The following is a 52,808-nucleotide window of genomic DNA, read 5'->3' as shown; positions in this document are numbered from 1 at the left end:
TTTAAAGCATAACAGCAGTTATGTCTATTTCTTTTACCCATTTTTCTACTTTTATTTGTAATTCAGACAATATTTACTTGTCAAAGTGCTTTTGTCAGCTTTGCTGACATGATCTCTCAAGATTCCGAGAGATTATTTAAGTCTAGTCTCTATTAAGCCAGCTAATGCTTCTGCTTCATCAGCTAATAACTCTTTGTCTTTTCCTTCAATCATTACTCTAACTAATGGTTCAGTACCAGAAGGTCTTATTAATACTCTTCCTTCACCATCAAATTTAGCTTCTAGTCTCTCTATTTCATTTTTTATTACTTCATCTTCTAAGTAACTGTATTTGTTACCATTGCTGACTTTGGCATTTACTAATACTTGTGGTAATACTTCCATAACATTAGCTAATTCTGATAATTTTTTATCTGAGTGTTTGAGTGCTTCTAATAGATGAATAGCTGTTAAGAGTCCATCACCTGTTGTATTTTCTTCTAAAAAAATAATATGTCCTGATTGCTCCCCACCAAGATTGTAGCCTTGTTCTATCATCTTTTCTAATACGTATCTATCGCCAACTTTTGTTTGCTCCATATGTATGTTCTTTTCTTTTCCCATAATAAATAATCCTAGATTACTCATTACAGTTGCAACAACAGTATCTTTTTTTAATAATCCTTTGTCTTTCATGTATAGACCACAGATAGCCATAATCTTATCACCATCAACCATATTTCCATGTTCATCTACTGCAAGACATCTATCAGCATCACCATCAAATGCAAGACCTATATCAGCACCTACTTGTTTTACAAAATGTTGTAAGTCTTCCATATGAGTAGAACCACATTTCTTGTTTATGTTAGTTCCATCAGGCTCATTATGAATGATAAATACTTCTGCACCTAATTGTCTTAGTGTTTCTGGTGCGGATACATATGATGCCCCATTAGCACAATCAATAACTATCTTCATTCCTTCTAAGTCAATGTCTATTACACTCTTAACATACTCAATGTAATCTGTTATACTTTCTCTCTTACGCTTAACTCTTCCTATCTTAGTTCCTGTAGGGAATTCTAGTTTCTCACTGTTATTCAACATTATATCTTCTATTTCTTCTTCTAGTTCATCAGATAATTTATATCCTTTACTATTGAAGAATTTTATTCCATTGTATTCTACTGGATTATGAGAAGCGGATATTACTACTCCCGCATCTGCATTATATAATCTTGTTAAATAGGCTACCGCTGGTGTCGGTACTACTTCAATACTTACCACGTTGGCTCCAACTGAACATATACCTGAGATAAGCGCTGCTTCCAACATTTCTCCTGATATTCGTGTATCTCTTCCTATTAATATAGTTGGCTTATGTTTTTTCTCTTTAGTAAGTACGTAAGCACCTGCCTGCCCTAATTTGTATGCCATCTCTATAGTAAGTTCTTTGTTAGCAATTCCTCTTACACCGTCGGTTCCAAATAATTTACCCATAATTATATTCCTTTCATATTATATTTATATGTTATATCTATTCTTTAGTTTAATTGATTACAAAATTAAATTAGGAAAATATTAGTAGTATTTTACCTCTTTACACTTTCACAATTATATCACTCCCTATATTTACCTTCAATAAATTATGAAATAAATAGCTTTTTGTTTTAGGTCTGGTATATACCACTTTCTAAAGTGGTATATACTATAGTAATATGTAATAATCATTATTTTTGTTACTTGGCTTTATATAAAACTTTTTATCCATAAAAAGAGGCTGTCTAACAATACCTTTTAGCTTATAGCCAAAAAATATTATTAGACAGCCCCGTATAAAAATATTAATTGTTAACTGTTGTATCATCTACAGGTTCATCACTTATAGTATCTTCTCCCATGTCACCAGTATTATCCTGTATGTCGTCAGCTACACCTTGATCTTGATTAGTTAATTCTATTATAACTTTTGGAATTTCAGTAACAAGTTCAACACTTCTTGGGTATGTAATACCCAAAGTAACTTCATGTATCCCTTCCTCCAAGTTATTAAGATTTATCGTAGGATTAAGACTGTATACTGTAATTCTGTTCAAGTCTTCTTGAATTCCTCGAAACTTAACCTTAATATCTTCTGTATTAACTATAGATATATTTAGATTCTCTGGTAATCTATCAATACTAATATCATGAGTTAATATTACTACGTCTTTTTCTTGAACTTTGTCTACATTCAATTTAACCGTAACCATATTAGTGTTTTGATACCTTGATACTCCTACTGGTAGTACTGTGGCTAAATCAATTTCTTTATTAACATCAGCAGTAACATTATTAAGTGGTACTTGTAATACTAGATTATTTATTTTATCAATAGCCGTTTCTTCTCCAATAAGAGTTACCTTATTAGGATTAACTTCACTTCCAGTCAATTTGTATCCCGAAGGCAAACTACCTGTGGTCTTAATAAGCACATTAACTTTTTTCAATTTCCTGATAGGAACTTGGTAATTTACTTCTTCTATACTCTTATCTATGTCACTAATTTCATTACCATTTTTATCTAATAATCTTATTTTACCAACAGATGTAACGTCATTAGTGGCACCATCAATACCAAAGGTTACTTTAACTTCTTTTACTTGAGCCATCTTAGATTCTGCTCCTTCTATTTCAACAGTATTTGGAGTAATAATAGGATCTAGATGAATATATGATTCCTTAGGATTACCCTCAAATTCATAGGTTATTTGTCTAATTTCTGATTTAATATTTTCTCTTGTTATACGCATATCATTAGGACTTTTCTTAACTACAGTAATAGCTTCATTATTTGTTTTTATATCAATAACCAATGTATCCGTAAAAGATAAATACTGCATATCAACTGTAGCTATTATATCTTCTTTATTGAACCTTTCAATTATTTTACGTTTTCCACCTAGTGTTACATCCACATATTGACCTTCTATAAAATTGATATATTGGTTTTTGGACGTTATTACCCGTTCATTAAGAACTTTAACAGGAATATTCTTAAAATCCTTAGTTATATATGGATCTTCAACCTGTACAATAGCAAACCAAACAAAGAAGGCTATTACAATTGATGCAATTTTCCATCCTACGTTTCTTGAGAATATATTACCCATTTCTTTGTCTACCTTTCCAAATCTTAAATTTCTTTATGTCAGCTGTTTTCTTTTGATAGATTAATTTATTTTTCAAGTAATCACTATCTATATTTCTAATTATATTGCCACCTAATGCCATTGATACATTTCCTGTTTCTTCTGAAACTATGATAACTATACAGTCAGAAACTTCCGTTATACCAACTGCTGCTCTATGCCTTGTACCTAACTCTTTACTAAGACTCATATTATCTGAGAGTGGTAAATAGCAAGTTGCTGCAACTATCTTATTATTACGAATTATAATTGCTCCATCATGGAGTGGAGTATTGTGTTCAAATATATTTATAAGTAATTGACTTGTTATAGTTGCATTCAACGGTATTCCAGTTCGTTCATATTCACCCAGTTTTACTTCTCTTTCAACAACTATTAATGCTCCTGTTTTGAATTTTGCCATTTCTTCTGTTGCTGTTACAATTTCTTCTATTGCCTTTAATGAAATCTTCTCTTTTTTGTCTTTCTGCTCTTCAAATATTAAAAATGTAGAGAAAAAATTTCTTCGGCCAAGCTGTTCCAATGCACTTCTAAGTTCTGGCTGAAATACAATCAGTAAGGCTATGATTCCAGTATTTATGGTTTTGACAAATATAAAAGTTATAGTGTTTAGTTCGAGTATCATTGATATAAATGCAATAATAGATATTATTAATAAACCTTTAAAAAGTGTCCAGGCTCTAGTACCTCTAACCCATTTTAAAAGTTGATATATGACAAATGCAATCAAAGCTATTTCAATTACATCTTTTACGCCTATTATAGGCAAATCCAAACGTATCAATTTTAAATTTTCCCAAAAGTTATTCAAATCTTCCAATATTACACCCTCTTTAACCATGTTTCTATCAATCTTAGACTATTCATTCTACCAATATTAACCTATACCTTATTATAATACTTATATTAATAAACAAATTCATTGAATTATTTTAATATTATAAGGTTAATGGGCGTATATAATTGATACCCCTTCTAGTTACAAAAGATTAACTTATATGTAATTTATTATATCATTATTTATACTTTATAAAAATAGATTTTTATAAAATTTTTTTAAAAATATATTCCATAACTTGATTTACGAAAAATGTAATTTTTTAAAAAAACGAAGAGAGTCATAAGACTTCTTCGTTATGTTAATTGATTATTAATCAATAGATATTATTTTGTTATATTATTTATACGCTTTATTTTTTTAATCTGTTTTCCAATCTTAATCTTAGGTATTGCTTTCACGTAATAGATATAATCATCGTCTTCAAACTGTACTTTCTCAGCTCTTGTATAGTGTAAACATACTTTCAAGAATTGACAAGCAAAAACAAATATTATTGATAGTATAGAACCTAATATAACTCCAAGTATACTAATATCTGTTTTTAATATTATATTTCCAATAATAAATCCTAACAAGTTAGTAATACTACCAGCTACAATGGCAATGTACCATACATAGTCTATTTCTAAACGGCTTACAAAATATGTAATCAAGATAACTGCAATAAATATTATAATTGTTAACATCATAGCTTTGTCGTTAAATAGTAAATCTGTAATTGATTTGTACATACTCATAAGTGAATCTGGTAAATCTGTCAAATCTGCTGCTTTTATTGACAGAATAGTTGACATGTGACCTGAAAAAAAGTAGACCCCAACTCCAATGCAAACTGGCACTATTGCTATTGGACCAACAAATAATCCTGCAAAAATAGGCACTATATATGGTATTCCTAGCGAAAAGAGCAACGGAACCGCCACTATGAAATAACCCATTTTAGGAAATATCCTAATATACATCAAGTATATTATTATCATTATCACGAAAATTATTGCTAAAGCTTCAATTGAAACATAGAATAAATGAGTACTAATTACAAATATTAATAAGAGTACTAACCAATTACCAGGAATAAAACTAGCTACTGCTGCTAGTAATATATTTACCACTGGTTTATTAAGTACCTTTGCAAAATTCAAAAACCCATTTAATCTAACAAATACCATTAATGCCAACATAAATCTAGTTATAGGCACTATAAATCTTTCATATCGTTTATACAGTGTTATGAGCACTTCCCTTATCTCATAAAGCTTAGTCATAACTAAAATTTCCTCCTTGAATAAAATCTACACTACTTATAATCATCCAATTTATTAAGTAGTTTTTTATATTTTGCGATCCTTATTTCAGCGCTTCTATATCTTTTTCTATAAATGATTGTCGAAATGACTGTGTAAAATGCTAGTACAACAACTAATATTACAAGATACTTAATACCTAAACTAATATAATTTATATCTCCTAAACTATTAAGGTCTCTAGTAACTCTTCTCATTAAGTCCCCGCCCAATATAATACACATTGCTACCAAAATACCTAATCGTGTTTTAAAGTTATTGTAGGATATATAATTTGACTTAAAATGACCATTTACAGTGAAATCTTCTTTTCCTACATTTTTTTCGTATATAGCAAGATTAGTCATAATCTTTACTTTCTCTTTATTCACAAGTACTCACCCCGTTTCAATAAAGTAGCTATCATGAAGCACTATTGCTCTTTTAATAATGCATCTTTATTATATTTTGAACCAGCATGCCATAAAATCCATTCTTCAAGACCTGCGTCATATGTTGCTTGTATCTGAGCACGTACTTCTTCTGGACCATAAGACTTATAATTTGGTTTTCTTAGATAAGATGCAGTAAAGGCTTGAAGCCAAGGTCTTACTATAGCTGCTTTTTTGCCATTTAATTCTTTGTATTTTTCATTTGATGCTTTCATAGAACCTAGTATTGTCTCGTATGGATATAAGTCTGAATGTTTATCTCTTGGTATTCCAAAGAAACCTTTTCCATAATGTGAAGGATATACCATTGGGCAGATGACATCTAATTTCTCTGCCATAGCTAAGTAATCCTGTCCTATAGTTTTTGCATCTACTTTACTTGTAATAATAGTACCAAATACATCAGCAGATACTTTAACATTATATGGTTTTAATTCTTTCATGGCGTATGCTACAAATTCAGAAATTACTTCCATTCTTGTTTTATTTTCAGCGTCCTTGCCAAAATCTGCGTTATCCAAGCTTCTCGTAGCTTCAAATCTTATATAGTCGAATTGAATTTCTTTGAATCCAACTTCTGCGGCTTTTTTAGCAACATTAAGTACATAATCCCAAGTATCTTTATTATAAGGATTAAGCCATGATATTTTATCATACATCCAAAGACTGCCGTCTTTATTCTTAATGGCAAAGTCAGTTATTTTTTTTGATGACCAAGGGTCTTTAAATGCTACAATACGTGCTATTGGATAGATATCATTCTCATATAATCTATCCATGACGACATTAATGTCATTCATATATTTTACTTCTGCTTTAATTTCATCAGATTGTGGATTATCCATATCAAATGTAATTCTACCTGAATCATTTTTAACATCAATAACAAACGCATTTATCTCTGTAGTGTTAGCAATATCAATTAAGGTATTAAATCTTTCTTTGCTATGAACTGCGGATGCATTTACATAAAGCCCCTTTACTTTTGGCGCTTCACTATATAAAATGTAGCTAGCACCAGGGCTTTCTAGATAATCGTTAAACCCAACTTCCAATGTTTCTACTGTAGCTTCTTCTGGTTTAATTATACTACTGATAAAGTTATTTCCATCATCTGCTTTATTAGTTAAGTATTTATATACAAATGGAGCACAAATTATCAACACTATTAATAAAATCAAGAACCATAATTTTCTCTTATTACGTTGTCTCTTACGATAAGCCATTCATTCATTCCCTCTTTTCAATTGATTTATTTTATTTATCTCAGTTAAATATATCAGTCATGAATATAGTATTATTTAAATTATAGCACATAAAAAAGTTATTTTCGACACTTTTTTAGTAGATAAATTACTTTATTTATATTATAACACTCATTATATTTCTTAATCATATTTATTACTTATTCCCAAAATAATAATCTATATATAATTATTTACTCTAAGTAATCTAAATTCAATATATTTTTTTCAAAAGATTGAAGGTTAACATTATAATAACATGAAGCCTCTGTATTATCGACTTTTAGATCTTCTGAAATATGAGCTATCTGTTCTGAATTTATTGGGAATGGGACTTTTAGCTTTTCTATTATGCTAACACAAAATGATATCAATCTTATAGGTAAATGGATTATTCTAATTTTTTTATTAATCTGAGCAGCTATAATATTAATCATCTTATCGTATTCAATAGGATACTTACCTGCTATAGGCATAATTATATTTTCTTGAAAATCAAGAATGGCTTTTTTAAGATATTCTGCTACTTCCTCTACATAAATGGGTTGCTCTAACGCTTTACCATTTCCAATAACAGGTATAATGCAACTTCTTTTTATCATTTTACATAATTTTGATAAACCTATATCGCCATTACCATATATCAGAGTTGGTCTCATTATAATATAATTAATTGATGAATTTATTATCTCTTTTTCCGCCATTAATTTTGTTCTTGCATAATTGCCTTTATTAATTAGTTTAACATTAATACTACTGACGTATATAATAGATTTTATATGATTTTTTTTACAAAAAGCAATAAAATTTTTTGTTCCTTCCACATTAATTTTATAAAGTAATTTCATATTTTCTTTTTTCCAGTATCCTATTAAATGTATTGCTTTATGAATAGGCTCTTTAATAGAAATATTGGATAAGGTATCTACATCACCTATTATAGGTACTATTTTATCCGAAATAATATATTCTGGCAATTTTCTATACAAGCAGAATATCTTATTTATATTATCGCAATTATCAAGTTTTTTAATCAGATTTTTACCAACTAACCCACTGGCCCCTGTAATAAATACATTCATAAAATCACTTGTACACAATATATATTATAATAATTATATATATCTATACTTTCCTTTCTCTAAAAGTTTATATGATAATATAAATATACCTTAAAAGAAATTACCATATAAGATCATTTGTTTTATGAGTTTAGGTATATTTAATATAATTCTCCATTTTTTTCTAAGAAGTATACCGATTTCTCTAGCATCATTATAAAAACATGGTGTTGTATTATTACATTCACAGAGTATTTTTTTGTACTTTTTCTTATTTTTGTTAAAGTCATCAATGTCTACTTGCTTATTTGTAAATTCAATACACGGAGCAAATATCCCGTCTTCTTTCATAACTAAAGAATATTTCATTGCATCACATTCTGGCATAACTTCTTTTTTCATATATTTAATATGTTCTTCGTAAATTAGACTAGCAAAATAATTGTTTTTTCTTGCCCTATTTAGCATATATTCAAATATTTCTTTGACATCATCATAACTATATATTAGGTCATCTTCTTTCTTACCTGCATTACCATTAACATATATATATGGTCTTATTGCATACATAAAACCATAAGTATTTGCAAAATTTTCTAATTTTTTAATCTCATTTATTGTAGTTAGTTTAGATATTGTAGTTGTTATTGCCCAATTACCTTTTCTCTTAATATTTGATATATTTAATATATTTTCTTTTACTTTACTAAGTATATCAACACCCCTGTATTTTTTAAATTTTTCTTCATCTAATGAATCTATACTTATTGCTAAGTTACACTTTCTTATTGCTATCTGTTCTGCTAGCTCCCTATTAAGTAATATTCCATTAGTTATTACTGTAGGCTTAATTTTATTTTTAATAAATATATCAATAATATCTATAAGATCTTTTCTTAATGTAGGTTCACCACCCTGTATAAATACATACCCTATACCAAATTTCTTTAAACGTTTCGCTATAATTTTTATTTGATCAAGATTCATGTCATTGCTCTTTGTCTTCCATATATTACACATTGGACATCTTTCATTACACAATTTTGTAACATCATATATAATTAATATAGGTTTTTTAGTAATTATATTTTTTAATACTCTAATCATTATACTACCTCATTTCCAATTATTGGCTGTTATATATCACAATTTTTTATATGTATAGTAAAATTAGTATACATGAAATACCGAAGCTAAGAATATTAATTAATAAAGGCTTATCTTCTATAATTATTTCTGCAGGCATTTTACAACTATCCTCACTAAATATAAGATATACATATCTGAATATACCATAAAAAACAAACATATTAGTTATCATAAATATCTTATTATCATATTCCAAAATCGAATATAAAGTGTAAGTTATTAAGGTACAACCAACACATATATTCAACATATAGTCAATCAACTTAATTGAGTAAAGTTTAAGATTATGTCTATGACTGGCAGCGGAATCTTCTAAATATACTATTTCGCTTCTTCTCTTTCCAAGTCCCATTAGCATAGATAGGAAAAACGTACATATAATTATCCATGACGATATATAAACTTCAAGTACTAGAGCTCCAGCTATTACTCTAAGTAAAAAGCCTATAGAAATCATCATTACATCAATAATTATATAATTTTTAAATCCAGTGGTATAAATGATGTTATTAATTATGTACAAGATTATTACTATATTAACTCCAATATCAAAATGGATACTGATTATTAGTGATACTATTATTAATATACACATAAAAAATACTGCATTTCTCTTAGATATTGCTCCGCTTGCTATGGGTCTTTTTTTCTTCTTAGGGTGTATCTTATCATTATCAGCGTCATTAATATCATTAAAGATGTATATTATTGATGAAATAATAGTAAAGTATATAAACAATAATATAGAATATTCAATAGCATCTATTTCAATAAATTTTTTTGAAAATATTAGTGCTGCAAATACAAATGAATTTTTTATCCATTGTTTAGGTCTTATTAATTTAATATAATTCATGATAGTATTCATCCTTTGTAAATTCAATGTAATTTTTATTTTATAATTTTATATATATAACCGTCTGTTAACTTTTTAATTAATTTAAGCTGATATATCTTGCTTATATCATTAATTGTATATAAAAAAGTACTGTTTTTATCACCAAACCATACTATATATACCTCTTTAATTTGTTTTATAGAGTTATTAAAACTATCTATATCATACAGTTTAATTCCTTCTTTTTTTGGCATCCATCTACTGTCTATATCTGTATGATAAGTTAATATAGTGGGGTTATTGCTAAATAATATTGTATCTTTGGTATAAGTACCATGTTCTATATATTTTAATGTTTCATTATCAATTATATAGTTACTATATGCTATACCCTCCTCTACATTATGGAATTTCTTCATGTTATTGATGTGATATCTCACTGGATAGTTTACTATTAATAATAGTGCTAATATAATTCCAGGATTAATTATATATAATATCTTTTTATTTTTCTCAAATTGATTAATTAGAGCATCTATTATCAATAAGACTACAAACAGTATCGGTATAAACACAGGAGATAACAGTCTATTATTAATTGGATCTATTGCATATCTTGATTCTGAAATGATAATAACTGTATAATATAATATTGCAAATAAAAAATATTCCGTACACCCTTTTTGAAGATAAGCAATAAACTTCTTCTGTTTTTTTCTTATACATATCAGAATAATAGAAGTCATTATAATAACTACAAGTATGATTATTCCTATTAACATCTTTTTATAATTCTTATCTATGAACCAAGAGTAAAATATATGTAATGATTTATTAATATTATTAACTATTGGTGTTATCTTAGATGTTCTTCCCCCTGTAATTGTTCTAGATATTATAAAATTTCTTAGTACCCATAATAACATGGGAAGAGCTGCTATAATACCATATGTAAACAAATGTTTAATTTTCTTCTTTATGGGTTTTATTCTAACAAGTATAATTATGCAACAAGTTATTAAAACAACAATACCTGTATATCTAGTAAGCCAGCATGATGCTGATAGTAATCCAGATATTATTAACCATTTCATTGATAAGGTATTTTTATATTTCTGAAAACTTATAATTGATACCATAACAAGTAATATAAATAATGGTTCTGTCCATATATGTTTTGATATATGTATTATTGGTATAGAAAAAAATATAAATAATATCCCAATATAAGCCAACCACTTGTTTATTAAGTTACTTAACATCCATTTGCCAGATATAAAAATTAGTACCATAAATATTAGACTATTTAAAACTAATGCAAATTGAGATATTTTAATAGAAAATATAATAGGTATTATTAATATTAATATATATACTGGGGGCCATTGAATAACAGGAGTTTTATAACCAAAATATTTTATTCCATCCCCATTTATTAATGACTTCGCTGCATATGAGTATGCAACTGAATCATGACTGTATACTGCACCTTTTGCTGGTAAAATATTAAGCATAAAAACAAACCCAATCAAAGAAATTATCAAAAGAATAATATTATTAATAATGATTTTTTTATTCATATATGCCTCCATTATAACTATTCATTGGAATAAGCTTCAGTTTCTTTAGCTAATTATATTGATTATACCATAATATTCCATAATAGTAATCTATTTAACAAAAATATACATTAAAATATATTTTTCAATTTTATTATTAATATAGGTCTGTATTTTTCATTATCCTCAAAGCATATAAATAATAAAAACAAATTATTTTTTGGCGCAACAAAAATCCTCTATATTATAGAGGATTTTTTAATTTTTATGTTCTATTCCTTATTTTTCATTGTTGGGAATAACAGTACGTCTCTAATTGAATATGAATCAGTTAATAACATAACTAATCTATCAATACCTATTCCAAGTCCTCCTGTTGGAGGCATTCCATATTCTAATGCAGTAAGGAAATCTTCGTCAATCATGCTAGCTTCTTCATCTCCAGCTGCACGAAGTTCTTCTTGTCTTTCAAATCTTTGTCTTTGATCAATTGGATCATTTAACTCTGAGAAGGCATTAGCAAATTCTCGTTTTGTAATAAATAATTCGAATCTCTCAGTATAATCTGGTTTCTCAGGCTTTCTCTTAGCAAGAGGTGAGATTTCTACCGGGTGATCAATTATGAATGTTGGTTGAACAAGATGTTCTTCAACATATTCTTCAAAGAAAAGATTGAGAATATCACCTTTTTTATGGTGTTTTTCAAATTCTATATTATGCTTTTTAGCTAATTCTTTTGCTTGTTCATCTGTATCGATTTCATCAAAATCAACATTAGCATACTTCTTAACTGCTTCTAACATTGAAAGTCTTGCAAATGGTTTACCAAGATCGATTTCTACCTCATCATATGTAACAGTAGTAGTTCCTAATACTTTATCAGCTACTGTACGTATTAGTTCTTCAGTTAAATCCATCATACCATGATAATCTGTATATGCTTCATATAATTCAAGTAATGTGAATTCAGGGTTATGTCTTACTGATAATCCTTCATTTCTAAATACTCTACCTATTTCATATACTCTTTCAAAACCACCTACAATTAATCTCTTCAATGGTAATTCAAGAGCAATTCTCATGTATAATTCCATATCAAGAGCATTATGATGTGTAATAAAAGGTCTTGCAGATGCTCCACCAGATATTGTATTAAGTACTGGTGTTTCTACTTCTAAGTATCCTCTATTATCAAGTACATTTCTAATTTCTTTTATAATCTTGGATCTAGTTATAAAAGTATCCTTAACTTCTGGATTAACGATTAAATCCAGATATCTTTGGCGATATCTTGTATCAGTATCTTTTAATCCATGATATTTTTCAGGTAAAATCTGTAAACTCTTAGATAGTAAAGTTACCTCGTGAGCTTTTATTGATATTTCACCTTTTTGAGTTCTGAATACTTCACCTTTTATACCAACAATATCACCTAAGTCATAATGTTTGAATTCGGCATAATCTTCTTCACCAATTGCATCTTTTCTGACATATGATTGGATTTGTCCATTTCTATCAGCTATGTGACAGAAAGAAGCTTTTCCCATAACACGTTTAGTCATAATTCTACCTGCAACTATAACTTCTTTACCTTCTAACTCCTCAAAACCATCGATAATTTCATTACTATGACAATCCACACTAAATTTAGTGAGTTCAAAAGGATTTTTTCCTTTTTCTTGTAACCCAGCTAGCTTATCTCTTCTAATTTTCAGGAGTTCATTAAGGTCCTGTTCTTTACCTTGGTTGTTATTATTGTTATCTGACACCTACAAGTCCTCCTTGTATATTATTGTTTACTCTTTTGTTTATATAATTTTTTATTATATTCATGTTTATATTTTATCTATGAATGTCTAACACTTTTAGTTTTACAACTCCATTAGGAGTTTCAGCTTCTACTAAATCACCTATCTTTGAACCAATTAAGGCACTTCCTACTGGTGATTCATTAGATATTTTATAATTTAATGGATCTGCTTCTGTTGAACCTACAATTGCATAATCAATTTCTTCTTCAAATTCTAGATCATATATCTTCACTTTACAACCTACACTAATAGTATCTAATGATATTTCTTCTTCGTCAATTACTTCAGCATTTTTAAGTATTTTTTCAAGTTCTACTATTCTAGATTCAATTTCGCCTTGTTCTTCTTTTGCCGCATCGTATTCTGCGTTTTCAGATAAATCTCCTTGAGCTCTAGCTTCTTTTATCTTTTCTGCAACATCTTTTCTTCTAACTACTTTTAAATTCTGTAATTCATCTTCTAATTCCCTTAATCCACTATATGTTAGTATTACTTTTTTGTCAGGCATCTTGCTACACCCTTCCTCTTAATATATTTTATATAATAATAAAAACTAGTAATATATGAACTTTCTATATATGTCTAGTTCAATATGCCTAATGACTCCCCAATACCGTATTTAGAATTTATGTTATATTATTCATATTCAAGGTATTATAACTTAATAATAACAAGTTGTCAATATAAAAATAGTTCAGATAAGCTTAAGACTGCAATTCTTCCCCTCTCTGATATATATTGCCAATTCTAACATGATATTTGCTCTTGATCTTATCCAGTCTTTCAAACATATTTGTTTTATAGCCATATAAGAACATGCTTCTTAACAATCTGTTCTGGTTAAGTAAAATACCATGCAGCAATTCCTTGCTCATCAAATGATCATCAACATATATATCAACACCTGTTATTATATTGATATCATTTCTTTTTATTAATATATCTTTGACCTTGTCATCATCTGATACAAAATCAATGATATATGAGCCTTCATCAAAGGAGTAGAATATTTTATCCTTGTCGCCATTACAATTAATAATTATATCACTTGATATTTCTTGATTTACATTATAATTAGTTATCCCAATAGCTAGACCTGTTTCATCATATATTTCATCAACTCTTTCTTCAAACATCTCTGGCTTTGAAGTTACTATAGTCAATGAATTGATTCCTTGATATATATTATCAATTATAAATCTTGTTTTACTATTATCTCCATCTATTATAACAAAATTCATATTTTTTAATTCTTTATTAATCAAATTTATTATTTTTTTTATTACTTTATCAATGTACAAAAACTGAACAGCTTTTTCACTACCTATAATTGATTCAAAGTAATCTCTATAGTCCTTAAGCTCTTTTGATATGACTAAGGTATTGATATTATAGATTAAATACCTTCTATTGAATTCGTCAATGACTGCTTTTGTGTACTCTTCTTCAATCAATTCCTCTTCTGTAATAGGTAATTTTATGTCTAGTCCCAAATTACCCAAATAATCAATTTCTGTTATATTTAGGGGAAGCTTTTTTATTATATAATTCCTTACCATTTTCTTGGGAAAGAATCTAATGAATGGGTTATGAAAATTAATGTCTCCAGTTTCTTTGTTACAACTTATTATTGCATATTTTTTATACATATAACTCACTTCAAATTATGTTTTAGTATAACTTATTAACATAATCAAGTTTTTATACATGTTTTTTTCAATCAGATAAATTTAATCTCTGCTATTTTTTCTTTTAGTTCCTCCATAGATTGGGTACTATTGATTTCTCTTCTTATATGGGCAGAACCAGGTAGTCCTTTTGTATACCATGAAATATGCTTTCTCATTTCTCTAACAGCTGTATAGCTGCCTTTATATTCTGATAGCATTTCTAAGTGTCTGTTGATGGTATCTATAATTTCATCTATCATTGGATTAGGTAGTACCTCTCCAGTTTCTAGATAATGGATTATCCTACTGAATATCCACGGGTTACCTTGTGCTCCTCTTCCAATAAGTATACCGTCACAACCAGTTTCTTCTAATAATCTCTTAGCATCTTCTGGTGCAAAAACATCTCCATTGCCTAATACTGGTATTGACACTGCATCTTTAACTTGTCTTATTATATCCCAATCAGCTTTTCCACTATAATATTGTTCTCTGGTTCTTCCATGTACTCCAATAGCAGCAGCTCCGTTGTCTTCAGCTATCTTAGCTACTTCAACAGCATTGATATTACTTTCATCAAAACCTTTTCTAATCTTGATTGTCAATGGTTTATCAATGGCTGTAGAAACCTTCTTCACTATTTCTCCAATTAATCTAGGATTTTTCATAAGCGCTGAACCTTCATTATTATTAACTACTTTTGGCACTGGACATCCCATATTGATATCAATTATGTCTATAAGAGGATTTTCTTCAGTAATTCTTTTTGCCATTTCAGCCATAAGGTCTGGTTCTGATCCAAAAAGCTGTACTGCTACTGGTCGCTCTCTTTCATCTATCTGCATCAATAGTTTTGTATTCTTATTATTATAGTATATAGCTTTTGCGCTTACCATTTCTGTGTATACCAATCCGCATCCTTGTTCTTTACATAATAATCTATATGGTAAGTCAGTTACACCTGCCATAGGTGCTAATATTACATTGTTCTCAATCTCTATATTTCCAATTTTCATTTTCATAGCATCACTCAGTTTTTATTTTTATCGTGTATTATTTTAAGTCCCTTCAATGTTAACATTGGGTCATATACGTCTATAGCATCTGTTTCTTTGTAGATAATCTTAGCAAGTCCGCCTGTTGCAACTACTTTCATGTCAGGTAAGTTCATTTCTTGTTTTACCTTCTTAACAATATATTCAACTTGTCCTATATAACCATAAACCAATCCTGCCTGCATACTAGTAATGGTATTCTTTGCAAGAATAGTCTTAGGTTTCTTGATTTCTATTTCTGGAAGTTTAGCTGCCTTTTGCCATAGAGCATTAGCGCTTATCTTAAGCCCTGGTGATGTTATGGCTGCATTGAATATTCCATCTTCTGTAACTATATCGTAAGTAGTTGCAGTTCCAAAATCAATAACTATAGCAGGTCCTTGATAAGTATAATAAGCACTTACTATATTAACAATTCTATCTGCCCCAACTTCTTTTGGATTATCTGTTCGTATATTGATACCTGTTTTTACGCCAGGCCCAACTATAACAGGATTAGTTTTAAAATATTTTATTATACCATTAACCAATGAATACATGATATTAGGAACTACAGAAGCAATGATTACATCTTTTACTTCATTCACATCTATTCCCTTATGTAAAAATAAATTATACATGAATAGCCCATATTCATCTGATGTTCTAGGTGTTTTTGTTGTCATTCTCCAATTTGCCACTAGTTTATCTTCTTCGTAAGCTCCTAACACTATGTTAGTATTGCCAATATCAATAACTAATAACATTCAATCACTTCCTTTAATAATCTATTACTATTTTTTTTGATTAAATAATAGTGGTAATCACCTTAGATAGGCTATCACCACTATTTTTATATTTATTTTCTATAAAAAGCTTTTTTGAGGGAATAAACTACTCCTATGGATACTGCGACCGCGAGAACAGCTTCTCCTACACCGCTTGTAGTAGCAACAGAGTATACTAACGTTTTTGCCTCTACGCCCAATTTTTCTTTTATAAAGTCAGAGTATACTATGAATATCATACCAAGTACACCTATAGTGTTAGTAAAACTACCAATAACAGCACCAAAACCAATAGCTATTGATTCTGATTTTTTAGTTTTACCTAGCAGGTATTTAATCAATGCATATGAATAATAAGTTGTAATCCCTATCAATATTCTTGGCAATACTGAAATAAGTGGATTCATGAATAATGGGTCTAATGGTGATGCTGGCATAGTAAATGCTTTAATCAAAGTCGCTACACCGAATCCCAAACCGACTACAACACCCATGATAGGTCCTTCAACAATAGCTATTATTATTGTAGGTATATGTAATATCGTTGGGTTAATTGGTGGTAACGGAATCAATCCTAGTGGTGTATATGCTAGAATAATAGTTATAGCCACCATTACCGAAGCTAATACAAGCTTCCTAGTACTTACTCTTTTTTTCATTGTTCCAACCTCCTGTTCTCATTCCCTAAGGATACAAGACATTCTTTATTTTGTATTTAATAAAACTTTAGTTAGAAGGCTTAATCTAACCAAAGCACACTAAATCATATATAGCTATAAAATACTATCATATTATATCATAATATTATCAAATAACAACTAGTTCCTAGATTATTAAAATCAATTAATCATTTGTTATCTCAAATTATATCCTCCAATTATATTATTACATTTTATAGTCAACACAAGCTCTATCCATTATAACTTTTTTGATGAACTTACCTACTAAAGCATGGTCTGGATTGATCTGATATGCATTAAGATCTGATATTGATTCCACATCTACAGTAAGAACCAAATCATAATTACTGTTATCAGCTTCATTATCGTTCAATCCTACATGAAGATATTTTATTTCTTCTACTTTACCTTGTAATTCTTCTAATAACTCTTTTGTCTTGCTTAGATTATATTTCTTATCATTGCCTTCTGCTTCTTCTTGATATTTGAACATTACCACGTGACGGATCATAATTATTTTCTCCTCTTCTATATTATTTAATTTATTCTTCTCCTAGATAAAATACTCTGAAAAACATTTCTAAGGATTCCCATAATTCCTGTTTATCTGTCTGCATCTGTTTAATCTTAAGACCACTGCCGATTTCATCAAATAATAAATCATTCTCATTGGCTTCTACTTCTAAGAATAAGTCACCACTTTCTTCAAATCCTATAGTTAGGATTCCACCTACATCTTCTGTATATAAAACAGATAAGATTTTAAGTTCATCCTTTATCTGTTGTGGAAGCTGTTCAAAGTCTTCGTTCAAATAATACTTTTTATTATAAGCATTGGAAACACATAATATTACTCTTTCATCAAACATATTTATCAAATCCTTTCATTATCATATTCTATACGTATCCATATATTCCTCTTACAGAAACTTCTCCTGAAGTTACTACTATATCTTCTCCTTGCTGGTCAGTTACTATGAGTTCACCTTTATTGGTGACACATTTCACATTACCAGTTATATCCTGTTTTCTTCCTGTAACTCTTACTTTTCTGCCAATATTTATACAGTGTTCATTATATTCCTCAATGATTTTAGTTAAGTCTTCTGTTTCAAGATATTTTTTATAGTAGCCTTCAAAAATCTCTAGAGTTCTTTTTACAAGTTTTTTCCTTTGATAGGATTGATTTCCTTCTATCATCAATGAAGTTGCAATATTATCTAATTCTGGTGGAAATTTTTCTATATTGACATTTATTCCTATTCCTACTACCACAAAATTGATAAAGTCTATTTCCGAGTTCATTTCTGTTAGTAATCCGCATATTTTTTTACCGTTCACAACAATGTCATTAGGCCATTTGATTGACGCTTCTAAGTTGGTTATCTCTCTTACAGCCTTACATACTGCTAGTCCTGCTACCAAAGTCAACATTGAAGCATTTTCCGGCATTACACTAGGTCTTAATACAACAGACATCCATATGCCTGTACCAGGTGGAGAAACCCACATCTTACCTCTTCTACCCTTACCTGCTGTTTGTTCTTCAGCAATAATGACTGTTCCGTTGCTTGCGCCTTCTAAGGCTAATTTTTTTGCCTGTTGATTGGTAGAGTCCAGTTTATCAAAATTAATTATTTTATTACCGATAATTTCTGTATTAAGATTATAATGTAATTCTTCGCTGTTCAATATATCAGGAGATGATAGAAGTCTATAGCCTTTTCTCGTAACGGATTCGATTTCATAACCTTCTTCTTTTAGACGATTAATAACTTTCCATATAGCCGTTCTGGAGACTCCTAGTTGTTTGCTTATTTCTTCACCTGAAATGTAGTCATCAGCTTCATTCAGTAATTGTATTGTTTTCTCTTTCATAGTGTATTCCCTACTTACATTCTTTTTTATGTATTATATCAGAATGAAATAAATAGTGTCAATTGTAATGAATTTTTAAGTTTCGTTTAATGTTAGAATTAACTTGCAGGTAAGTCAGAAAAAATGTTTTGTTCGGACTTGGCTTTTGCAAAATAGTATATGTATATGTTACGCCAGCAACTTGCTCGTCCTGAGCAAAAAGCTGGGTTCGGCGTCCTGCCTCACTACTCCACATATACATATACTATTTTGCTTTGAAATTTCCGTATGTATAATCACAAAACATTTTTTCTTCTAATTGATATAACTATTGGCTATTTTAAATCTTGAATATAATGGAAAAGGATTAAGAAAAAGACAGTGAATATACCACTGTCCTATTAATACCTATATTGTTCCGACCATAACAGCTTTTATGGTGTGCATCCTATTTTCAGCTTCGTCGAATATTACTTGTGAATATTGTTCAAAAATTTCTTCTGTTATCTCGTTGCCTTTTACTGCTGGTAGGCAATGCATACATATTGTGTCGTTTTTATTGGTTTTAGTTAGAAGTTCTTTATTTACTTGATATGGTTTTAATAATTTGATTCTTTCGGCGGCTTTGGTCTCTTCGCCCATTGAGCACCATACATCTGTATAAATGATATCCGCTTGCGCTACTTCCTCGGTATCGTCTGATATGTTTATTATACTTCCTGATTTTTTTGCAAAGGCTTTGCATTCATCTATTAACTGGTCTACAGGCCATAACTGTTTAGGAGCAATTAATGTGAAATTCATTCCCATCTTGCTGCATCCAATCATTAGACTGTTAGCCATATTGTTACGTCCATCACCTACATAGACAAAATTAAGCCCTTCCAGCTTTCCAAATTTCTCTTTTATAGTTAATAAATCGGCTAATATCTGAGTTGGATGGTAATCATCAGTCAATCCATTCCATACTGGAACACCGCTGTACTTGGCTAATTTTTCTACATGTTCTTGTGAAAAACCTCTGAATTCAATTCCATCAAATAATCTTCCTAATACTCTTGCAGTATCTTCAACGGATTCTTTATAACCTAATTGTATATCGTTCTTACCTAGATACTCAGGATGCCCTCCTTCATCTGTACAAGCTACAGTAAAAGCACATCTTGTTCTTGTAGAAGGCTTCTCGAATATTAAAGCTATATTTTTCCCTTTTAAACCTTCTCCGATAATACCCATTCTCTTCTTTTGCTTCAAATCTCCTGCTAGATTTAATAAATATTCAATTTCAGCTTTGTTAAAATTCTTCAAAGTCAATAAGCTTTTTCCTTTTAAATTAACTGCCATAGTATCTCTCCTTTATGCATAATTATTCATCTTGGTTAATTATTATTCTATTTGTATTAATCCAATTTGTCAAGTATAAATACTTCCTTTCAACCAGATAAAGCAACCTGTAACGAGAGTTATTATCAATATATATGTTTTTTTACTACCGTTGTCCACGAATACCTAAACTTATATCTTTTTAATTTACTTATGATTCTTCTTTATAGGAATAAATATATCATGCTCCTTCTCCACCGTATACTCTTTCATAATATTCTGAGCAAGCTTTGAAAAATATTCCTGTGAATTAATTACCTTCTTCCCTTTCTTATTAATCTTAAGATATTCCCCCTCTCTATTCTTGGTCTTAGCCTTCACATTATCTTTTAACATAATCTTTAGAATATCAATAATCCTCTGCTTAATCCTCTGATCCTCTATAGGAAATATCAATTCTACTCTTCTATTAAGATTCCTAGGCATCCAATCCGCACTAGATAAATAAATCTCCTCATCCTTATCATTATAAAAATAAAATATCCTACTATGCTCCAAATATCTACCAACTATACTTCTAACAGTAATATTATTACTAACACCCTCTATACAAGGAATAATTCCACAAATCCCCCTAACTATCAGTTCAATCTCTACTCCAGCAGAAGAAGCTTTGTATAGAGCTTTCATGATACCCGGGTCACATATAGAATTCATCTTAACTATAATCTTAGCCTTTTTACCTAATATAGCATTATTCTCTTCCCTCTCAATAAGCATCATAAATTTTTTCCTAAGCCCAGTGGGTGCCATAGTCAATTTATTAAGCTTTGGAGGTTCAGAATATCCAGAAAGTGTGTTAAAAACAGCAGAAGTATCTGCACCTATCTTTTCATTACATGTGAGTATCCCCATATCTGTATATAACTTAGCAGTGATATCATTGTAATTACCTGTACCAAGATGTACATATCTTCTTATTCCATCCTCTTCCATCCTTACAATAAGAGTAATCTTACAATGAGTCTTTAGACCAACTAATCCATATATAACATGACATCCAGATTTTTCTAATCTTCTTGCCCATTGTATATTATTCTCTTCATCAAACCTAGCTTTCAACTCAACCAATACAGTTACCTGCTTACCAGATTCAGCCGCTTCAGCTAATGCTTTAATTATTGGAGATTCTCCACTTACTCTATATAGCGTTTGTTTTATAGCTAATACTTTATCATCTCTAGCCGCCCTTTTAACTAACGAAACTACTGGTGTAAAAGATTCATAAGGATGATGTAAAAATACATCTCTTTTCCTTATAACATGAAATATATCTTCTTCTCCCAATAAATCCAAAGGAGTACTTGGATTATACCTATCATATTTTAGATGATCGAATCCTTTTAAATCATATAATTTCATTAAGAATGTCAGGTCTAAAGGACCATTAATATAATATATATCCTTATTATTGATTGATAGAGATTCCTTCAAGATATTAATCAGTCTTTCATCCATGTCATAAGCTACTTCTAATCTTATGGCTTCTCCCCATTTTCTTTTTTTAACAGATTTTTCAATTTCTATCAATAAATCTTGTGTATCCTCTTCATCTATCGTCAAGTCAGCATTCCTTGTTATTCTATAAGGATAAGTGCATATTACCTTAAACCCTACAAACAATCTCTGCATAAATAATTTCATTACATCTTCTAAGAGTATAAAATCAGTATGCTTATTACTATTATTAGGTATCTCTATAAATCTTGACAACACAGCTGGAACCTGAACAGTAGCAAATACCTCTTCTCCATTTCTTTTTATTAAAATAGCCAAATTCAAACTCTTATTAAGAATCAAAGGAAACGGCCTACTAGAATCAACTGCCAGAGGCGTAAGTACAGGATATATAACCTCTGTAAAATACTCTTCAAGATAGTTCTTCTGATTTTCGTTTAAATCTTTTGTATGTATAAGATTAACACCTTTTGTTTTCAACAGAGGAACAATTGATCTTTTATAATGGCTGTATTGTTCATCAACCAATTTATGAGTTTTTACAGAAATCTTTTTAATCTGTTGTTTTTGTGTAAGCCCAGCTATATCAGGTTTATTGATTCCCATATTCAATTGCTCCTTCAAAGAAGCTAATCTAACCATTATGAACTCATCTAGATTAGAGCTGACTATAGACATGAATTTTAACCTCTCAAATAGTGGATTATCTGAGTTCTTAGCCTCATCAAGTACTCTCTGGTTAAATTCCAACCAACTTAGTTCTCTATTTTCAAAATATAAAGGATTATCAAATGTATTTTCTATCATACTACTTACATCCCCTTCAAATATATATTTATTAATTATACCTTCTTATACAAAAAATGTTTATACATCAATTCATTGATATTATCTCCAATTAATTAATTAAATATCTATACATATGGAACTTAATAATTGCTAGCTCTATAACATTTATTTAGCATTTATTTAGTTCTATATATCTATTATATTTTATTGTTATATGTTATTATATGTTATTAATTATACCATATTATTTTCCTTTGCAAGTTCTGTAATTTATATTTATTTTTCTCTATTATATGATATAATGAATTTATAATATTTTTTATGGGTTAAAAAATATTTTATCTATAATATATATCTTAAGGGGACTTTATTATGAATACTGCAAATATAAATGAATTTATATCTTTTATATTATCTCATACCCAAAAATTGAATAGTGAAAAAACCTATGACAAATCTGAGGATAGTTTTTTTGATAATCCTTTGTTAGTAGAAATGATTCAGCAAATAGATTACGGAATACTAATTGTAAATAATTCAAATTATCTGCTGTTTATGAATAAAGCAGCTATGGCGGCACTCAACTTACATAAAGAAGATTTACATACAAAAGATATGTCATTGCTGTTTCAACATAAGAACATAACTTCTATCAAGAAAATTGATGATTGTAATTATCACTTTACATATTCTAATAACAAAACCTCTACATATGATGTAACACTCAATACTCTTTCTAATAATAATTACTTAATGATAACTCTCAAAAATATAACACATGTCAATAATCTCCAACAAGAATTAGAAGTTTCAAAACTAAAATACAATATACTTGTCAATAATACTCCAGATATATTAATAAGAATTAATAAAAAAGGTGATATTACTTACTTTAATTGTGGTTTGACCAAAGAAATCGATATTGATCCTCATAAATTAATTAATCATAATATATTTGAAGTGTTCCCTATTGATACTGCTAAACAATTAAAAACCACCTTAGTTAAAGTTTTACATACTAAGAATCCTAGCTCTTTTAAAACAAACATCCTGATTAATAAGAAAAATTATTATTTTATAATTAGAATCTATCCAGATATTAATAACCATGTGATGTGCCTTGCTAGAGATATATCCGAAAAAATATCTATAAAAAATAAACTTGAGTATCTTAACGTCTACGACCCTTTGACAGGCCTATTCAATAGAGCTTATTTTGAGAATAAATTAGAGTATTATAATGATCCTGCGTTTTTACCAATGGGGTTGGTTATATGCGACCTCAACAGTCTGAAGCTAGTTAACGATACCCTGGGGCATTCATTTGGTGATACTATAATAAAAGAATCTGCCAATATTATTCAATCTCCTCTTAGTAGTTATGAAGAAGCCTGTAGAATTGGTGGAGATGAATTTGCTATATTCTTTCCTAATTGTAGTAAATCCTTGCTTGAAAAATACAAAACAACATTACTAGAAGGATTAGAGCGCTATAACTTGTCCAATCCAAAATTACCTCTTAGTTTTTCAATTGGTTATAGCTTAAGAGAAACCATAGATACAGATATGGAAACTATATTCATTGCAGCTGACAATAATATGTATCACGAAAAATTGTTACAAGGGATAAAAAACAGAAATAATATTGTTCAAGGACTAATAAAATCCTTATCCAGCAAAGAATATAAAAATGAAGATACCAAGCAGTTTCTACTAGATAACGTTGTTAAACTTGCAAAAGCCGTAAATTATCCTGAACATAACCTTGACCATCTCAAATTATTTGTAAACTTCCATGACCTAGGTCAAGTAAGTATACCTAATAAAATTTTATATAAAACAGAACCTTTAACAACAGAGGAATTGAATATTATCAAAAGACATAGCGAAGTAGGGTATAAAATATCATTATCAATACCTAACCTTTTTCATATTGCTGATTTAATATTAAAGCATCATGAGTGGTGGAATGGTGAGGGATATCCCCTTAATATCAAGGGTAATAACATACCTTTGGAATGCCGTATATTTTCCATTGTAGAAAGTTATACAGCAATGATCACCAATAACCCATATAAAGATACTATCTCCAGAGAAGCTGCCGTAGATGAACTAAAACGATGTGCTGGAAAACAATTTGATCCTTTTATAGTTGATAAATTCATTGAAATTATTAAAGAGGAGTTAGACTCATGATATTAGATCTAACTCCTCCATATTCCTTACTCATGTATATTCTTAGGTCCATAAAATTCACCCTCTAAGCATATTTCTTTTTCTTCTTGAAGTATCCAAATATTCTAACCAACAGTAATATCAACCCACTAAAAATCATATTTCCGTAATAGGTAATAATCCTCCAAAGTGCCATAGCGTATAATAATACGTCTCTTGAGAAAAATACTTTGAACAACAAATAAAAGCTTCCTTCTGATGCACCAGCACCACCTGGAGTAGGTATAAAACTGACTACAACATATACAATAGTCTGTATACCTAATATATCAATGTAATTAGCACCTGTTGATCCTAATGATAGATATATGAAATAAGTTATGGAAAAATAAATAGTCAATTGTATGAAAGTCATAACAACTAAACTTAGCATGGTTTTCTTATTATGCTTTATCTCTTCTATATTCTTCACATAATCATCAATATGTTCAATTATTGAATCTCTCTTAATACGTTTCCCTAGATGAAGTTTATTTGCAATCAATATAACAAAATCAAGTATCTTAACAACTACAGTCTTAGAATATGATAATAAAATAATTAGAACTCCACCAATAAGGTTGACACTAAGACCGATAACAATAAAGACTATTATGCCGCTGTACTTATTCATTACGAAATGTATCTTAGTAAAAAACATACTAATTGCATATAGAGACACTACAACTTGAAATATTAAAAATTTCTTAACTGTAATTGTTGTACCTACTGAAATAGGAATTTTATATCTAGTCTTCATAGCTATTATTTGGGCAGGTTGTCCACCAGCTGCAAATGGAGTAATCAGACTATAGTATTGTCCTACAAATGATAGATATACTGATTTCATAAATGTTATTTCTTTACTTATTTCTTTGCCTATTATATAGATTATTGTTGAATTAATTACTAAATATAGTAGCATCAATGATATTGCTATATATAAAAATTTTATTTCTAACCTTTTTACTAGTTCAGGAAATTCAGCAATTTCTTTACTATTTGCTAGTAAATATACTGTCATTACAGTAAAAACAACTACTATAATAATCCCTATTATCTTTTTCTTCATAATTATTTTTCTCCCAAATTCATAATAATAGCCTCTCTAGACATCCATACTTCTCTTGGTTCTCTGAATTTTACATTTTCCTTTTCCTTTGAAGAAAATAAAACTCTTATTAGATTATCCCATACTTTGATAAACTTTTTCATATAGCCTCTTTTCATTTCAAATACATCAAAACCTAATCTTTTAGTAAGAGGATATAAAACCGTTCTTCCAAATACTGCCTTTACGTTTTTATAATCTGCATTATCTTTTAGCACATTCGCCATAGCTATTACTTCTGAATGAAATACTCTTATAACTTTTGTAACTGGGACCTCTTTGATAGTATCATTATTAATATGTATCTCAGCTACTGTATCACCTTTCTTAATTACTGTACCATCAGATAAACTTACATCTTTTCCTTTATATTCTAGTATATCAATGTAGACATAATTATATTTTGAACCAGGTATAAAAATCATATTATGAGTTTTTATATATCTTTTATTCATGAAAGCAAAAAACTTTTTTAATAATTTTTTCATAGCGTTCTCCTATAGTTTATTATAACCAACTTAACCTTTAATCATTTCATCAATTGTTATGAAATCAAATCCTGAATCTAATAATTTTGGTATGGTAGATTCTAATGCACCAAGTGTGTTATTTGGAGCACCTTTGGCACCTCCACTATCATGTAGAACAATGATATCCTTATCTCTAATCCTTTTTAGCAGTATTCTTTCTATATTAGATGAAGAATTATTATTTCTCCAATCAAAAGCTTCCACAGTCCATAGTATTATTTTCAAATTATTCTTTAATGCATTCTTTAAAGTCAATGCATTAAATGTTCCCCACGGAGGTCTATAGTATGTAATATCTAGTCCTAGTCTATCAAATATTGCTAAGCCTTTTTTAAATTCATTAATTGTTTCATGTGGCAGACTCAACCATGCTGATTTGTGATATAACGTATGCATCCCTATTCCATGACCTTCTTCAACCATACGTTTAACTATATCTTTATTTTGGTTCGCTTTATCTGCCACTAAAAAAAATGTTACCTTTATATTATTCTCCTTAAGTATATCTAGTAATCTATTTGTGTATAGTGGGTCTGGTCCATCATCAAATGTCAATGCTATAGTTTTTCCATTACTTTTATTAATTGTTTTTATTACTTCTTTTGATTTATTTCTTGCAATGTAATTAGGTATAACCATGTAAAACATGAATACAAGCAATAATACCAATAAAATGTATAATGCTATCATAGTATATCACCTTACCTTACTAAATGATGGTTAATCTTTACTTGTTCAGATTATAAACAGATATAATATTATCTGCCAAAGACTTCATGTCAATGTTCTTTTGTTCTTGTTTTATACTTTTTTTCATTTTATTTCTAATACTATCATCATTCATCAATAAACTAATCTTATTTATTAATTCTTTTTCACTTTGAACAACATATCCTAATTTTTTTTTCTCTATATAACGGCAGTTTTCTAATTCTTGCCCCAAAACAGGTTTGTAAATAATAAATGGCAGATTACTTGCTATTGCTTCAAATAAAGTAATGCCTCCAGGTTTGGTTATCAACAAGTCAGTTACAGCCATCATATCAGCTACTTTATTAGTGTATTTCAATATACTAATATTGCTGTATTCATTATACTTACTTATTTTATTATATAGGTCTTTGTTATTTCCAGTCATAATATATAGTTTTATTCGCTTATGAGTAGCTATCCATTCATAGAATGATACCTCATTTGGTATACGCCCTAATCCTCCACCCATCATGAGCACTACATAATCCTTCTGGGATATACTGTATTCTTGTCTAAGTTCTGGTAGGTTTTTATCCTCCAAAAACTCTCTTCTAATAGGAATACCTGTTGTAATCACAGAATCATCACTTATACCTCTTTTAACTATACTCTTCTTCACAGTATCTGTAGCAACCAAATACAAATCATTTCCTTTATGAAGCCATTCTGAGCCTTTTACAATGTCAGTTATGCATGTTATCAATGGTATTCTAACGTTATTATCTCTCTTATGTTTTGTCACATAAGCAGAACATGTAGGAAAAGTTGCTATAATAATGGAAGGTTGCACATCTTCCAGATATCTAGCTAATCTTTTGGAACTAGATTTATAGCAAGAGTGCAACTTACCAAATTTATCGTTATTATTCTTTTTGTAATAATCAAAGTTATAGATAGGTGTACCGTACTTGATTAATATTCCAAAAAATTTGTAAATATATTTATACAGTTTTGGCCTAATAATCTTATACATATCAACGATTTCAATATTCAAATTACTATCTACATCATTTATATAACTTTTGATTGCATTAGAAACAGATTTGTGTCCGCTTCCAAAATTAGCAGTAAGGATTAGAATATCACACTTAGTTTGCATCTTTTATTATCTCCATAAAGGGTTTATATTCTTCCATTAGTTCAAAACATAGATTAATTGTTTTTTCTATAGAATGATCCTTTGACATCTCTTTCATATTTTGTTTCAGCCATTTAATTTTACTAGGGTCATTCATTAAAACTCCTACGACTTCATCTAATTCCTTTACACTATCTACCTTAATAGCTGCTCCAGCATTAACAAGAACCTCTGCGTTTTCTTCTTCCTGTCCTGGAATGAAATAAGGTATTATCATTGGTATATTCTTAGTAAGAGCCTCTGTTACTGTAAGACCTCCTGGTTTGGTTATAATTACATCTGATAACTCCATAAGCTCAGGTATTTTATCAGTAAATCCAAGTATCTCTATATATTTATTAGGTATATACTCATTATATTTTTCATCTAAAGAATTTTTTAGAGTATCGTTATTACCACAGACAACAATAATCTTAAGTTTATCCTCAATATTAAGCAGATTTTTTAGTGCCTTCTTAATAGAGTTTACTCCCATACTTCCACCCATTAATAAGATAGTAAATATGTCCTCTTTTTTCTCTGTTACAATATCTTCTCTAAAGATTCTCTTGATAGGTATACCGTAACAATAAACTTTATCTGGAGATATTCCTCTAGCTACTATACCGTTTTTAGTATAACTGCTACCTACTAAATAAGCATCTACATTATCACTTATATAGCTTTGATGTGGAAGAAAATCAGTTATTATGGATAAAAATGGTATATTAATAATACCATCACCTTTTAGTGAAGAAATTACATCTACCAATAAAGGATGTGTACTTATTATCATGCTCGCATTATCAAGATTAACTATTTCTTCAATTTTATCTCTTAATGCTTTTATAAATATCTTAGCAACAGGTTTGTTCATAGTCTCATTATTGCTAATCTTGTATATGGTTCCATACATTTTAGGCATTAGAGTAGCAAGTATTTTGTAACCATCTGATACTAACATATCTAATGATTTACTTACTTCCTTTAACGGCTCTACAATAACAGCCTTATATCCTTTTTCTTCAAATTCTAATTTTAATGCACCAGCTACCTGATTATGTCCATAACCTGTTGATGCTGATACTATTACTATTGTTTTTTTCATAGTTATCCCCCTAAATTAATTAAAGCTAAAAGTCAGTCTAATAATTAGAAAGCTTTTTTCTTATAATTTAGATGCTTATAATCTTGTACTATCAATACTATTTTACATATCTTGCAAATCATTATTATCTTGTTATTAGATTATTTTCAAGTATATACTTGGATGTATCTAATAATTGTAATGCTCTATTATAGTAATCTTCTAAATAAGTGTTATCCTCAATTTCCTCATTTGTCTCTAAATCTTTTGCTTTACTAGTACTGAATAGTGATTCTCTTGACATTTCAAATATAACATCATCTTTTATAAAAGATCCTCTTAACATATATGTCACAGATGCAACATATCCTTTTTTAGCATTAACCAAATCTTGTCCTAATATATATTTATTATTTATAGGTACTCCCAATAGGTTAGTTATGGTAGGTAAGAAATCAACCTGCCCTCCTACAGTAGATATGGTCTCATTAATACCAGAACCTGGTATATTAATTATTAAAGGTATGTTGAGCATCTCATTATAGTCATATTCTTTACCTAAATATCTAGTCATACATTCGTAATTACTTGCATCCTTGCAGTTAAGTCCATGATGGTCACCATATATAGCTATGATTGTATCGTCATATAGTCCTTTTTCTTTTAATGTATTTATAAATTCTCCAATAGCTATATCTGAATAATGTACTCCTTGTAGATAGTTACCAAATACTGTACCTTCATCTTCTAAGTTCAACTGTATAGTATTGTATTTATCAGGTAGTATATAAGGATGGTGACATGATAATGTTATTAAGAAAGAATAGAATGGTTTTTCCATCTTCTCTATATGTTCTACTGCCTGTTTGAACATACTAACATCTGATAATCCAAATCCTATCTTTTCATCAAGTTCCATGTCTTCAAGACTTACATAATCCTCAAATCCTTGGTTAGGATATGCATATTCTCTATTCCAGAAACTTCCTTCATAACCATGAAACACTTTAGTACTATAGCCATTTTCTCTCATGATCCAGGGTAAACCATAAAATGTATTATCCTGGTATAATCTATAGCATTCTCCATCAATTACTGGATAGATAGAATTCTGTGTTGCAAACTCTGCATCTGATGTATTCCCTCTTCCAATATTCTGGTAGTAATTTTCAAAGTATAATGAATCCCTTTTAATTAATTTGTTTAGGTTAGGTGTAAGCTCCTGTCCTTCATAATAAGCATTAATAGGGAAATTCTGTAATGATTCTACTTGAATAACAATTAAATTCTTATCTTTTGCTACCCCAAGATATTTTTTATCTATAGGTCTGTTTTTCTGTAGTTCATCAATCACTTTATCAACATTCTCATTTGACTTGATTTGATTATCTTTGTAGCCAAATACTTTTGTGTAGATATCATTTATATGATATGTCAAAAATTCAGTATTACTAACTGCTTTTATGGCATCTGCATTCATTGGATTCCATGACATCAATAATAGCAAACCTAATAATAGTGATGTAAGTACTTTTTTATAAGGTTTGAATTTCATAGCATCATTACTTGCTATCTGTGCTCTCTTCTTCTTGAAATAGATATAGTATATAGGTATATCTATGAACAATAGAATACTTATAGGTGGTGTAGTAAATTTGATACTTTCGTCAACAACAATCAAATTATTCATCTGTGCCACTTGATTAACTGATGGTAATTGATTGAAATAACTGTAATACAAACAATCTGCAAACATTAGTAATGTAAGCAAAGAATATACAATTAAAAATGATCTATTACAGTGCTTACTATTGCTAAATAAATATGACACAAAAATAACTATAAAAAACAAAAATGTTATGCTTCCTATAATAATACTTGATTTTGTAAATCCTATTAGTATATAAAAACATATTATTTTAGCTAAGAGTATAGCTAACATAATAAAATCTTTATACGATACTTTCTTTAATTCTTTCATTTCAATATTTCTCCCTTATTTGATACACTACAACTATACATTTAATGGGCTAACTATATAACATCTAAATAAGCCAGCCCATTATATTATTTAACTTATATTAAATTTGGCATAATTCAATGCATCCACTAAGTTAAATAGTATATATCTTAGTTAACTTTATCATCCTTTGCGATTTCCACAACTGATTTAGCTAACCCTGCTAAACCTTGTATCTCTGATGGTATAATTATCTTAGTTGCTTTTCCATCAGCTGCTTTGGCAAAAGCTTCTAGGCTCTTAATAGATATTACTTGGCTTGAAGGTTTGGATTCATTAATCTTCTTAATACCTTCTGCTGTGGCTGTTTGAACTTTTAAGATAGCTTCTGCTTCACCTTCTGCTTCTCTTATAGCTGCTTCTTTCTTAGCTTCAGCTCTAAGGATAGCTGCTGCTTTTTGTGCTTCTGCTTCTAGTATTGAAGATTCTTTTTTACCTTCTGCCACTAGGATAGCTGATTTTTTCTCACCTTCAGCTCTAAGAATAGCTTCTCTTCTACCTCTTTCTGCTTTCATTTGACGCTCCATAGCATCTTGTATTTCAGCAGGTGGTATAATATTTTTAAGTTCAACACGATTGACTTTTATTCCCCATGGGTCTGTTGCTTCGTCAAGAATACTTCTCATTTTTGTATTGATAAGCTCTCTTGATGTTAATGTTTCATCAAGTTCCAAATCACCAATTATATTTCTAAGGGTAGTTGCTGTCAAGTTTTCAATTGCTGATAATGGATTAACTATTCCATATGCATAAGCCTTTGGATCAGTTATTTGGTAGTATACAACTGTATCAATTCTCATAGTAACGTTATCTTTTGTGATAACTGGTTGTGGTGGAAAGTCTAAAACTTGTTCTTTTAATGATACTCTTCTTGCTACTTTGTCAATTAGTGGTATTTTAATATGTAATCCAACTGACCAAGACGTCTGGAATGCACCCAGTCTTTCAATTACATAAGCATGTGCTTGTGGTACCACTTTGATACTAGTTATTATTAAAATAACTACGATAGCTATAATTCCTATTCCTACATATTCCATAATATATTCCTCCTCATAATTTTTTAAAATGTTATTTTACTTTTTCAACAATCAATTTTACACCTTTTACTTCAGCCACTTTTACTTTCATACCTTTTTCTATTGAACTACCATGTAAAGAACGGCAGCTCCATATTTGTCCATCAACTTTTACTTGACCTTTTGCAGAAAGATTATTAATATCTTCTATAACTATTCCCTCTTTGCCTATTATTGATTCATAATTTGTTTTTGCATGACCAATCTTGAGTACTTTTAATGCAATTGGTCTTGTAAAATACAATAAGCACAAAGAAACAATTATAAAAACTAATACTTGAGTAATAATTTCTGCTCCAAATAAAGATACGAGTAGCGAAGCTAAAGCTCCAAATGCAAACCAAATTGTTGTTAATCCAAGAGTAGCAGCTTCAAGTATTATACATATAATTAACACTCCAAGCCAAATTAAATATGGTTCTGGCATATCTTACTTCCTCCTTTAATAAAGAGTTGATATGTTATATCATAATCTTATGTTAATATATTTATTATGATTCTACCTTATTATATTTTACAAAAAAAACTTACATAATGCAACTTTATTATTTTTTATGCTACTACATGATTAAATTATTATCATTGATATAGTTTTTATAAGTTAAAACTTAACTTTTTGATAAATTATGAAGTTAATTTATATGATAATGATAATATATGTATATTAATATTTAATTAGAAATTGTTTAATTTATAATTATGTTTTCATTTATAATTTTATAGAAATTACTATTATTTATATTGAAAACCTTATATTAATGTAGTATTATTTATAAATAGCTATGTATAGGAGATGAAAAAGCATGGAATTATTAGGGAAGAAATGGAAATTAGTTGCACTAGTTTATTTTATAGTTTGTTACATCTTTGTTATGGTTATAAAACATATGCCACTTAGTACATTATTACTCTTTTATGCAGGTTTTATACTTTTAACAATAATTCTGTTCTTAGGAACTTCAATAGGTTTTATAGGAATATTGGTTCAATCAGCCTTTAGTAATGAAGATAAAGCATATAAATTTTATAGGTTAGCATATAAACTACATACCAATAATATTAGTATCATATCTTCTTATGGATTAATTCTTCTAAAAAAAGATAATATCAATGAGGCTATCCTAATATTTAAAAAGGCGCTAAGTCTTAAACCTCAGTTTCTTGCAGATAAAATTATAAAATGTAATATTGCCATATGTCATTGGAAACTTGGTAATATTGATGAAGCTATAAATATATATGAAAAAGTATTCAAAGACTTTGAAAAGACAACTGACACAGACGATGAACCAAAAGAAATAGAAGAAGTAAGTGATGAAAATGAGCCAACTGACGAATATGTAATAAATACTAATTCATATGTATATGCTCAAGATTATACTACTCTAGGATACTTGTATTTACTGAAGAAAGATTATGATAAAGCTATTGAAAACAGCAAAAAATCTTTGATGTTAAATGCGACTCATGCTCCTGCACTTGATAATCTTGGACAGATATATTATGAATTGAAAGATTATGATGAAGCGATAAAATATCTAACGTCTGCATTAGAGATTAATCCAAATATGGCTGATAGCAACTACTATATGGGATTGATATTTGAACAGAAAAATGATATAGAAGAAGCAAGAAAATATTTCAAGAAAACTGCTTCATGTAATATTAATGCTCTTAATACTGTCACACATGAAGATGTTGAGAGAAAATTGAAGAAATATAAGTTTATTCTCTAGAGAATAAACTTATATTAAAATACAAAGGAGATAAATAATTCCTAATAACGTTTTAGAATATAGCTTTAATCATATTTTTGTTTCATCTCAATTATCAATTCTGGTAATATACGCGTTAATGTCATCATATGTTTTAATTTGTTACCTGCTGATTTATCCATTGCCTTATCATAATCTACACTATTTGTTAATTCAGCAATATAAGGTGTTACTTTAGCTTGTGCTACTGAAAATGCATTTACAGATTTTAATAACCAATCTCTATCAATTCCCCATTTGTCTGCTAAATTATCAATGTCAGCTTTTAATTTATCTTTTTTCCAGATATCAAAAGCATCATCAAAATTCACGTTATAAGACAAGTTTCCAGGTACTAATTCAGTATCTACAAATTCCTTTAGCAGATGTGCTTTATTATCCTCACCCATATCACTAAGTTCTTGAATCTGCTCATTAATTATACGTAAGGTTTCCCCATCTACTGTTTGTATACCACCCTCATTTCTCACTTTTGAGCCGATTAATCCAAGTATATGCGCTGCATCAATTACTTGAGTTCCTGCTAACTTTGTTTTTCCAACAAGAGGTTTAATAATATTTGATATAGGATCATCTTCATCTTTTCTTGTTAAATTTTTATATGCACCTACATATTTTAACCAAGTATGCTCCTTGATACCAAATGTATTATCATCCCATTTATAATCATAATATTGCCCCACCAAGTTCAACTGTTCTGCTGAATCTCTAAAAGCAGCTATAAACTTCTCTTTTCCTTCTATGTCATCTTTTAATTCTTGCCATTTTGAAGGGTCTGGCAGTGATCCAACCATTTCTTGAACACTTATTCTAAATTTTTTGACCGCTACAATGTATGTATCAACGATTGCTTTACTACTTCTACCACCACTACCATATAATTTTAACGCAGTTTCTACTGTTTGTTTTGTCAGCCCTGGATACTGAAAATTAACAATCGTTCCAAACTCTTTATCCTTACCAAATATACGGTTTGTTCTAGAATATGCTTGGATTAATTTCTGTAGTTCCAGTGACCTATCAACATACAATGTATTCAATCGTTTTGAATCATATCCTGTGAGTAATTGTTCTGCAACAATCACTAAGTCTATATTCTTATTATTACGTCCACTTCCACCATGAGTTGCACGTTCTACTACGTCTTCAAAATATGCGTCCTCTCCATGTTTTTTATCACTAGCAATAAATTCAATTCCTGTATATTCAGAGTAGTCCTTAAACATTCCTTCAATAATTGCTGAAGAAATATTATCAGTATCATTCTCGTTACCAAAACTATATGTCATGGCGATATTTAGTTTTTCTCCACGCTCATTTAATTGCTTCTTAAATTCATTGTAATATGCAATCACTCGCTTTTTATACGCAACTGTTAATATAGCATTAAATTCTCTTTCTTGAGATTGAGTCTCCCAGTTATCTAATATTTCCTCAACAACTCTTGGAATATGCGTTTCGTCTTGATATGTTAAAATGTCTCTTTTACTAGCCTCCATTTCCACTTCTGTTTCAGTCCATTCTTGTACCTTACGTTCAATCTTTCTATTCCCAAGTTCAGGATGCTCTTCTTTGATTATTTCTACCAACTGTTCTCTCAACTCATCATAACTATTAAATTCACCAGTATTAATATAATCCACATAGAACCCTAAAACATTTCCATCTGAAATTGCCGCATCAATGGTATATTCATGAAGTTTTGGTCCAAATAGCTTTTCAGTAGTATTAATAACTTCACTTTTATCATTTATTTTCCCTTTTATATTGTTTTCATCAAATAGAGGTGTTCCTGTAAATCCATAGAACAGACCATTTTTTTTAAAATATTTTATAATTACTCCCATCATCTGTCCCATTGTTGTTCGATGTGCTTCATCTACAATAAATACAATTCTTTTATCTGCCAAAGTGTTGTCATTTGCTTCTTCTAATTCCTTTACAAGTACATTGAGTTTAAATGTCGTTGTGACTATAATTCCTGATTTCTGTGATTTTAATTGTTTTTTTAATTGATAGGTATATTTTGTGTCATCAACAGTTACTGGCTCATATGCTGCATACGCCTTAAAAATATCGCTAGTAGTCCTATCCAATGCTTTTCTATCAACCAAAAATACTACCTTATCAAATCCTGCACGAGTGGATAAAAATAATGCTGTCTTAAAACTAGTAATTGTTTTTCCAGAACCAGTTGTATGCCAAACAAATCCTCCATGAGATATTCCTTCATTATCCCACCCAAAGGCAGCACCTTCTACTGCTTGCAATGCGTAAACTTGATAAGGACGCATCAACATATGCTTCCTATTCTCTTCTTCTTTTGCCTCATCAATTACTAGATAATCTCCAACCATTTGATGTGCCATAGGTATCATTAAAAAATGCTCAATAACTTTGTGCCAATTATTTACCGATTTATTCTCTTTATCTGCCCAATGAAAAACAAATACAGGATTAAAATCATTAATAGATTTTGGTGTTGCAAAATAACGGGTTTCTATCTCTGTAGTTATTACCATCATCTGTGAAAATGCCATGAAGTTATTACAGTATTCACCATCTCTATAATATCTGATAAACTGACAGTAGGCTTCATCTAATGACTTATCCGTACGTTTTTGTTCTATATTAATTAAGGGTAATCCATTGACTAGTAATACGATATCAAATCGATTATTATTAGGAGTTACTACCTCCCTAGCAACACGATAACTTGAATCTCCTCCACTTACCGCAGCTTTTTTAAATATAGTCAAAGTAATCTGTTTCCTAGTTATAGTAGGATTATCATCACGGTAAATTCCATCAATCTTTCCTGTTGATTCTTCAATTGATAATATTTTAGCAGCTTCATAACTATTGTTTATCTGACCTACCTTAGCCATTACCTGCGCAAATTCATTATCCGTTAACTCTACCCCTTCGAGTTGATCCCCATTTATACGATTCAACTCACTTCGCCAATAATTAATTAGGTCGGATACCGTTAATTTCTTCTTGTTTCCATTTAGAAAATCAGGATTCTTCCATCTGTATTTTTCTAGTTCTTTTACAAAATTCTCTTGAAAAGCCTTTTCAGAAGCACTTTTTGGTGCATTACTCATTACATACTCTCCTCTCTAAATAAACATTTCATTTAAGTATGCTTTTTTTATGTTTTGTAGTTTATCAAGCTTATGCTGATTAATGATGATAAGATTGTCTAGGTTTTGAAAAAATATACCTATTTTGCGTTGTTCTTCTTTACTGGGAATTAATACTTGTATGTCTTGTAATTTTACCATTGTTAATGCTTTTTGATTAGAACCAGTTGCACTTTCTAAAACTCGTTTCTTTCCTATCCCATCACCTATATATATATTCAAATACTGTGGATTAATCTTAATATCGCTAAACCAAATTAGATTACCATCTTTAAAATAAAATGGTGTATTATCACAGATTAAATAAGAATTCCCAAGCGTTCCAACAGCAGTAATCAAAATGTCGCCAATTTTAGGGACACCATATTTATCTTTTAAATTATTATAATATTCTTTTGATATATACAGCAAATCTTCTAGCTTTGAATAACTTCCTAGTTTTGAAATTTCTAAACCTCTAAAAAAAGGTATTCCTTTTTCTGCATAATCTTCTCTATGTACCCGCTTGCTAGAACTTAATTTTGAAACTTCCCCTAGCTTAGACTGTCCCCAATCATTAGTAAATCCTACAAATCTTAGTTTGGGGTTAAGTTCTCCTTCAACAGGAAACATCTCCATAAGATATGCTTTTTTTAATGCTTTCATCTTTTCTAACTTACGCTGATGAATGGTAATAAGGTTGGAAATATATTTCAAAAATGTAGCTATTTTTTCTTGTTCATCAATACTTGGAAATGAAACAGGAATATCTTCCAGATATGCATAATATAAATTTGAGACATTTCCACCCTCAACACGTTTAGCAAATTCATATTTATATAAAGCATTAAACATATATGAGGTGAATAATGGATTATGCTCTGTATTATATACCGAAATCATTTCACCAATAGCAACGTCAGAAATACTAAGCCAACTACAATTTGCGAAGTCTAAAGGGTCTTCTCCCACTCGTGGAACTAGAACTTCTTTGCCAGTACTAAATTTTAAATTATCTCTAGGAATATTTGTATATGAATAGATTTTATCAATTATTTCCGAATGTTTTGTATATAATTCTCCATATCGAACACAAGGTGTCTTTGCATCTATTGTCACTGACCACTTAGGTGCACTCTTTCCATAATAAAAATATCCAGTTTTTCCAATTTTACTCCGTATCCAAGCTTTAGTATCCTCAAACTCTTTAAACCGTCTTTTCGGTACATTTTTCTCATCTCCACTCATTTCACCACCACCAATTCGTCCTTAAGTGCTTCAAATTCACTCATCAATCTATCTATTTCCATATCTATATCTGACAGTGTATTTGCATAACGCTCCTGTATTATTTGGAGAGAGTTTAGTTCTTCTTTCAATGGAATTTGTACTAAATCGACCATTTTAGTGGCTGTACTTCCAAACCATTTTTTATACATCAGATTATCTATTTCCTCATCTGTTAATACTAAAATACGTTCTTGTACAGCATCTTTTAGCTCTTTTTCTTCTGATTTGACAGCTTTTGTAAGCGAAGATTTTTTATTTATTAATGTATCAACTTTTTTTAGTAACTTAAATTCTTCTGAACCCTTATCAGCTTTTTTTAACTCTTCCTTTACTAACTTATTGTGGAAAGCATCACAAGGTTCATCGTCCTTGTTCTTTTTCAAAACATCATATAGAGCATTATTTTCTTTACTATCTTCAACCTTTGCAGCTTCTACTAATTCAGCTAACTCTGTCTCTATCTCTTGAATGGCATCTCTTTTATTTGCAATTGCTTCTAATTCTACATAATAAAGTTCTTGTGCTATCAAATCATTAGGAATAATACTTCCAACCCATCCATCTTGTTCCTCTCGTTTATTGCTTCCTGAACCTTTTGTTATCATATTAGGTTCACGGGTACGGCCTATCTTATAGAATCCCTCATTGGCAATAAGCTCTGTATCATGTGTTAATGCATCTTTCCAAATTTCCGCAATAATTTGATACCCACCATATACATCAATATACTTATAGTCCGATAAGATGCTTTTAATTCTATTAAGCATTTTTTCCATAAGCTCTACAAGATTAGTAGAACTATCAACTTTTCGTAATGTATTCCAATACCTTTCTATATAATTCTTTGTTATTATTCTAATTTCATCAGACATAGTAGTAATACGAACGTCATTTTGAATCTCACTTGTTAATTCACTTACTGACTTTGTAAGATTGACATATCCAGGACGTATTATTTGCAAGCAGCGATTCAAGACATCTGGAACAAGTGCTTGTAATACTAGCAAATCTTCAATATTTTTTTGTGGAATTCCACCCAACAAATGCGCATCCACGTCGTGACTGATTTCTGTATCAATAGCTTCAACGTAACGAGGAATATTCATATTATATTCATTTTTCTTGATATGTTCACGTGTAGCAAGGTGACTATACCCAGATATCTCCGCCTTTTCCATATACACATCTACTATTTTTGCAATGTCTTTTTCCTGAAGCACGTTTTGCTTTCCTACTTTTATATAGCTATTTGATGCATTTATGATAAGTACTGGAGCATCAATTTTACGATTCTTTTTTAATATTATTATTACAACTGGAATTCCTGTATTTGTAAAAAGATTATTTGGCAATCCAATAATTGCATCAATATGACTCTTTTCTAGTAATCTTTTTCTTATTTCCCCCTCAGTAGAACCACGAAATAAAACTCCATGTGGTAACACAATTGCCATAGTACCATTAGTCCCTAAATGATATAATCCATGTAGTAAGAATGCAAAATCACCTTTTGAATCAGGTGGTAATGCACGTCCTACTTCAAAACGGGGATCGCTTACCTTTAATCCTGCTTTATTCCAATTCTTAGCTGAGTAGGGTGGATTCATAACAACCGCATCAAACTGCACTCCTTCATTAGAATTCTTTGGTTCTTCTGGCCAATCATATGAAAGAGTATCTCCATTTTTGATTGTCATTTTTTCTGGACGCACTCCATGAAGAAGAAGATTCATACGAGTCAAGTTATAAGTTGCTGTATTCTTTTCCTGACCATAGTAAGCCAAATCTCTCTGGACGTTCTTGTTCAAGTGTTTTTTCACTGTCAAGAGTAATGAACCAGACCCAACTGTTGGATCATATATTGATTTTATCTCTGATGATTTGGCAACTATCTGAGCCATAACTTCACTTACTTGATGTGGGGTATAGAATTCCCCTGCCTTCTTTCCAGATTCGATTGCAAACTGACCAATCAAATATTCATATGCATCTCCTAGAACATCCCCTTTTTGCAATGCCACCATATTAAGGTCTGCAAATAGTAATATCAGTGCTTTTATATTTTTACTTCGTTCATTTAGGTTACTACCCAAAGCTGTATCTGTCAAATCAAGGGTTGAACTAGAGAATAGTCCCTTGAAGTCACTTGAATCACCAGATACAGCTATTGTTCTTTCAAAACTATTAAGGCTATCTGTAACCTTTTGCACTTCAAAATTCCCTGAATTAATATCTTTTATCCACGTTTGATAAAGATATTCTGGTGATACATAATACCTCAACACTCTTTGAATCGTTTTTTCTAGTTCATCTCCATACTCAATCTTTGCATTAGCATACTCATCAACTAACTCGTTTTCTGATAATTGGCCTACTCCTGCAATTTTTTTAAATTCCTCTAATGTTTTATCACTCAAAAACTTGTAGAACATTAAGCCAAGCATATAATCCTTGTAACGGCTTGCGTCCATAGATCCTCTTAATTCGTTTGCTCCATCCCATAATCTTCTTCTAATCTCTTCTGATGTAATCATAAGTATACCTCCAAATATTTCATTTTAATAATCCGATTATTTGACCTATATTAACATTTAGTACCAGCCTCTTCCATGATACTGCTACTAAGATTAGAGACATTTTTTATAACCCTAATCTTCATTATAGCATGTTCTCTTGAAATATTGTACAAATTCAAATAAATACTATGATTTAGTGCATAGGTCAAAGCCTTTCCTAATACTCTTCTATAAAATTATTAAATACTACCATACTACTTTCTATTAATTATAAAATTTGGTATAATACTATTAATAATAATGCTTAACTTCATAGAATAAATGACATATTAATTACTATTGTACTGAAAACAAAATAACTATATAAGGTGTGTATTTATGAATAAAATACATTATATAAAATTCAAGCTAATACTTTTTATGCTATTTATAACTATATTACCAGTTTTATTGATTAGCCTTTTTTTACTATCAAAATCTATAAAAATTATATCAACCAATTTGAAAAACTCATCCCTTAATACTGTTTTATATGTTCAACAAAACATGGATCAGGTAATTGATAGTATAGATACTTCTTCTGCTGTACTACTATCAGATACCAATTTTAGATATGCTATATCAAAAAATATTACGAATTCGTCTAAATACGATAATTATAAGAATTCTCAATTGATTCAACAGACTATATCATCCTTAAAATATTCTAATAAAATGATAAGTTCTATATATGTTTATGATTATATTAATAGACGAGGTTTCTCAAGTGAAATGAGTGGATATATTAGCGAACAACATCTATATAAACATGGTTGGTTAGAGTGGTTAAGAAACTCAAGAGGTACACCTGATTGGATTGTCTTAAAAGACACAATTAGTTCAGATTATAACATTACTAATTCATCTATGCTGTCTAGTAAAAAAAATATTACTTCACCAAATAGAATTGATGCAACATTTTATATTAATATAAATCAAAATATATTAAATAAAAGACTTAAAAAAATGCACATTCCAAAATATGCAAATCTATGGATTCTAAATCAGAATAATAATATTATTGCTAGTACACAAACAAATGATTTATTTAATTTTTCACCTCTATTTAATAATGATACAACTATGAATAATAGTTTGATTTATACATTTAATAATACTAAATATTTTATTTCATATAGTATTTCTTCACAAACTGGTTGGAAATATATATTCACTTTACCTAAAAATAAAGCTTATGAAAATATCAATAACCTCTCAACAACTATATTAATTGTGAGTATACTATCAATATTCGTTGTATTGGCTTTTGCTATATATTTATATACAATAATCTATACTCCAATCAAAAACCTTATCACTGCAATGAATAAAAATAAAAAAGGTAGATTATCACTGTGTCCTACAGATAATAAGAAAAATGAATTCTCAATCCTAATTAATAGCTTTAATTCAATGGTAACTAAAGTAGATACTCTGAATCGTAAATTATTACAACAAGAGATATCTGAAAAAAATGCCCAAATAAAATTATTACAATCCCAGATCAATCCTCATTTTCTCTATAACATATTAGACACTATTAATTGGATTGCAAAGATTAATAACGTAACAGAAATATCCGATATAACTCTTTCTATGTCAAAATATTATCGTCTAAGCTTAAAAGAAGGCAAAGAAATAGTGTCAGTATCAGAAGCTATCCAACTAACAAAAGCATACCTTGATATACAGCAAATACGTTTTAGAGATAATTTGGATGTATATATTGATATTGATGATAACATAATGAATTGCCTAATTCTAAAAAGATTATTCCAGCCTATACTAGAAAATGCAGTAACACATGGTATCGGCAAAAAAGGAAGTAATGGATTAATCATATTATCAGGAATTGACATGGGAGAAACTATAAAATTCATTATAGAAGATAATGGAATAGGCATGGATAAAGAACAATTAGATGCTTTGAAAACAAGTGTCACAAGTATGGATTTTGATAAATCTGGGAATTATGCACTTAAGAATTTGAACACTCAGATAAAGCTATTCTATGGTGATGAATATGGTATAGAAATAGCTAGTGAGTATAAAAAAGGAACAACTATTACTATAGAAATTCCAAAAATTATTAATTCATAGGAAGAGGTAATTTTATATGTATAAAGTATTTATAGTTGATGATGAGATATGGATTCGTACTGGTTTAGAAAAAACAATTGAATGGGAGAGTATGAATTTATCTATTCTAGGAAGTGTCAATAATGCGGAAGAAGCAATTAATGCAATGAACAATAATTATCCCGATATATTAATAACAGATATCGTCATGAATAATAAGAATGGGATAGATTTAACTAAATGGATTAAAGAACACAATCCAAATACACAGGTGATTATTATAAGTGGTTTTGACAAATTTGAATATGCAAAGGCTGCTATTAAATTAGGTGTTACAGAATATATTTTAAAACCAATTGATGAAAACATATTAATAAAAGCTCTATACAAGTGTATTGATAATCTTAATAAAAATCATACTTACACTATTCTGAAAGAAAGTTCTAACATAAATAACATGAAGGAAAATTTTTATCTTAGAATGTTCTGTAATACTAACAATGATTTTGATAACAAAACATTACAAGATCAGATAACCCATATTGACCTAAATGTTGATTATCATTATATATCAACTATGTTTGCTGCTTCATATAATAAGAACACTATTAGCCCAGATATTCTTAAACATAAAATGAACGCATTTATATCAAAATATAAAAAAAATAATCATAACCTTGATATTATAGTTCGTAATCAAGAAGAGATAATTGTTGTATTTGCAACGAAAAATACAGATATACCCTATTTCAAGAAATATGCTCTACGACTTTCAAGCCTATTAATGGAACAAATCAATGAGTTACATATTGGTGATACAATATGTTATGTAGGTAATTGTTATAAAGGAATCAAAGGGATATATAGTAGTTTTCATGAGATACAAACATTGAAATCTGAAACAATTATTTGTAATAATAAGCATAATATAATTGATATAGATAACTTAAAAACAGCATCCAAACCTACTATACTTATTGACTCTGATATAAAGTCTCAGATAGTTGATGCATTAAAGAATAATAGTTGGGATAATATTTTTATGAATATAGATATACTATTTGACGAAATGAATAGATTATATATCATAAATAGAAACGACTTAATAAGTTATATATACAATATTGTATATGAATGTAATGAAATTATTATTTCATCAAATACAGAACTAAATATTCCTTTTAACAAAGATAGTGAACTACTGGGTTGGATTTTTCAAACAACTAATCTTACTACCACTAAAGAAAATATGAAAGACTATTTTAATTACCTAAAAAATAATATGGATATTAGTGATAATAATGTTCATAGAAAAATAATTAGAGAAATAATTAGCTATTGTAATAATAACTTTGATAAAACTATAAATCTAGTTGATTTAGCCGAACATTTTCATATCAGTTCTTCATATTTATCTCAGCTTTTTAGTAAAGAGGTGGGTACCCCTTTATCTAAATATCTTACTAACCTTCGTATAGAAAAAGCAAAGGAGATATTAAAAACATCAAATCTACGAGTTTATGAAATTGCAGAAATGGTTGGATATTGTGATGTTAAATATTTTTTAAAAGTATTCAAAAAGAATGTAGGTGTTTCACCACAAGTTTTTAGAGAAAAATATTGATTTTTATATATATAGCATAAAAAGGGGGCTGTAGGATACCTTTTATATTAACGTAATATCTTATCCTACAACCCATAGTTATATCAAATAATATGTTTATTAATTATAGGGTGGGAAACATATTATTAGCTCCAACTCTTCATTACCATAATTAACCCATTTTAATTCTTCTGTTTCATAAGGAATAAAGACTTCATCAGCTTTAGTAAGTGGTATTGTATAATCATTACAAGCTAATTCACCACTTCCCTTTAACACAATTGCAACTGCAAACCTATCTCCTTTATCCCAATGTAGCACTGATTTTACAACTACTCTCTGCATTTCAAATAGTGATGTCTGGTCTCTACCAATTAACCTTTCGACCTTAGAATCCATAGTTTCCAATAGAACTTTTGGTTGTATCTTCCACTTATTTTCAATAAATTCTCTTGTATACCCGTTATAATTAAAGCACTCAAACATTTTTTCAAATCCTAATCCTTGGTGACATGAAAAATCATCAATTTTTCTTCCATCTGGTGCCATTTTTTCTACTCTAATTGTATAATCCGTAGGCTCTTGTATCTCAACTAGAAAACATCCGCTTCCTATAGCATGGGGCATTCCCCCTTCTATAAGAAATGTATCACCTGACTTAACATAGAATCTGTGCATCATATCTTCTATGGCTTTAATATCTTGTTTATAAAAGGCTTCTTCCAACGATTCTCTTGTAATACCTTTTTTGAATCCAAACAGTATATATGGTTTTTCACCATTTACTTCTCTTGTATCCAATATATACCAAGCTTCTGTTTTTCCGAATTGTGAATCAAACAATTTATTGGCTAATCTTTTATCTGGATGTACTTGAATCAATAATCTTGAATATGAATCTAAGACTTTTACTAATACTCCAAGATTATTTCCATATTTCTCGTAATGCTTTCCTAGAAATCTAGCTGGTGATTCTTCAATTATTGCTTTTAATGTTCTATTTTCTGATATAACCTTACTAAGTCCTTCTTCTTCGTCAGTATTTGTTGCTCTTGCTTTTGTAAGAGAGGAAATCCAACGTTCACCATAATGAGAATCGGTTGGGTTTTCATCCTCCTGCCATTCTTCTATTAATTTACCACCTATAAATGGTCTATATACTCTATTTTTTTGTAGCTTTAATGGAATTTTGTATAAAGGTTTCATAACTTCTCCTTGTTTGTATTGTCACTCACCTAACATATTTGTTTCAATAATTGTCCTACTATTAACATCAAGTAATAAAGTCTTAACTTCATATGAACCCATTTCAACGATAGTACCTACCCCTAATATAGGTATATTAATATTTACTTTTGATGAATTACCTACGGTATTATATAACCTTAAAATATAATTATTAGTTTCTAATTGCTTCTTTAATGCTGATATTATTACAGCTTTATTATCTAACTCAATAAGAGGTTTTACTATTTCTCCATCTCCAGATGGAAAGAAAGAAAGTATATATGGTTTTTCATGTTTGATTAGAGCTTCATTATCAATATCTTCCATTCTGTTACTGATATTACCTCCATTAATCCAAAAATTAAACACATTAACACCTTGGTCAGTATGATATACATATCCATCATTATACAAATATCGTCTATCCTCTTCTTTTACCAAACATCCATATCTAGGTGAACGTAATAGTGATAATCTGATTTCGCCATTTTTATAGTCAGAACCATATATCCTATCATTGATTATTGTTAATGCTGTATTATTATATTTATCAAGTACTCCACTCCATTTTTGAGATACTGTTTCATCTCCGTTATTGTATAGAACATCTTTTCCATATGCAACTTGACCCCAGTATTCATTAGTCTTAGAACTTGTTGGTATAGATAATTTCAGCATTTTATTTTTTTCATTCCAATGTACTATTAATTGTACTTGTATTTCTGTTCCTTTTTTAGGTAATATATATCTTAAGCATATTGCAGAGTTATTATATTCTAAGTCAGATTCAATTATGGTTCTTACTTCACTATCTTCTACGACTCTAACAGTATCCAGTACTTTCCCATATACACCAGCAAACTCTGTACTTCTTTGTTTGTTCATCAATTCAAAATGACCTATTACATTTCTGAAGTCTTTTACAAATGTACCTATGGAATGATCATCATCATTAATAACTAAAGGTCTAAAGGCTTCTTTATTCAAGTAACTATTACCGTTTATAGTCAGTTCATCCACTAATCCTGTATAACAATTAATTAAAACTTTTATTTCACCATTATCAAATTCAAAAAATCCTTTTGAGCTTTTTAATTGTATATCATTTCTTTTTTCCATATCTTCAATAATACAATCAAATCTATTCATAGAGCATGGTTCTAACTCTCCATGAAATATTACTTTTCTTCTCCATTGTTCAGGCATATTGGATTCTTCTTGTTCGTATTGAGAAAGTAATCTCTCACCATTCTTATAGACTACTGGATTTTTGAAAGGATATTCACTAAAACATTCATCCTCTAGATTGAATTCACATTCAAAATCACCTTCTATCTTGAAAGGATGAGGATTATATATTAGTATTGGAATCTCTCCAGTATTTGCTTTCTTTTGTCCCCCTGCGAGTTTGAAGAAGGCTTTCGTTTTCATTCTTGATAGTATATCTAAACCATGTGCCATTGAATTAAGAGAATCTTGTTCAGTAGATGGTACAACTGTACCTGGTAATACATCATGAAACTGAGCAAATAATAAATCTTTTTGAGCTTCTAATAATTGTTCTTCTGGATATTCCATCAACTCTTCCAAAGCAGCGTGAGAAACCATTTTTTCTGTTAAGAACATTTCACTCTCTAGAATCCTATACCTTTTCTTTATCTCAGCTAATGTTGTTAGACATCCAACAGCCCACGGATTCATATCTGTTTTTACTTTTGGTAGATCATAGCCCTTATTTTTTAATTCTGTAAAATAATTCTCTGGAGTAGAATGTATAATCTCTATATCTTTATTGTTCTCAATAAATTCTCCAATTCTTTCTAAATCAATTTTTGATGGACCACCACCATGATTACCGATTCCCCAAGATAATAATCCTATTTCTTTATCTTCACGTACATCAATATATTTCTGAATTTTTTCTACTGCTTTTCCTCTTCTGCTTAAATATATGTCAAAATGGCGATGTCCAATTATTTCTGAACCATCATATCCAACCCAAATAAAATCATCATAACCCCATTCATTGATTAATTTTCCTTTGAATTCTCTTAATGGTCTACAGAAAAAATATGAATCATGACCAGTTTTTTTCAATATCTGAACTAATCCTCTTGTATGTCCAAAAGGATCAAAATTAATAGCTGTAGTAGGAGTTTTACCAAATTTCTCACTAAAATATTTTCTACCTACTTCTATTTGTCTAATAAATCCTTCTCCTGATGGCATATTACAATCAGGTTGTAAATACCATCCACCCATTATATGCCATTTCCCTTCAGAAACTAATCTCTGAATTCTTTTAAATAATTGTGGTTCATATTCTTCTATCCACTCATATAATATAACTTCATTATGATTGAATATAAAAGTATCAAATTCTTCACAAAAATCAGCTGCTACTCTAAAAGTTGATATTGCTTCTGCTACCCCATCATCCCATCTCCATAGCCAAACAGGATCTAGATGTGCATTACAAACTAAATGCATTTTATCCATATGTATATCCTCCTTATCAATCCATTGTTACGCTTATTTTATAAATCCTTAATGTAGTTTAACCTTTTACAGAACCAGCTAAACTATCGACAAATTGTTTTTGAACAGCTACAAATATAATTATTGCTGGAATAGAAATAACTACAGCTGTTGCCATTAATCCACCCCAATCTGTATCATGCATTCCTATATAAGTTTTTAATCCTACTGGTAATGTATACATCTTACTATCGCTTGTAAATGAAAGTGCTATAATAAATTCCTGCCAGACTCTAATAAAAGAAAAGATAGCTGCTGATACTATTCCAGGTAATGCTATAGGCATAACAATTCTCCAAAAAGCATTAAAAGTATTACATCCATCAATTTTTGCAGCTTCACCTAATTCATCTGGTATATCTACCATAAATCCTGTTAACAAAATAACTGCAACTGGTACTGCACCAGCCAAATATGCTAGTACAAGGGAAGGATATTTATTAAGTATATGTAGTCTGCTGCACAATATATACATTGGAATAATGGTTACTGCTATTGGAAGCATCTGCAAACTATATAATATTTTCATCACAATTTTACCTTTTGGTAATTTAAGATATCCTATTGCAAAAGCAGCTAGAGTTGCTATTACAATAGTAATTGCTACTGTAGATAATGTTATAATCAAACTATTTTTAGTATATCCTAATAAATTATTATTTTTAATCGCTGTTATATAGTTATCAAAATTCATGTTTGAAGTTATAAATTTAGGAGGTGTCGAGTATATATCATTTGCAGGTTTTAATGATGTTGATACCATCCACAAGAATGGGAATACAGAAAATATGGTTATTATTATTGCATATAGATATCTAAGGATTTTAAATGTTATTTTGCTAAATTTCATATTACTTTTTTTCATTTTACTACACCTCCCCTGAATTTTTACGTTTCTTAAACAGCATTTTTATTATCATGTATAGAATTAACATTGATAGCATCATTAAAATTGACATTGCAGATGTGAATCCAAAATCAAATTGTCCAAAAGCTTTTTTCTGTATAAACACAGGGAATGTCTCAGTTGCCCCTAATGGTCCTCCTTCTGTTATAGCATAGATAATACCGAATGCATTATAGCACCATAGGAATATTAGTATTGATGTACTGATTAAAACAGGTTTTACATATTCTAGAACTATGTAACGAAATACTTGAAAAGCATTTGCTCCATCAATTACTGCTGCTTCTGTCCATTCTTTTGGCATTGTTCTTTTTTTCGCATATATCATTACCGCCATTAATGGGAATGATCTCCATACATTGGCTAATATAACCGCCAGCATAGCCATTTTGCCATCTCTAAACCACGAAAAATTGCCATCAATTATTCCTAGCTTCAATAAAATCGAGTTCAAAATTCCGTAATCAGAAGCCATCATCCACTTCCATGTGTATCCAGTAACTATTTGAGGTATTACCCAAGGTATCAATATTACTGATTGTAATATTATCTTTCCTTTTATATCAGAGTCTAATAATAATCCTACAGTTAACCCAATAATTATGATTAAAACCATATTACCTACAGTCCAAATAATAGTGTTTTTAAATATAGATAAAAATTCATTATCTCCTAATATCTTAATATAATTATCAAGAAAAATGAATTGTTTCTCTGGCTTTATCAAACTATAATCAGTAAAACTATAAAGAATATTAGAGAAAAAAGGATATGCTACCATTACCAACAAAACTACTATTAATGGAAGTAAAAATAAATATAATTTTGTATTGTTTTTCTTCTTAGTATACTTCATTATTGTCATTCCTTTTTCATAATATTTTTTATACCCTTATATAGCTATAGTGTCAAAAGCTATTATTGAATCTTATGCCCTGATTAAGTCTTTTGACACTACAACTATTTTTAATATGAGAATGAGTTATATCATCTATTATATAATCTATTGATGCCCTTGTTCTTTTAACATCTCATTAATTTTTTTAGCAGCATCTTTAGCTGCTTTTTCAGGTTCTTTTTCTCCTAATACACACGCTGTGAAGTTCTCTCCATATATATCAACCATAGCACTGAATTCTGGTGTGAATTGTGGTACTCCATATTGTGATGTCTTAAGCTGCTCTTTGAATACTTGATATTTTTCTTCATTGAATGGTGCATAGTTATAAGAATCCAACATTGGTGATAAAGCAGAAGTAAATACTGCATTAACCTCTGGTTCTGTAACGAATTTTATTAATTCCCATGCTTCTTTTTTATGTTTTGACTGGCTACCTATTCCAAATAACCATCCACCACTACTAGCTGCATTACCTGCTAAACCACTAGGGTTAAGTATTAAGTCATATTTAATGTTATTATCTTTTAATTTTTGTATAAATGCTTCGTCACTTAGCATCCAAGCTCCAAATGTATACATAGCAACTTTCCCTGCTGCAAAAGCATCTTTTATCATACTATTATCAAAACTTATTAAATCATTAGGTGAATATTTTCCTAATTCTTTTCCCCATTTAAAGAAGTCTATTCCTGCTTCTGAATCAAGATTAGAAACTAAAGTTCCATCTTCGTTCTTATCATACATTCTAAGCCCATTAGCCATTAACCATTGACCTTGAATATAGATACTTGGTAGTGTACGAGAGATATTCATGTAATAACCAAATTGGTCATTAATACCATCACCATTTAGATCTTCAGTAACAGCTTTTGATATCTCAATCATATCTTCTTTTGTTTTAGGTAATTCTAATTTATATTTTGCTAACATTTCAGTATTAACAGCTAATACTCTTGTATCCATATTAAATGGTATTGCAAATATGTGTCCATCATAATATGAAACATCTGCTGCTGCTTTTACAAATTTCTGATACATATCTATGTTATCTTGCTTAACGAAATCATCTAGTTTATCAATTATACCCGCTTGTGCAAAAGAAGGTACTGTTGAATTATTAACTAAGATTATATCGTAAAAATTACCACCTGCATTTGCTAAAGTTATTTTTTGATCTAATTCTGCAAAAGGAACATAATCAAATTCTACCCTAACATTAGGTGCAATATCTGCAAACTTTTCTAAACACTCTTGTAGGTTCTTGTTTTCTTTTAATTCAAATTCCGTTGTAGCTATACCTTTAATAACTATAGGTTCATTCTTTGTATCTTCCCCATTACTTACATTTTTTTCTTGATTAGGTTTATCTACTTTTTCTTTTGATCCGTTACTTTTACCACAACCAACAATAGATATCATTAAAACAGTTATAAGTAACATTACTAAAGTAGAACGCAAACTTTTTTTCATCTGAACTCCTCCTTTTATTTAGTATTACTTTACCTCTTTAGTATATTATCATATAGTTGAAGTGTAAATTCTACTATTTTTTAAAATGGTGTACTATTTTATTTACTTTAATTATGAGCTAAAAATATGTCTTAGCTATACATCACTGTATAGGTTATCCTTTCAGCCATGGGACTTTCACCGACTAGTTTGCGTCCATGCTGGGCACACATGCAAATGGGGCTGTCGTTAAATAGACTAGCCCACACATAAAAAAAGTCAGTGTAACTCATTAGGAGTTAGGCTGACTTTTTTACAAGAAAAAAAGATGCCTAACGATAAACATCTTTTCTCCGCTACATATACATTGTATAATGT

41 protein-coding genes are annotated in these 52,808 nt (G+C 29.5%); 4 read left to right on the top strand and 37 right to left on the bottom strand.

Translation table 11 applies throughout. The features are described from left to right. Window positions 1-132: 132 nt before the first annotated feature. The 21 genes from glmM to N4A55_RS04100 all read right to left on the bottom strand — a co-directional run bounded on the left by glmM (window position 133) and on the right by N4A55_RS04100 (window position 23,088). Entirely contained in the window at window positions 133-1,482 is a 1,350-nt protein-coding gene (glmM, locus tag N4A55_RS04200) for a phosphoglucosamine mutase (protein WP_293754248.1), read from the bottom strand. 344 nt (window positions 1,483-1,826) lie between these two features. Continuing rightward, window positions 1,827-3,134: a CdaR family protein gene (locus N4A55_RS04195; protein ID WP_293754247.1), complete on the bottom strand. Its 1,308-nt coding sequence runs from the start codon at window positions 3,132-3,134 to the stop codon at window positions 1,827-1,829. Next, window positions 3,127-3,993, bottom strand: a complete 867-nt coding sequence (cdaA, locus tag N4A55_RS04190) for a diadenylate cyclase CdaA (RefSeq protein WP_330666308.1) — start codon at window positions 3,991-3,993, stop codon at window positions 3,127-3,129. The genes N4A55_RS04195 and cdaA overlap by 8 nt, the downstream gene beginning before the upstream one ends. 344 nt (window positions 3,994-4,337) lie before the next feature. Then, window positions 4,338-5,279 carry a hypothetical protein gene (locus N4A55_RS04185; RefSeq protein ID WP_293754246.1) on the bottom strand — a complete coding sequence of 314 codons (942 nt, stop codon included), beginning with the start codon at window positions 5,277-5,279 and terminating at the stop codon, window positions 4,338-4,340. Window positions 5,280-5,311: 32 nt separating this feature from the next. Continuing rightward, on the bottom strand, window positions 5,312-5,689 hold the full coding sequence (locus tag N4A55_RS04180) for a hypothetical protein (RefSeq protein WP_293754245.1): 378 nt from the start codon (window positions 5,687-5,689) through the stop codon (window positions 5,312-5,314). 41 nt (window positions 5,690-5,730) lie between these two features. Further along, complete coding sequence (locus N4A55_RS04175; RefSeq protein ID WP_293754244.1) at window positions 5,731-6,975, bottom strand: putative glycoside hydrolase; 1,245 nt, start codon at window positions 6,973-6,975, stop codon at window positions 5,731-5,733. Between the two features lie 212 nt (window positions 6,976-7,187). After that, window positions 7,188-8,075, bottom strand: a complete 888-nt coding sequence (locus tag N4A55_RS04170) for an NAD-dependent epimerase/dehydratase family protein (protein ID WP_293754243.1) — start codon at window positions 8,073-8,075, stop codon at window positions 7,188-7,190. A 90-nt stretch (window positions 8,076-8,165) separates the two neighbouring features. Next, window positions 8,166-9,161 carry a radical SAM protein gene (locus N4A55_RS04165; RefSeq protein ID WP_293754242.1) on the bottom strand — a complete coding sequence of 332 codons (996 nt, stop codon included), beginning with the start codon at window positions 9,159-9,161 and terminating at the stop codon, window positions 8,166-8,168. 46 nt (window positions 9,162-9,207) lie between these two features. Continuing rightward, window positions 9,208-10,059, bottom strand: a complete 852-nt coding sequence (locus N4A55_RS04160) for a decaprenyl-phosphate phosphoribosyltransferase (protein WP_293754241.1) — start codon at window positions 10,057-10,059, stop codon at window positions 9,208-9,210. A 35-nt stretch (window positions 10,060-10,094) separates the two neighbouring features. Further along, window positions 10,095-11,621 carry a glycosyltransferase family 39 protein gene (locus N4A55_RS04155; RefSeq protein WP_293754240.1) on the bottom strand — a complete coding sequence of 509 codons (1,527 nt, stop codon included), beginning with the start codon at window positions 11,619-11,621 and terminating at the stop codon, window positions 10,095-10,097. A 251-nt stretch (window positions 11,622-11,872) separates the two neighbouring features. After that, window positions 11,873-13,369, bottom strand: a complete 1,497-nt coding sequence (lysS, locus tag N4A55_RS04150; protein WP_293754239.1) for a lysine--tRNA ligase — start codon at window positions 13,367-13,369, stop codon at window positions 11,873-11,875. Window positions 13,370-13,442: 73 nt separating this feature from the next. Further along, the gene (gene greA, locus N4A55_RS04145; RefSeq protein WP_293754238.1) at window positions 13,443-13,919 is read right to left on the bottom strand and encodes a transcription elongation factor GreA; all 477 of its coding nucleotides are present in this window, start codon (window positions 13,917-13,919) and stop codon (window positions 13,443-13,445) included. Between the two features lie 196 nt (window positions 13,920-14,115). After that, window positions 14,116-15,060 (bottom strand): hypothetical protein, encoded by a 945-nt coding sequence (locus N4A55_RS04140; RefSeq protein WP_293754237.1) that lies wholly within the window; start codon window positions 15,058-15,060, stop codon window positions 14,116-14,118. A gap of 71 nt (window positions 15,061-15,131) precedes the next feature. Then, window positions 15,132-16,103 (bottom strand): tRNA dihydrouridine synthase DusB, encoded by a 972-nt coding sequence (gene dusB / locus N4A55_RS04135; RefSeq protein WP_293754236.1) that lies wholly within the window; start codon window positions 16,101-16,103, stop codon window positions 15,132-15,134. A gap of 8 nt (window positions 16,104-16,111) precedes the next feature. Continuing rightward, entirely contained in the window at window positions 16,112-16,882 is a 771-nt protein-coding gene (locus N4A55_RS04130) for a type III pantothenate kinase (protein ID WP_293754235.1), read from the bottom strand. A 92-nt stretch (window positions 16,883-16,974) separates the two neighbouring features. After that, entirely contained in the window at window positions 16,975-17,562 is a 588-nt protein-coding gene (locus N4A55_RS04125) for an ECF transporter S component (protein WP_293754234.1), read from the bottom strand. 226 nt (window positions 17,563-17,788) lie between these two features. Further along, complete coding sequence (locus N4A55_RS04120; RefSeq protein ID WP_293754233.1) at window positions 17,789-18,094, bottom strand: Dabb family protein; 306 nt, start codon at window positions 18,092-18,094, stop codon at window positions 17,789-17,791. 31 nt (window positions 18,095-18,125) lie between these two features. Continuing rightward, window positions 18,126-18,452, bottom strand: coding sequence for a DUF6145 family protein (locus tag N4A55_RS04115; protein WP_113672428.1), 327 nt, complete (start codon window positions 18,450-18,452; stop codon window positions 18,126-18,128). 28 nt (window positions 18,453-18,480) lie between these two features. After that, window positions 18,481-19,461, bottom strand: coding sequence for a biotin--[acetyl-CoA-carboxylase] ligase (locus N4A55_RS04110; RefSeq protein ID WP_293754232.1), 981 nt, complete (start codon window positions 19,459-19,461; stop codon window positions 18,481-18,483). A gap of 387 nt (window positions 19,462-19,848) precedes the next feature. Further along, window positions 19,849-20,784 carry an ornithine carbamoyltransferase gene (gene argF, locus N4A55_RS04105; protein WP_293754231.1) on the bottom strand — a complete coding sequence of 312 codons (936 nt, stop codon included), beginning with the start codon at window positions 20,782-20,784 and terminating at the stop codon, window positions 19,849-19,851. A gap of 186 nt (window positions 20,785-20,970) precedes the next feature. Then, complete coding sequence (locus N4A55_RS04100; protein ID WP_293754230.1) at window positions 20,971-23,088, bottom strand: RNA degradosome polyphosphate kinase; 2,118 nt, start codon at window positions 23,086-23,088, stop codon at window positions 20,971-20,973. 354 nt (window positions 23,089-23,442) lie between these two features. Here N4A55_RS04100 and N4A55_RS04095 point away from each other — a divergent pair, with 354 nt between their 5' ends. Further along, on the top strand, window positions 23,443-25,266 hold the full coding sequence (locus N4A55_RS04095; protein WP_293754229.1) for a sensor domain-containing diguanylate cyclase/phosphohydrolase: 1,824 nt from the start codon (window positions 23,443-23,445) through the stop codon (window positions 25,264-25,266). 64 nt (window positions 25,267-25,330) lie between these two features. On the opposite strand, the gene N4A55_RS04090 is transcribed toward N4A55_RS04095, so the two are convergent. From N4A55_RS04090 to N4A55_RS04055, 8 genes are all read right to left on the bottom strand, one after another. Then, entirely contained in the window at window positions 25,331-26,356 is a 1,026-nt protein-coding gene (locus tag N4A55_RS04090) for a lysylphosphatidylglycerol synthase transmembrane domain-containing protein (RefSeq protein WP_293754228.1), read from the bottom strand. A gap of 2 nt (window positions 26,357-26,358) precedes the next feature. Further along, entirely contained in the window at window positions 26,359-26,883 is a 525-nt protein-coding gene (locus N4A55_RS04085) for a YkoP family protein (RefSeq protein ID WP_293754227.1), read from the bottom strand. A gap of 30 nt (window positions 26,884-26,913) precedes the next feature. Then, entirely contained in the window at window positions 26,914-27,615 is a 702-nt protein-coding gene (locus N4A55_RS04080) for a polysaccharide deacetylase family protein (RefSeq protein WP_293754226.1), read from the bottom strand. A 37-nt stretch (window positions 27,616-27,652) separates the two neighbouring features. Then, the gene (locus N4A55_RS04075; RefSeq protein WP_293754225.1) at window positions 27,653-28,777 is read right to left on the bottom strand and encodes an MGDG synthase family glycosyltransferase; all 1,125 of its coding nucleotides are present in this window, start codon (window positions 28,775-28,777) and stop codon (window positions 27,653-27,655) included. Beyond that, window positions 28,767-29,903 (bottom strand): MGDG synthase family glycosyltransferase, encoded by a 1,137-nt coding sequence (locus tag N4A55_RS04070; RefSeq protein WP_293754224.1) that lies wholly within the window; start codon window positions 29,901-29,903, stop codon window positions 28,767-28,769. Before N4A55_RS04070 ends, N4A55_RS04075 begins: the two co-directional genes overlap by 11 nt. A 124-nt stretch (window positions 29,904-30,027) precedes the next feature. Continuing rightward, entirely contained in the window at window positions 30,028-31,863 is a 1,836-nt protein-coding gene (locus tag N4A55_RS04065) for an LTA synthase family protein (RefSeq protein WP_293754223.1), read from the bottom strand. Between the two features lie 149 nt (window positions 31,864-32,012). Continuing rightward, complete coding sequence (locus N4A55_RS04060; RefSeq protein WP_293754222.1) at window positions 32,013-32,942, bottom strand: SPFH domain-containing protein; 930 nt, start codon at window positions 32,940-32,942, stop codon at window positions 32,013-32,015. A 31-nt stretch (window positions 32,943-32,973) separates the two neighbouring features. After that, window positions 32,974-33,408, bottom strand: coding sequence for an NfeD family protein (locus N4A55_RS04055; RefSeq protein WP_293754221.1), 435 nt, complete (start codon window positions 33,406-33,408; stop codon window positions 32,974-32,976). 376 nt (window positions 33,409-33,784) lie between these two features. On the opposite strand from N4A55_RS04055, the gene N4A55_RS04050 reads away from it, so the two are divergent. Continuing rightward, window positions 33,785-34,717, top strand: a complete 933-nt coding sequence (locus N4A55_RS04050; protein ID WP_293754220.1) for a tetratricopeptide repeat protein — start codon at window positions 33,785-33,787, stop codon at window positions 34,715-34,717. Window positions 34,718-34,782: 65 nt separating this feature from the next. Here the strand turns inward: N4A55_RS04050 and N4A55_RS04045 are convergent, their stop codons facing one another. Genes N4A55_RS04045 through N4A55_RS04035 form a run of 3 tightly spaced genes read right to left on the bottom strand, consistent with a single transcriptional unit; the run spans window position 34,783 to window position 41,705 of the window. Continuing rightward, a complete protein-coding gene (locus tag N4A55_RS04045; RefSeq protein WP_293754219.1) occupies window positions 34,783-37,863 on the bottom strand; it encodes a type I restriction endonuclease subunit R in 3,081 nt (1,026 codons plus the stop codon). Between the two features lie 15 nt (window positions 37,864-37,878). After that, on the bottom strand, window positions 37,879-39,129 hold the full coding sequence (locus N4A55_RS04040; protein ID WP_293754218.1) for a restriction endonuclease subunit S: 1,251 nt from the start codon (window positions 39,127-39,129) through the stop codon (window positions 37,879-37,881). Continuing rightward, window positions 39,126-41,705 carry a type I restriction-modification system subunit M gene (locus N4A55_RS04035; RefSeq protein ID WP_293754217.1) on the bottom strand — a complete coding sequence of 860 codons (2,580 nt, stop codon included), beginning with the start codon at window positions 41,703-41,705 and terminating at the stop codon, window positions 39,126-39,128. Before N4A55_RS04035 ends, N4A55_RS04040 begins: the two co-directional genes overlap by 4 nt. 360 nt (window positions 41,706-42,065) lie before the next feature. On the opposite strand from N4A55_RS04035, the gene N4A55_RS04030 reads away from it, so the two are divergent. Next, window positions 42,066-43,826, top strand: coding sequence for a sensor histidine kinase (locus N4A55_RS04030; RefSeq protein ID WP_293754216.1), 1,761 nt, complete (start codon window positions 42,066-42,068; stop codon window positions 43,824-43,826). Window positions 43,827-43,842: 16 nt separating this feature from the next. Continuing rightward, window positions 43,843-45,429, top strand: coding sequence for a response regulator transcription factor (locus N4A55_RS04025; RefSeq protein WP_293754215.1), 1,587 nt, complete (start codon window positions 43,843-43,845; stop codon window positions 45,427-45,429). 99 nt (window positions 45,430-45,528) lie between these two features. On the opposite strand, the gene N4A55_RS04020 is transcribed toward N4A55_RS04025, so the two are convergent. The 5 genes from N4A55_RS04020 to N4A55_RS04000 form a co-directional block, all read right to left on the bottom strand. After that, window positions 45,529-46,614 carry a type I phosphomannose isomerase catalytic subunit gene (locus tag N4A55_RS04020; protein WP_293754214.1) on the bottom strand — a complete coding sequence of 362 codons (1,086 nt, stop codon included), beginning with the start codon at window positions 46,612-46,614 and terminating at the stop codon, window positions 45,529-45,531. A gap of 21 nt (window positions 46,615-46,635) precedes the next feature. After that, window positions 46,636-49,134, bottom strand: a complete 2,499-nt coding sequence (locus N4A55_RS04015) for a glycoside hydrolase family 38 C-terminal domain-containing protein (protein WP_293754213.1) — start codon at window positions 49,132-49,134, stop codon at window positions 46,636-46,638. A 58-nt stretch (window positions 49,135-49,192) separates the two neighbouring features. Beyond that, a complete protein-coding gene (locus N4A55_RS04010; protein ID WP_293754212.1) occupies window positions 49,193-50,038 on the bottom strand; it encodes a carbohydrate ABC transporter permease in 846 nt (281 codons plus the stop codon). A gap of 4 nt (window positions 50,039-50,042) precedes the next feature. Beyond that, window positions 50,043-50,936 (bottom strand): carbohydrate ABC transporter permease, encoded by an 894-nt coding sequence (locus N4A55_RS04005; protein WP_293754211.1) that lies wholly within the window; start codon window positions 50,934-50,936, stop codon window positions 50,043-50,045. A 147-nt stretch (window positions 50,937-51,083) separates the two neighbouring features. Further along, window positions 51,084-52,451, bottom strand: coding sequence for an ABC transporter substrate-binding protein (locus N4A55_RS04000; protein ID WP_293754210.1), 1,368 nt, complete (start codon window positions 52,449-52,451; stop codon window positions 51,084-51,086). Between the last annotated feature and the right edge of the window lie 357 nt (window positions 52,452-52,808).

Origin of the sequence: Vallitalea sp., assembly GCF_025211055.1 — a bacterium.
Lineage (GTDB): Bacteria > Bacillota > Clostridia > Lachnospirales > Vallitaleaceae > Vallitalea.
This window is presented reverse-complemented; position numbering and strand designations above follow the sequence as displayed.

Bases quoted from the DNA above. Each gene is read 5' to 3' on its own strand.
- N4A55_RS04140 (WP_293754237.1), bottom strand. From the start codon at position 15,060: ATGTATAAAAAATATGCAATAATAAGTTGTAACAAAGAAACTGGAGAC.
- N4A55_RS04055 (WP_293754221.1), bottom strand. From the start codon at position 33,408: ATGCCAGAACCATATTTAATTTGGCTTGGAGTGTTAATTATATGTATA.
- N4A55_RS04020 (WP_293754214.1), bottom strand. From the start codon at position 46,614: ATGAAACCTTTATACAAAATTCCATTAAAGCTACAAAAAAATAGAGTA.
- N4A55_RS04165 (WP_293754242.1), bottom strand. From the start codon at position 9,161: ATGATTAGAGTATTAAAAAATATAATTACTAAAAAACCTATATTAATT.
- glmM (WP_293754248.1), bottom strand. From the start codon at position 1,482: ATGGGTAAATTATTTGGAACCGACGGTGTAAGAGGAATTGCTAACAAA.
- N4A55_RS04045 (WP_293754219.1), bottom strand. From the start codon at position 37,863: ATGAGTAATGCACCAAAAAGTGCTTCTGAAAAGGCTTTTCAAGAGAAT.
- N4A55_RS04080 (WP_293754226.1), bottom strand. From the start codon at position 27,615: ATGATAGCATTATACATTTTATTGGTATTATTGCTTGTATTCATGTTT.
- N4A55_RS04090 (WP_293754228.1), bottom strand. From the start codon at position 26,356: ATGAAGAAAAAGATAATAGGGATTATTATAGTAGTTGTTTTTACTGTA.
- N4A55_RS04030 (WP_293754216.1), top strand. From the start codon at position 42,066: ATGAATAAAATACATTATATAAAATTCAAGCTAATACTTTTTATGCTA.
- N4A55_RS04085 (WP_293754227.1), bottom strand. From the start codon at position 26,883: ATGAAAAAATTATTAAAAAAGTTTTTTGCTTTCATGAATAAAAGATAT.
- N4A55_RS04035 (WP_293754217.1), bottom strand. From the start codon at position 41,705: ATGATTACATCAGAAGAGATTAGAAGAAGATTATGGGATGGAGCAAAC.
- argF (WP_293754231.1), bottom strand. From the start codon at position 20,784: ATGGCAGTTAATTTAAAAGGAAAAAGCTTATTGACTTTGAAGAATTTT.
- N4A55_RS04175 (WP_293754244.1), bottom strand. From the start codon at position 6,975: ATGGCTTATCGTAAGAGACAACGTAATAAGAGAAAATTATGGTTCTTG.
- N4A55_RS04025 (WP_293754215.1), top strand. From the start codon at position 43,843: ATGTATAAAGTATTTATAGTTGATGATGAGATATGGATTCGTACTGGT.
- N4A55_RS04195 (WP_293754247.1), bottom strand. From the start codon at position 3,134: ATGGGTAATATATTCTCAAGAAACGTAGGATGGAAAATTGCATCAATT.
- N4A55_RS04155 (WP_293754240.1), bottom strand. From the start codon at position 11,621: ATGAATAAAAAAATCATTATTAATAATATTATTCTTTTGATAATTTCT.
- dusB (WP_293754236.1), bottom strand. From the start codon at position 16,103: ATGAAAATGAAAATTGGAAATATAGAGATTGAGAACAATGTAATATTA.
- N4A55_RS04015 (WP_293754213.1), bottom strand. From the start codon at position 49,134: ATGGATAAAATGCATTTAGTTTGTAATGCACATCTAGATCCTGTTTGG.
- N4A55_RS04120 (WP_293754233.1), bottom strand. From the start codon at position 18,094: ATGATCCGTCACGTGGTAATGTTCAAATATCAAGAAGAAGCAGAAGGC.
- N4A55_RS04040 (WP_293754218.1), bottom strand. From the start codon at position 39,129: ATGAGTGGAGATGAGAAAAATGTACCGAAAAGACGGTTTAAAGAGTTT.
- N4A55_RS04010 (WP_293754212.1), bottom strand. From the start codon at position 50,038: ATGAAAAAAAGTAATATGAAATTTAGCAAAATAACATTTAAAATCCTT.
- N4A55_RS04065 (WP_293754223.1), bottom strand. From the start codon at position 31,863: ATGAAAGAATTAAAGAAAGTATCGTATAAAGATTTTATTATGTTAGCT.
- N4A55_RS04185 (WP_293754246.1), bottom strand. From the start codon at position 5,279: ATGACTAAGCTTTATGAGATAAGGGAAGTGCTCATAACACTGTATAAA.
- N4A55_RS04110 (WP_293754232.1), bottom strand. From the start codon at position 19,461: ATGAAAGAGAAAACAATACAATTACTGAATGAAGCTGATGACTACATT.
- N4A55_RS04050 (WP_293754220.1), top strand. From the start codon at position 33,785: ATGGAATTATTAGGGAAGAAATGGAAATTAGTTGCACTAGTTTATTTT.
- N4A55_RS04170 (WP_293754243.1), bottom strand. From the start codon at position 8,075: ATGAATGTATTTATTACAGGGGCCAGTGGGTTAGTTGGTAAAAATCTG.
- greA (WP_293754238.1), bottom strand. From the start codon at position 13,919: ATGCCTGACAAAAAAGTAATACTAACATATAGTGGATTAAGGGAATTA.
- N4A55_RS04125 (WP_293754234.1), bottom strand. From the start codon at position 17,562: ATGAAAAAAAGAGTAAGTACTAGGAAGCTTGTATTAGCTTCGGTAATG.
- N4A55_RS04005 (WP_293754211.1), bottom strand. From the start codon at position 50,936: ATGAAGTATACTAAGAAGAAAAACAATACAAAATTATATTTATTTTTA.
- N4A55_RS04100 (WP_293754230.1), bottom strand. From the start codon at position 23,088: ATGATAGAAAATACATTTGATAATCCTTTATATTTTGAAAATAGAGAA.
- N4A55_RS04160 (WP_293754241.1), bottom strand. From the start codon at position 10,059: ATGAATTATATTAAATTAATAAGACCTAAACAATGGATAAAAAATTCA.
- N4A55_RS04000 (WP_293754210.1), bottom strand. From the start codon at position 52,451: ATGAAAAAAAGTTTGCGTTCTACTTTAGTAATGTTACTTATAACTGTT.
- N4A55_RS04060 (WP_293754222.1), bottom strand. From the start codon at position 32,942: ATGGAATATGTAGGAATAGGAATTATAGCTATCGTAGTTATTTTAATA.
- N4A55_RS04075 (WP_293754225.1), bottom strand. From the start codon at position 28,777: ATGCAAACTAAGTGTGATATTCTAATCCTTACTGCTAATTTTGGAAGC.
- N4A55_RS04115 (WP_113672428.1), bottom strand. From the start codon at position 18,452: ATGTTTGATGAAAGAGTAATATTATGTGTTTCCAATGCTTATAATAAA.
- N4A55_RS04095 (WP_293754229.1), top strand. From the start codon at position 23,443: ATGAATACTGCAAATATAAATGAATTTATATCTTTTATATTATCTCAT.
- N4A55_RS04070 (WP_293754224.1), bottom strand. From the start codon at position 29,903: ATGAAAAAAACAATAGTAATAGTATCAGCATCAACAGGTTATGGACAT.
- N4A55_RS04130 (WP_293754235.1), bottom strand. From the start codon at position 16,882: ATGTTATTAGTTATTGATATTGGCAATACTAACATAGTGTTAGGAGCT.